Here is a 57671-nt window from a genome sequence, read left to right on the forward strand (position 1 = left end):
GCGGGTAACTACATCCACTACGGCGTGCGCGAGTTCGGCATGACCGCCATCACCAACGGTATCGCGCTGCACGGCGGCTTCCTGCCGTACTCGGCAACCTTCCTGATGTTCGTGGAATACGCCCGTAATGCGGTGCGTATGGCGGCACTGATGAAAATCCGCAACGTCTTCGTCTACACCCATGACTCCATCGGTCTGGGCGAAGATGGCCCGACGCACCAGCCGGTTGAGCAAATGGCCAGCCTGCGCGTGACCCCGAACATGAGCACCTGGCGTCCGTGTGACCAGGTGGAATCGGCGGTGGCGTGGCAGTACGGTATCGAACGTCAGGACGGCCCGACCACGCTGATTTTCTCCCGTCAGAACCTGACCCAGCAGCCACGTACCGCGGAGCAACTGGCCAACGTATACCGCGGCGGCTATGTGCTGAAGGACTGCGCCGGTACCCCGGACGTCATCCTGATTGCCACCGGTTCGGAAGTGGGCATCACCGTGGACGCGGCAGACCAGCTGACCGCAGCGGGCCGTAAGGTGCGCGTGGTATCCATGCCGTCCACCGACGCGTTCGACAAGCAGGACGCGGCGTACCGTGAATCCGTGCTGCCGGCGGCAGTGACTGCCCGCGTGGCGGTAGAAGCGGGTATTGCGGACTACTGGTACAAGTACGTGGGCCTGAACGGCGCAATCGTGGGCATGACCACCTTTGGTGAGTCGGCGCCGGCAGAGCAGCTGTTCAAAGCGTTCGGCTTCACCGTGGAAAACGTGGTGGCCAAGGCGCAGGCACTGCTGAAATAAGCCCTGCCCTATCGCGTTACCCTAAGCCCGGCACATTGCCGGGCTTTTTCTTGGCGTTGTATTTTGAACAACAGTGATGGAGCTGATACGAGCTCGGGGTTCATCGCCCTTGAAGACGCTGAACGCAGGAACAAAGCCTCTGACCTTTATCGACCGAAAGCTTCACTAGCGCTATAAAAAACGCGCGCTGACAAACATGACGGCGATGCTGATTTTTTTAATCCATGATTCGGTGAATTTGCAGGTACTGCAACAACATAATGGTCTTGCCGTCTTTAATCCGCCCATCGGCAATCATCGCCACCGCGTCGGTGAACGGCAACTCCACCACTTCAATATCTTCGTCTTCGATACCGCCACCGGACGTGTTGCGTTCGTTGTCATGGTATTCAGCAATAAAGAAATGCACGATCTCCGTCACGCCGCCCGGGGACATATAGGCTTCGAAAATCTTCTTCACGTCGCCAACCTGAAAACCGGTTTCCTCCACGGCTTCACGGCGCGCACATTGCTCCGGCGAGTCAGCATCCAGCAAGCCTGCACAGGCTTCCAGCAGCATGCCGCTCTCGTTACCGTTCACGTAGGTCGGCATACGGAACTGATTCGTCAGCACTACGGTACCCTTGGCACGGTTGTACAACAAAATGGTTGCGCCATTGCCACGATCGTAGACTTCACGCATCTGCTGAACGGAACCGCCATCCTTACGCTTCAAATCAAAAGTATATTTGTGCAGCACATACCAGTTATCTGATAACAGCTCTTTCTTCACATTCTCAATTTTCGCGGACATGAACCCTTCTTCTTTTCCGTTAGCTGAAACGCAAAAATGATACCGCGATTAAGCCCCGAAGTGACAACGGATTTGCAACAAAAAACCCCGCGGCTCATGCAGAGCGACGGGGTTTTTACGGCTACCTGCGTTAGAACCCGTTAGGGACGTCGCGCATATCCGGCAGCTTGTGGGCGATGCCTTTGTGACAATCGATACAGGTTTTCCCCTCGGTGATCGCTTTGTCGTGCATCTTTGCCGCTACCGTTTTTTGCGCGGTGAAGTCCATAAATTCAAAATTATGGCAGTTACGGCATTCTTGCGAATCGTTGGCCTTCATTCGCGCCCATTCGTTACTCGCCATCGCCAACCGATGCTGGTCAAATTTCTGTGGCGTGTCGATCAAGCCGAATGCCTTGGCATACAACTCCTTGCTGGCTTTCAGCTTGCGCAGCATTTTGGGCGCCCACTCATGCGGCACGTGACAATCCGGGCAGGTCGCACGCACACCGCTGCGGTTGTTGTAATGCACCGTCCCCATGTACTCCTCATAGACGTTTTCCCGCATTTCATGACAGCCGATGCAAAACTGCTCGGTATTCGCCGCTTCCATGCCGGTATTAAAACCACCCCAGAAGATAATCCCGGCGCCAAAACCCAACAGCAGCAGCGTACCCAGCGCCAGGCGGCTTGGTCTGCGCCACCAGCGCCATAGCCGCAGTAACAGCCCGGGCTTTTTTTCAGTCGTCGTATGTTTGCGTTCGCTCATATCTTCCCCGCTTAATGCCCAAAGCCCGGCATGGGTTGGAAATCATTGCCGACAATAGGCGCCGCGTCGGTTTGCGGTACGTGACACTGCAAGCAGAAATAGCGACGCGGCGCGACGTCACTCAATACTTTGCCGTCTCGATCCATAAAGTGCGTCGGGCTGATACGCGGGGCACCGGTAGTGCGGTAATGCTCTACTCCGTGACACTGCAGGCAACGATTGGTATTCTTGCTGATCTGATACCCCTCCACGCTATGCGGGATCATCGGCGGCTGATTGACATAGTTCAGTGCCATCCGTTCCTGCTGTTTCGGCATTGAAATTGGCCCACCCACGGTGGCGGACACTTCCGGTGACTGACTGAGATCGACATCACCGGCGGCAAACGCCAGGCCGGCGAACGCCAGCGACAATAGGGTCACCCACAGGGCAAGCGTCTTTTTCACAACAGGGCTTTTCATTTTTATTTGGCTCCTGGGTAATAAAATAGGGTCGTCATCACGCCTTCTCCAACTTCACCGCGCATTTCTTGAAATCGACTTCTTTCGAGAGCGGATCGGTGGCATCCAGCGTCAGGTTGTTCACCAACTGCGCAGCGTCAAAAAACGGCATATAGACCAGCCCCTTCGGTGGACGGTTACGGCCACGGGTTTCGACCGTGCTGATCAGTTCGCCACGGCGTGACTTCACCTTGACCTTGTCTCCCCGACGCAAATTGCGGCTTTTTGCATCCAGGGGATGAATGAACAGTACCGCCTGCGGGAAAGCACGGTGCAGTTCGGGGACCCGTCTCGTCATTGAGCCGGTATGCCAATGCTCCAACACACGCCCCGTGGATAACCACAGATCGTATTCGCTATCCGGGCTCTCTGCCGCCGGTTCAAATGGCAGCGCAAAGATCACGGCCTTGCCGTCCGGTTTACCGTAGAAACGCACCGCGTCTCCGGCTTTCACGTAAGGATCGGTGCCTTCGCGGTAGCGCCACAGCGTCTCTTTGCCCTCCACCACGGGCCAACGCAGGCCGCGCGCCTGATGGTAACTGTCGAACGGCGCCAGATCATGGCCGTGACCACGGCCAAAACCGGCATACTCTTCAAACAAGCCTTTTTGCAGGTAAAAACCGACGTCACGCGCTTCATCGTTTAACTGGTCTGCCGGAATTTCCGTTAACGGGTATTTATTGACCTCGCCGTTAGCGAACAGCACGTCATACAGCGTTTTACCGCGATACTCCGGTTTCTGTGCCAGCAGGTCGGCCGGCCACACGTCCTCCACCGTAAAACGCTTGGAGAACTCCACCAACTGCCACAGATCGGACTTGGCCTCACCCGGCGCTTTCACCTGCTGGCGCCAGAACTGGGTGCGGCGCTCCGCATTGCCGTAAGCCCCCTCTTTCTCTACCCACATGGCTGTCGGCAGGATCAAATCGGCAGCCAATGCGCTGACGGTTGGATAAGGATCGGATACCACCACAAAGTTACGGGCATCACGCCAGCCCGGCATCCTATCTTGATTGATGTTGGGGCCGGCCTGCATGTTGTTATTACACATCACCCAGTAAGCATTCAGCTTGCCGTCTTTCAGTGCACGGTCCTGTGCCACCGCATGCAAACCGACTTTTGCCGGAATGGTGCCCGCCGGCAGTTGCCATTTCTGTTCAGCTGTCTGACGGTGCTTTTCGTTAGTGACCACCATGTCGGCCGGTAAGCGGTGAGCAAACGTGCCCACTTCACGCGCGGTGCCGCAGGCAGAGGGTTGGCCGGTCAGTGAGAACGGGCCACAGCCCGGTTTGGAAATCTTGCCGGTTAGCAGGTGCAGGTTGTAGCACAGGTTATTAGCCCATACGCCACGGGTATGCTGATTGAAGCCCATGGTCCAGTAAGACACGACCTTGATGTTGGGATCGGCATACAGCTTCGCCAACGCTTCCAGTTGGTCTTCCGGTACGCCGCTCATTTTCGCTGTTTTTTCCAGCGTGTAGTCCGCCACGAACGTTTTATACTCTTCGAAGCTCATCGGTTCTGAAGCATCGCTGCCCGGGTTTTTCGCCGCCTTTTCCAGTGGGTCCGTCGGACGCAGGCCGTAGCCGATATCCGTCGCCCCACGGCGGAAATTGACGTGCCGATTCAGGAAGTCCTGATCCACTGCGTTGTTTTGAATAATGTAATTGGCGATGTAATTCATGATCGCCAAATCGGTCTGCGGCGTGAACACCATGCCGTTATCCGCCAGTTCAAAGCTGCGATGCTCAAAGGTAGACAACACCGACACGTTGACGTGTTCGTTGCTCAGACGGCGATCGGTGATGCGTGACCACAGGATCGGGTGCATCTCCGCCATGTTGGAGCCCCACAACACGAAGGCGTCAGCCTGCTCGATATCGTCGTAGCAGCCCATAGGTTCGTCCATGCCGAAGGTGCGCATAAAGCCGACCACCGCTGACGCCATACAGTGACGTGCGTTCGGATCCAGGTTATTGGAACGCAGCCCGGCTTTGAACAATTTGGCTGCGGCATAGCCTTCCCATACTGTCCACTGGCCGGAGCCAAACATGCCGACCGCCTCAGGCCCTTTCTCTTTCAATGCCTGCTTGAACTTATCGGCCATGACGTCGAAAGCCTGCTGCCAACTGACAGGGGTGAACTCGCCTTCTTTATGATATTGACCGTCTTTCATGCGCAGCAGCGGCTGAGTTAAACGGTCTTTGCCGTACATGATTTTTGGCAGAAAATAGCCTTTGATACAGCTCAGCCCACGGTTGACCGCTGCGTCGGGATCCCCTTGTGAGGCAACAATGCGACCATTTTGGGTCCCGACCAGCACACCGCAGCCGGTACCGCAAAAACGACAGGGCGCCTTGTCCCATTTAATGGCGTCAGCACTGCTTGCTACCGCCTGTGCTACCGTGGGAATAGTCAACCCGGCAGCTGCCGCAGCCGCGACTGCAGCATTGGCTTTCATGAAGTCTCGACGACTGAGTTTCATGGCGTTACCTCACCTTGAGTGTCCTGCTGGTGATAAACCAGCGATACCGCCAGCACGCCGTCCAGATTGCGTACCGACTCAATTTTTTCCAGCAGCGCATGTGAACAGGCGGCCTGCATGATGACCACCAATTTGCCGTGCTCCTGATCCTGCGCCGGGATTTCCGTGTCCGTTATTGCCAGTAAGGCCGACGTCAGACGTGGCATTTTTTCCGGTCGAGCCTGCACCACCAGCCCGCTGACGTGCCATTCGTTATTCATCATTATTTTCGCTCCGGGTTAAGGTGACAGCGCCGGCCGGGCAGCCGGCAACACAAGCCCCGCAACCGTTGCAGGCCGCCACATCCAATATCGGTCGCGCCATCTCGCCCAGACGAGGTCGGAACGCTATGGCTTGGGGTTCACAGCTATCCTGGCAACTGCGGCATTCCACGCCCTGTTGCGCCAGGCAAGCGCTAGCGAACACCGCATGTTGCTGCCAGGGCGTTTCCGTTAATGGGCGAAATAACGGCTCCGTGCACGCCTGCGCGCAAAGCCCGCAAAACGTACATTCTGCACGCTGGAAATTCACTTCAGGAAAGCCGCCGCTACCGACGATAAGGACGCCCGTTTCACAGTGTTGAACACAGGCCTGACAACGGGTGCAACCCGCAATAAAAAGGGATTCTTGCCGCGACCACGGGGGGCGAATCGCAGCGGTTGGCTGACGCCATTGTCCACCAAGCAGTTTGCGTCGTGACAATACGGTCATGCTGTTTTTCCTCGACATTGCAAACACGCCACCGCGTGTAAATATCCCCGTCATCTTTCAAGCTGCAGGGTATAGAACCTGTTTTTTGTATTGTTATTGTTGCCGTTGCCAAGGAACGTTCAGTTGCCGCCATGACGTGAAAAATGACAGACATAAACCTTGAGAAAGACGGGGGTAAGATAAAAGGAGCGCGGGGGGTATATAATCACCCTAAAGGGGTAAATGCGGGGGGAGTTTGCGCCAGATCAATCTATTACCGGGTGCTCTGCGCTTTTAGCCACGCTATTCCCAACTAGTCGCTATTTACTTGATTATATAACGTCTATTGATGGGTGACATGACAGGCAACTTAATGCGAGACACGCGCATTTTAGTTGCAAAAGTTATAATTTTGCTTTCGAATGAAACTCCACAATGTCCATCGCACGCGAGAAAAGGATGCATGATTGCTTGTTAAACGTTCAGTGACCAGCAGCCTGGCCAAGGCGCTGTTTTGCATTGTCATTTTGTCCGTGCTCTCCACTGGCTTGGCGTTGACTACCGTCGCTGACAGCCTGCGTGATGCCGAAGCGGTCAACATTGCCGGCTCACTGCGTATGCAAAGCTACCGACTGGCGTACGACCTTACCCAACAGGCCCCGGAACAGAATCAGCATCTGCGGCAATACCAAGAGTCTCTGCAAGCCCCGGTATTGCAAAAGTTGGATCGTTTTTACGTGCCTGCGGATGTACGTGAAAAATACCAGTCTCTGCAACACGCCTGGCAACCGCTTGCGCAGCAGATCCAGGCTGACCAAGCGGCAGACTATCAGGCCAACATCGCCGGCTATGTGAATCAGATTGACCATTTTGTGCTGGCGCTACAGCGTTATTCCGAACTGAAACTGACCATCGTGGCCGCTATCAGCGTGGTGGGGTATATCGCTATCATTGGTTTGGTGCTGTTTTGTATCCGCTTTATGCGACGCCAGGTCGTCACACCGCTTAAGCACCTGGTGGAAGCCAGCCAGCGCGTACAACAACGGGATTTTAATTACCCGCCGCTGGACACTGAACTGCCCAATGAACTCGGGGTACTCTCGCAATCCTTTACCGCCATGTCTGGCGATCTGGCCAAGCTGTATCGATCGCTCGAGCATAAAGTGCAGGAGAAAACCCAGCGCCTGCAGCAAGCGAACAAAACGCTGGAGGTGCTGTACAACTGTTCGCAAGCGCTGAGCGTACGGCAAATAGATCAGCAGGCCTTTGAGCAAATCCTGCACATCGTGCGTCAAAGTGAACAGCTGCACTGCATCAAGCTAAAAGTGGCGGACAGCCTCAGTGAATGGCAACTGCATAGCGGCTCACCCTCAACGACGCTGGACTGGCAAACGCTGATCATCACCCAGGGCGACAAGCCGTTGGGCGAACTGAGTTGGCAACATCAGGATCATCCCCCTCACCCGCATTTGATGCAGAGTGTCGCCAACATGCTGAGCCGCGGAGTGTATTTTAACCGCGCGCAGAAACAGCACATGCAGTTTTTGTTGATGGAAGAACGTGCCACTATCGCCCGCGAGTTGCACGATTCTCTCGCGCAAGCCCTGTCGTTTTTGCGTATTCAACTCACGCTGCTCAAACGAACGTTGGCGGGTACCGCCCCGGATGCCCATGAGATTATCAATGACTTCGATCAGGCGCTGGCTGACGCCTATCGCCAATTGCGCGAGCTGCTGACCACCTTCCGCCTGAACATTCAGGAAGCCGATTTAAATACCGCACTGGACCAGTTACTGGCGCCATTAAAGGTTCTTACCGACGCGCGGATTCAGTTACACTGTCGGCTTTCTTCCCAGGCGCTGAATGCCCAACAGCAAGTGCATGCGTTGCAAATTGTACGCGAAGCGGTACTCAACGCGATCAAACATGCCGATGCACGGGAGATCGTGATTCGCTGTGGCGTGACGGCCGAGGGTGACAACAGGATTAGCATTGCAGACGACGGTTGCGGTATCGCCAGCCTGAGTGAACCAGAAGGTCACTATGGACTGACCATCATGAGCGAGCGCGCTGCGCGACTGGGAGGAACGCTGCGCATCCAGCGAGGTGAGCCAGAGGGCACGGAAGTCCAGCTGACATTCCCGCCATAAAATCAGGACTGTTCACCCTTCGTTACGGTTTAGCGAAGTCTAACGGTCATTTAAGGATGTTTGTGGCGCTAATTACCACTACTTTATAAGAGGCTGTCCCACTGTGAAGCGTGCTGCACGGCACGTTTGAGTGGCTTTACTCGCTACAGGGAGCATATTTCATGGTGATGAAGAATTACCGAGTGATGATCGTCGACGACCACCCACTGATGCGCCGGGGCATCAAACAGCTGCTGGGGCTGGATCCGCTGTTTACGGTAGTCGCCGAAGCCAGCAACGGCAACGAAGCCATTACGTTTGCGTTGCAACAAACACCGGATGTGATCCTGCTGGATCTGAACATGAAAGGGTTGTCCGGCCTGGACACGCTGAAAGCACTGCGCAATGAGAGTGTAGATGCACGCATCATCGTGCTGACGGTTTCCGACTCACGCAACGATGTTTATGCGCTGATCGACGCCGGTGCCGACGGCTATCTGCTGAAAGACAGTGAACCAGAACAGTTGCTGGAACACATTCGCGCCGCAGCGGAAGGCCAAAATGTGATTAGCGACGCGGTGGCCGATTATCTGTTGTCCCGCAGCGAACAGCACGATCCCTTTGCCGAACTGACAGAACGCGAGCTGGACGTATTACAAGAAGTCGCACGCGGGATGTCCAATAAGCAGGTGGCTGCACAATTGCACATTTCTGAAGAGACGGTGAAGGTGCATATCCGCAACATGCTGCGCAAACTGGATGTGCGTTCACGCGTGGCGGCGACAGTGATGTATCTGGAGCACAAGAGTCAATAAGACGTCCCCGGCACGCCGGGGAACCTTTATTCGATGGCGGCGAGCAGCGCCTGATGATGCTGGTGAACCCAGCCCTTGTTGATCGGCCCCCAGTTTTCCAACTGGTAAAAACCGTCATTGTTACGTACACCCTGCTGAACAAATTGCAATTCGACCCCCAAGCCTGGCAAGGCTTTCAACACGTCTTGCAGGGTACGGCGCGGCCACCCCGTCAATTCCATCAGACGTGGGACGTTTGGCCGTTCGCTGTGGCTGATCAACCAGCACAGATAAAGACGACGGGCAAATACCGGGTTAATTTCCATGCCAAGCTCCTGCTTAAATATGAGTCCTGATTATTTTTCGGGCACCCTGTTCGGCCAGGCCCTTGATAGTCATAAAATTGTCTTAATGACCGTTTTAACAACAATAGCGCTGTCCTTGCAGGTTTCTACTACCGTTATTTACATTATCTCCTTTTTTTCTCCACGCTTTACTCCCCCTTCCCGAGTAAAGTGCATAAGCGCCGGAATCCTTCCCAGCCGCTGAGAAACGCAACGCCGATGCGTCTTAAAGATAGAACAAGTCATAACGAGGTTCGCGCTGCATGGCTAATTTTTTTATTGATCGCCCGATTTTCGCCTGGGTTCTGGCAATTATTCTTTGCCTGACGGGCGTTTTGGCGATTTTTTCATTACCTGTGGAACAGTATCCGAACCTCGCGCCGCCGAACGTTCGCATTAGCGCCACTTACCCTGGTGCCTCTGCGCAAACGCTGGAAAACACCGTCACCCAGATCATTGAACAAAATATGACCGGCCTGGACAACATGATGTATATGTCGTCGCAGAGTACCAATACCGGGCAGGCCACCGTGACACTGACCTTTGAAGCCGGCACCGATCCCAACGAAGCGATGCAACAGGTGCAAAACCAGCTGCAGGCGGCCATCAAGCGCCTGCCGCAAGCCGTACAAACCCAAGGCGTGACGGTATCAAAATCCGGCGACACCACGTTGATGATGGTGGCCTTCGTTTCTACCGACGGCAGCATGGACAAACAGGACATTGCCGATTACATCGTCTCCAACCTGCAGGACCCGCTAAGCCGCATCAACGGCGTGGGCAGCATGGACGTTTACGGTTCGCAATACGCCATGCGTATCTGGCTCGATCCGAACAAGCTCAACAGCTATCAGCTCACCACCCAGGACGTCGTCACGGCGATTCAGTCCCAGAATGCGCAGGTGGCGGTCGGTCAGTTAGGGGGCACACCGTCCGTCGATAAACAGGCGCTTAACGCCACCATTAACGCACAGTCCCAGTTACAGACACCGGAACAGTTCCGCAAAATCACCCTGAGGGTCAATCAGGACGGTTCGGTGGTCACACTCGGTGATGTGTCCACCATCGAACTCGGTGGCGAAAACTACAACTTCCTCAGCCGCTATAACGGTCTGCAGGCTGCCGGTATGAACATCAAGCTGGCCTCCGGCGCCAACGAACTGCAAACCGACCAGTTAGTGAAAGACAAAATCGCCGAGCTGTCGCAGTATTTCCCGCACGGGCTGGAGGCCAAAGTCGCCTATGAAACCACCCCGTTCGTGAAAGCCTCGATCAAGGATGTGGTGAAAACGCTGCTGGAAGCCATTTTGCTGGTGTTCCTGGTCATGTACCTGTTCCTGCAAAATTTCCGGGCCACGCTGATCCCGACTATCGCGGTCCCCGTGGTGCTCATGGGCACCTTCGCCATTCTTTCCGCCTGTGGATTCAGTATCAATACCCTGACCATGTTCGCCATGGTGCTGGCGATCGGGCTGTTGGTGGATGATGCCATCGTGGTGGTGGAAAACGTCGAACGCGTGATGAGCGAAGAGGGCCTGCCCCCCCGTGAAGCCACACGAAAATCCATGGGGCAAATTCAGAGCGCCTTGGTCGGCATCGCGATGGTACTGTCGGCGGTGTTTATCCCGATGGCATTCTTCGGCGGCACGACGGGCGCAATTTATCGCCAGTTCTCGATCACCATCGTTTCCGCCATGGTGTTATCTGTGCTGGTGGCGATGATTCTGACCCCTGCCCTGTGCGCCACACTGCTCAAACCTATCGCCAAAGGCCACCATCATGGCAAACGCGGGTTTTTCGGTTGGTTCAACCGGATGTTCAACCGCAATGCCGCACGCTACGAGCGTGGCGTGGCGCGCGTGTTGCACTTCAGCGTGCGCTATATGGCAATTTACCTGCTGCTGCTCGGCGGCATGGCGTTTCTGTTTATCAAGCTGCCAACTTCGTTCCTCCCGCAAGAGGACCGCGGCGTGTTTACCGTGCAAGTACAGTTACCGCCAGGCTCCACATTGCAGCAAACCACCAAGGTGGTGGAAAAAGTTGAACAATACTTCCTGACCCAAGAAAAAGAGGACGTGCTGTCGGTCTTCTCCACCATTGGTGCGGGGCCAGGCGGTAATGGGCAGAACGTGGCACGTATGTTTATTCGTTTGAAAGACTGGGATCTGCGCACCTCGGGGGCCAATAGCTCTTTCGACATCATCAATCGCGCCACCAAAGCCTTTAACAAGATTAATGAGGCGCGAGTGATCGCCAGCAGCCCACCGGCAATCACCGGTCTGGGTAACTCCTCCGGTTTCGACATGGAACTCGAAGATCACGCCGGGCTGGGCCACACCAAACTGATGGCGGCACGTGACCAGCTGTTGCAACTGGCCAGCGCCAACCCGCTGCTGTCCCGAGTCCGCCACAATGGCCTGGACGACAGCCCACAGCTGCAAATCGATATTGACCAACGCAAGGCACAGACACTGGGCGTTTCCATCGATGACATCAATAACACCCTGTCAACGGCCTGGGGCTCAACCTATGTGAACGACTTCGTCGACCGTGGGCGGGTGAAAAAAGTCTATGTGCAGGCCGCTGCCCCGTTCCGTATGCTGCCTGGCGATATTGATAAATGGTTCGTTCGCAACAAATCAGGTGGCATGGTGCCGTTCTCGGCCTTCGCCACGTCCCATTGGGAATATGGTTCTCCGCGCCTGGAACGCTATAACGGCAGCTCTGCACTGGAGATTGTTGGCGAGGCGGCAGAAGGTGTCAGCAGCGGTACTGCAATGGCCGAAATGGAAAAGCTTGTCAGCCAGTTGCCGACCGGCTTCGGTCTGGAGTGGACCGCTATGTCCTATCAGGAACGTCTGTCCGGTTCACAAGCACCCGCACTGTACGCGATTTCCCTGCTGGTGGTATTCCTCTGCCTGGCAGCGCTGTATGAGAGTTGGTCAATCCCATTCTCGGTGATGCTGGTGGTACCGCTCGGGGTGATTGGTGCCGTCGCGGCCACCTGGCTGCGCGGGCTGGAGAATGACGTTTACTTCCAGGTGGGGATGCTCACCATTATTGGGCTCTCGGCGAAAAACGCCATTTTGATCGTCGAATTCGCCAATGAGTTGAACCATAAAGGCCAGGATTTGATGTCGGCCACGCTGGAGGCCTCACGCATGCGTCTGAGGCCGATTTTGATGACTTCGCTGGCCTTTATCTTCGGCGTACTGCCAATGACCATCAGCAGCGGCGCAGGCTCTGGCAGCCAACATGCGGTAGGTACCGGGGTCATGGGCGGCATGATTTCCGCGACCCTGCTGGCGATCTTCTTCGTGCCCTTGTTCTTTGTGTTGGTGCGCCGCCGCTTCCCCGGCAAGCACGCGATAGCCGCCAAAACGCAAGACCAAGGGGAATAACAGGCATAAAAAAGCAGCGTCGGGAAACCGATGCTGCTTTATCTCGAACGTGTATTCCGTTCCCAAGGTGCTTCAATGTCTGACAAATAAACCAACCTTGTTATCAACCTCACCGCAGTGTCAGTTACCTAACATCTCATCGATGAAGTCTTTCCAGTTTCCCAACTCACGATCAACCATAATAATTTACAACCTCAATTAATAGACGAAGCGGATTCTACGCCTGTTTTTTGAGCAAGTGAAGAGGTTCGGGAACGATGCCGCCCGCGAAAACCGGGGGTAGTGCACATTTTCGTACTTATCCGATCGCTGGCGAATCTTGGCTATTCCCTTCCGGTATCAATCCGTCAATCCCACGGCATAAAAGATCTAAACCGACAGTATCTGGGCACGCCGGCTTGGGTTTAATACCCTGGCGCTTAGCCTTGCCAATCCAAAAAGCATCACCCCATTAGCCATTGTTGGCTGTACTTTTATTTACAGTCTTTCACAGGTTACTGGCATACAAAGTAGAAAACCCCCTCACATCACATCTCAACAAAAATTATCGCATTACAAAAAAGTGTCGAACAATAATGTGACAGCCAGAAATAAATCCCATTTTTTCAATGAGTAACAAACTCACTCTTACATCACTCAATAAATGATATTGATATTAATTATCAATATCATTAGCATTCGCGCATCTTAAGTTAATGTAAAGGAATGTATATGAAGATGCACCTATCCGCTTCAGGTAAAGGTTTCTCCCTCAGCGCACTGGCTTCCGCCATGCTGCTGCTGTCTTGTTCAACGCTGGCCGCTGACCTTCCCGAGAGCCAATTCCAAACCCAGCCTATCGGGCATGGCCTGTATGAACTGGCTTTTGATGGCACCAGCAACACCCTGTTTGCCGCCTCTACGCCCTCCTTCGCCAAAGAAAAAAACGGCGGTATTGTCTTTAAAGTCAACCCGTCCACGCTGGCAACCGACGCCAATATCGCCACCCAACGTCGCGCCTTCGCCACCGCCCTCGATGAGCAACGCCACCTGTTGTACATCGGTAACACCGTCGACGGCTCGGTCACGGTTATCGATACCCAGAGCGGTAAAGAACTCGCGACCATCCAGCTCAGTGAAGGCATGAAAGAAGACCAATTCGTCCCAACGCGTGAAATGGTGCTGGATAAGAAAAATCAGCGATTGTATGTCTCCGGCACGTCACAGAAAGGCGTGCTGTGGATCATCGATACCGCCAAGCGGGAAAAAATTGCGACGCTGAGCAACATGGGTGAATACCCAACCGGCATTGCGCTGGATACTGAACGCGGCCATCTCTATTGCGTCAACGGCAGCGGCGAACTGATTACGCTGGATACCACCAGCCATAAGATCCTTAAACGCGTCGTGGTTGAACCGAGTAAAAAACACTTCTTCCTCAACATCGGCCTCGATACTAAAACGGGGCGCGCCTTCATCACCGATCCAGACCTGCCAAACGTGCTGGTTGTTGATATCGACAGCGGCAAAATCCTGCACCAGATTGACGTGATCAACGCGCTGGCGGTGTTATTTAACCCGATACGCAGCGAGCTTTACATCACCCACCGCGAAGCCAAACGCATCAGCATCGTCGACAGCAATAGCTACCGGGTGAAAAACAGCATCACGACCCGCGCATTGCCTAACAGCCTGGCGCTCTCTTCCGACGGCCAGCAGTTGTTCGCCAGCATCAAGCAGTCCAAGGAAGAGATGGAGAAAAAGCAGGATTACCTGCTCAAGATTAACCTCGGCGGACTGTGAGGCAGGAAATGGCTAGTTTTATGATTCGCCTTTCCGGCGGTGCATTGCTGTGCCTACCGGTCATGATTGCACAGGCCGCAGGCAACGAGCAGACTCCCCGGCCGCAGAAAGAAGAAACCCTGGAGGTGGTGGCTTCGCCGTTTAGCGATGACGGCAGTACCGAAAATACCGGTTCCTATACCACCCACCAAATGAGCACCGCAACCGGCCTGCCGCTAAGCATCAAGGATACGCCACAGTCGGTTTCGGTCATCACTCGTCAACAGATTGATGATATCAATGCGTATTCGCTAAAGGATATTCTGCGCTGGTCAACGGGCGTCAGTGAAAGCAATTACGATAGCGAACGCTCCTCGTTCAACTACCGCGGTTTTAGCGTCGATAACTATCAATATGACGGTGTTCCCACCTTCTTTGATTCCGGTTATTCCGGCGGTGAATCTGAAATTGATTCGATCACGCTGGATCACGTGGAAATCGTCAGAGGTGCCGCCGGTTTGTTAAACGGTGTCGGTAATCCGGGTGCAGCCATCAATTTGGTCAGAAAGAAAGCCTCCAGCCTTTCTCCTTTTGCCCGCGCCGAGCTTTCTGCCGGCTCTTGGGATCACTACCGCACGACGATAGATGCCGGTACACCGCTCAATGATGAAGGTACCGTCAGGGTACGCGTCGCGGCTGCTGCCGACCGCAGCCATTCTTATATGGAACGGCATCAGGAACGCAAGGGGGTGATTTACGGCACGCTGGAAGCCGATCTGACCAGCGAAACATTGCTGCGACTGGGTGCGGATTATCAGCAAAACCGGCCTAAAGCCTCAACCTGGGGCGGTGCCTTGCCAACCGGCTGGTTCAGCGACGGTAGCGAAATCAACTGGGATCGTCACTACAGTGGGGCATCTGACTGGTCAAGTTGGGATACCACGCTGAGTACTCAGTTCGCCACGTTGGAACACCAGTTCGACAACAACTGGAAAGGCGTAGCGAACTACACCCACAGTCGCCAGGCCTTCGATGCCAAAATGGCAATGAGTCTCGGCGGGCTGATCGCTCCCGATACCTGGGCGGTAAAACCCTCAAGCCCGTATGCCGGGCGCTATGAAGGCTACCGCGATCAGCATGCGATAGACATGAAGCTGAACGGTGACTTCACCCTGTTGGGCCGTAACCACACCTTTGTGGTAGGCAGTTCCTCAGCCTGGCAACACAGCTACAGCACCTATCGCAGCGCCAGCACCTCCCGGCTATTTAGCGGCAGCCTGCGTGATTGGAACGGCGGTCTGGGTGAACCCGAGTGGTCGGACAAAATGCCGCAAATGGATTACCGGACGCGCCAAATCGGGATTTATAGCAGTGCTGACTTCTCCGTTACGGAACGCTTGGATCTGGTACTCGGTGCCCGCTTCAACAGCTTCAAAAACACCACCACCACCACGGCAAACAAAGTGACGCCATTCGCTGGCACGGTGTATAAGCTGACCGATCAGGTATCTGCCTATGTCAGCTACACCAATATATTTAAGGATCAGACCTATCTCGACAGCAGCGGCCATTACCTGGCCCCGATTGAAGGGGTAAATAAGGAAGTGGGCATCAAAGCCGCGCTGCTCAATGACCGACTCAATCTGTCGCTGTCTGCCTTCCGCATCACGCAGGACAACCTGGGCGTGCAGGATGAAGACACGAGTAATCTGGATTGGTTACAGCAGACCTATCATGAGAGCCAAGGGGCGACCAGCAAAGGGTTCGAGTTCGAACTGAACGGTGAACTGGCGCAAGGCTGGAATGCACAGCTAGGCATTACGCACTTCACGCTGAAAGACAAAGATAACGTTAATCTCAACACCGAGCAGCCGCGCACCCACATCAACCTGTTCACCACCTACCAACTGACTGGCGCCTTACGCGACCTGACTCTGGGCGGGGGCGCACGCTGGCAGAGTCGCATTTATGCCAACGTTGACGGGGCCAAAAACGGCGAAATGGTCCAGCGTAAAGCCGAGCAAGGATCTTATGTTCTGGTCGATGCGATGGCACGTTACAAACTGACGCCACAAACCTCGGTGCAACTTAACCTGAACAACGTTTTCGATCAGAAATATTACTCGCAGGCTAATTTCTACAGCACCCGCAACTATGGCGATCCGCGCAACGTCATGCTGACGCTCAAACACGAGTTCTGATCGTCTTTCTCCATAAACGGCCCCGGATAACGGGGCCGATTTTATGCCAACGCCTATATTCCTTGTGTGATGAATTCTTCCGTAGTAGCGTGCCAAAGGTATCAAAAAACCCCCACGTCTCTGAGGCCATGTCATGTCCCCTACGCTGACCATCGAACAATTGAAAGAATTGGGCCGTTACCAAGAAGCCACCGAACTTGCGAAACAACAACTTTTGCAAAAGCCGGAAGAAGCCACCCTGCACTACCAACTGGCATGTCTGTATGACGTACAAGGGCTTGAGCAGCAGGCCATTCCTTGTTATCTCTCGGCGCTGGCGCACAGGTTGCCGCCAAAGCAACGGCAAGAAGCCTGGCTTGGCCTGGGCAGCACCTATCGCGCGCTTGGGCTGTATCAGCAATCGCTGACGACTTTCGACGACGGACTCGCCGAATTCCCGCAGGCGAAAGAATTGACCCTGTTCCGCGCCATGACGCTGTACAACCTGGGTGAAACCAAACAGGCTGTAGCAGACCTGTTGCTGTTGCTGGCGGAAACGTCTTCATACAGCGATATCAGCAGTTACCAACGGGCAATCCGCCAATATGCCGCCGATCTGGATCGCATTGGCTAAGCGAGGTCGATATGGAGATAGTCACCGACCCAAACCGTTATGGCGTCGACTGGCAGCAGTTAGCTGAACTCTTGCACGCTGCGGGATTGGGCCAACGAGACCCGCAAGTCCTGCAACGGATTTATCAGCACAGCCAATTTTGCTATTGGGGCTACTACGATGGCAGGTTGGTCGCCACCGCACATGCGATAAGTGATATGACCTCCGTTGCCTATCTGGCCGATGTGGCTCTCCATCCTGACGTTCAGGGACGGGGATGGGGGCGGCTATTGATGGATCGGGTGATGCAGGATTTGGCACCGCTCGGAAAGGTGTTTATCTACTCGGTGCCCGACAAGCTGGATTTCTACAAAAAATACCACTTTCGTGAGCTGACCACCGGCATGGTTTATGCCGACAGCGCGTCATTGGAACGCCTGCAACAGAATGGCTACCTGCGTTGAACAAACCTTAAGGGAACACCTCAATGAACATTGAGAACCGTCTGCTTCCGCAAGAGTGTGCGGATATGAACGATATTCGCGCAGAAATAGATATGATGGATGAAAACATCATCACGCTGATCGCCAAACGTTTCGACTACGTAAAGGCAGCGGCAAAATTCAAGACCAGTCCCGATGCGGTGCGCGCCAAAGAGCGCTTTGACGCCATGCTGTTGCAAAGACGCGTCTGGGCCGAAGAACAAGGTTTGAGCCCGGAAGTGATAGAAAAACTGTATCGCGATCTCGTCACTTACTTTATCAACGAAGAGATGAAGCATTGGTCCAAGGACCAGGACAAAAAGTGAATGCAACGGGGTTTTCTCCCTCATCGACCACGAATGGCCGATGGTGAAAAAAAGTCTGGGTTATCAATTGCGGCAGCTCAGACCATAGCCTTGACCAGAAAAACTACAGCGCCTTCATCATAAAGATACGATGGGTGCCCGCCGGCAGGCAGGGCACTTCACCAAAGCGCGTCCAGCCATTCAGCTCATAAAATTTCGGTGCCTGGAAACTGAGGGTGTATAACACCGCAGAAACACATCCCCTGCTCCGCCCTTCCCGTTCAAAACGACGCAGCAGTTCGCTGCCCAGCCCCGAACCTCTCAGCGATTTTGGCAGATAAAACAGATCTAAAAACAGCATGCCCAGTGATGAACGTCCGGTGATCCCACCCAACACCGCTCCGCTCACGGAATCTCTCACCACCACGGCCAGCGGGCGTCGGTCGTTGCTACCCGTGATCTCATCGTTGTACTGATTCAAACCCTCAGCGATCAGCGCGTGTATTTCATCAATCGCGCTTTCGGTGATGTCGATACGATATTTATCCATGCTTTTCTTCTTGTGCAGGCAGACTGGGTACCACATTGAGATTAGCAAATAATCCGCCGCGGTAAATTCGGCCGGTGTTTTTTCAGCTTTTCCTCGCCTTTCAGACCATTGGACGGTGGAACTCCCCGCCATTTTTCGGCATTCTGGTCGCTGGCTTTCATTTCACCGCCACCGGCGGTTTACCACCGGCCACACGCGCCGGTGTTGGGTTGCAGAGAAGGTTCTTACTCCATGACGTTAACCATGTACGGCATCAAAAATTGTGACACCATCAAAAAAGCGCGCCGCTGGCTGGAAGAACAGGGTGTGGCTTATCAATTTCACGACTACCGCGCAGACGGGCTGGACGAACAGCAGTTGCGTGGTTTTGTCGATATTTTGGGCTGGGAGCCGCTGCTGAATACCCGCGGCACCACCTGGCGCAAACTGGACGAAGCGCAGCGTAACGCCTGCGACAATCCCGATGCAGCCATCGCGCTGATGCTGTCCCAACCGGCCATCATCAAGCGTCCGTTGCTGGTCGACGGCAAAGGTCATGCTCTGCTCGGCTTCAACGCCGAGGGTTATCAGCAATTTATTTCCGAGGTGGCAGCATGATTTGCCCGGTGATCGAACTGGCCCAACAGCTGATCAAACGCCCTTCTCTCAGCCCACATGACGAAGGCTGCCAGGCGCTAATGATTGAACGTCTCGAAGCCATCGGTTTTACCGTTGAGCCCATGCCTTTCGGCGACACCCTGAATTTCTGGGCCTGGCGCGGCGAGGGGCAAACCCTGGCGTTTGCCGGCCACACTGACGTGGTGCCGACCGGCGACGAAAAACGCTGGGACAACCCGCCATTTGAACCGACCATCCGCGACGGTATGCTGTATGGCCGCGGCGCGGCGGACATGAAAGGTTCACTGGCGGCCATGGTAGTTGCAGCCGAACGCTTTGTCGCGGCTAACCCGCACCATCAGGGGCGTCTGGCATTCCTGATCACCTCTGATGAAGAGGCCAGCGCTACGCACGGCACGGTGAAAGTGGTAGAAGCCCTGATGGCACGCAACGAGCGCCTTGATTACTGCCTGGTTGGCGAGCCGTCCAGCACCGAACGCGTCGGCGACGTGGTGAAAAACGGCCGCCGCGGCTCAATCACCGCTAACCTGCACATTCACGGCATTCAGGGCCACGTCGCCTACCCGCACCTGGCGGATAACCCAGTACATCGTGCCATGCCGGCGCTTAATGAACTGGTGGCCATTGAGTGGGACCACGGCAATGAATTCTTCCCGCCAACCAGTATGCAGATCGCCAACGTGCAGGCCGGCACGGGCAGCAACAACGTGATCCCAGGCGAGATGTTCGTCCAGTTCAACTTCCGTTTCAGCACCGAATCGACTGACGCCACGATCAAACAACGCGTAGAAGAGTTGCTCGAACGCCATCAGCTGAACTACAGCATCGAATGGCGTCTGTCGGGTCACCCTTTCCTGACCGCGCGCGGGGCGTTGGTAGACGCGGTGGTGAATGCCGTCGAACACTATTCCGAACTGACACCGCAATTGCTGACCACTGGCGGAACCTCCGACGGCCGCTTTATCGCCCAAATGGGCGCGCAGGTGGTTGAGTTGGGGCCAGTCAATGCGACTATCCATAAAGTTAACGAATGTGTACACGCGGCTGACCTACAATTACTGAGTCGCATGTATCAACGCATCATGGAGCAATTAGTCGCATGATCACGCCAGAAATGCTGACTGGGCGCTCGACTGACCACCTGGCGCCGCTTAGCGGTCACCACCGCCTGCAACCCGCAGCGGTCGCGGCGTTCCTTGCCATGCAACAGGCGGCGCTCGAAGCCGGGTTTACTCTACAGCCCGCCAGCACATTTCGTGATTTTGAACGGCAACAGGCGATCTGGAATGGCAAATTCTGCGGCGAGCGGCCAGTATTAGATAAGGACAGTCGGCCTATCAACATCACGCCGCTGTCCGCGGCAGAACGTTGCGAGGCGATCTTACGCTGGTCGGCTTTACCGGGCGCCAGCCGCCATCACTGGGGCAGCGATCTGGACGTTTACGATCCCTCTCTGTTGCCCGCTGGGCAGAAGTTGCAACTGGAACCCTGGGAATACGAACAAGGCGGCTACTTTTATCCACTCAACCAGTGGATGACGGATCATATGGCCGAATTTGGCTTTTACCGTCCGTTCACCGAAGAGGGTGACGGCGTGGCGGTGGAGCCTTGGCATTTGAGCTACCGCCCACTGGCGCGCGAGGCTGAACATTTGCTGACGCCAGCACTGTTGCTGGCAGCCTGGAAAGATAAGGACGTTGCCGGTGCAGCATGGCTTGAAGAGCATCTGCCATCGATATTTTCGCGTTTTATACGCACTGAAGGAAAGGAGTAAATATGGAATGGTTAGCTGACTATTGGTGGGTAATCTTACTGATTCTCGTCGGGATGATCATCAGTGGGATCAAAGAGCTACGTCGCGTTGACGTCAAACGCTATCTGGCCGATAAACCGGAACTCCCCCCTCACCGCGATAACAACGCCGAGTGGGATGATGAAGACGATTGGCCGAAGAAAAAATGATATCAGGGCGCGTAATGCGCCCTGACGTTTACTTGAAGGCGATTAAATCGCCCCGCTTACCAAACAAAGCCTCTTCCCAGTAACGTTGTGGCACGTAATAGTGCAGTCGTTCGAGGGCGCTATTCATCATCGCCTGATTAATGGCATGCCCAACGTCATCCACGACATCCAACGTGACGTCGACGCCCTTGGCCTGCAGCCGTTCTGCCGCCGCCCTGGCGTGCTGCACTGCAATTACCGCATCTTGTTCACCGTGGATCAAATGTACCACGCTCTCACCCAATGCCTGCTCCGGCAAGCTGGCAAAACGCCCACTGAAAGCCACCACGCGGCCGGCAAGTTTTGGTTCTACCTTCAAGGCTTCCAGCGCCATGATTGATCCTTGAGAAAAACCTATCAGCGCGGTGCCCGCATCATTTACGCCACTGTGTTTCTGCCAGTAACGTACGGTTTCGACAAACTGCGGCATGACGTCTGCGATGCGCTCGGCGCGGTTATCTTCCGTCACACCCTGTACCGAAAACCACTGGCGACCACTGCCGTTCCCGAAGGGGAAAGGGCCGCCGATGCTCACCACCAACGCCTGCGGAAAATCCTTGGCGAAGTAACTGCCAATCTCACCCATCGCGACCGGGGTGTCGCCGACACCGTGAAACAGCAGGATCAGCTGCGCAGCCGGGGTTGCCGGGCTTTGGACAACGAAATGCTCATGTTTCATCGGTGACTCCTTCATTCATCAGATTCTGCCCAGTACCCAATGTCCGGGTTTCTGCCAGCTACTATACGCCGCTGAGGAATCAGGAAAATCGGGTTTTATTGAGCAACATCTTCAATTTATTCCAACGATTGAGACCAGTCGTGCCAACGCAGGCAGTGCTGTGCATCGAGCTGTTCGAGGGCCAAACCCGCCTCTTGCCGCCAACGACGCAACAAGGCTTTCTGTCCGCTGCAACCCAGCTGTACCACGCAGGCTATTGGCGTTGCTTGTTGCTGCAAATGCAGACGCAAAGCGGGCAGCGGTAAGGTGCTGGCTAACAATAAACGCTGTAGCGCGCCCAGACTGGCCTCGAGTGGCCGGTGGGCGAAAGCAAACCCGGCCAGCTCGCGCCAGTCGTCCTCACCCAGTTGTGTATCACCATCATCACCGGTGATCTCCAGTTGCAGATTGATACGTGGCTGCAACCAGCGCCAATCACGTGCAAGATGCTTATGGGCCGCATGTTGCAGCGCTTCACCCTGTTCGGTTAACGGCAGGATCGCCATGGCGGTGTAGCAACCGCTGCTGGCCTCCGTTTTGCTACCGATGCGTACCAGCTCAAAACCACAGGATTGCCAAAATCGCCACAGCGGCTCGGTGTAACCAAAACTGACCGAAAGGTAATCCAGCCCCTGCGCTTGCTGGCGTTGCTCCGCTATCATGCGGCGAGCAATGCCCTGCTGGCGTAATGCAGGTAACACCGCAATGCGGGTAATACGCCGTGAACGCAACGTCGGTGCCCACCACTGCCCGCCATGCGCCGCCAGCGATTGTGCCACCAGATTGCCGCGTGGCCGCCGTCGCCCCGCCCAGACGTCATGAGCCAGCTCGGCGCTCAATCCGCCTTCCTCTACCAGCCACAGTGCACCGACGACGTTGTCCTCCACCTGCGCCATGCCGAAATGCATGCCGGGGGCATCCATCAGCCGCCGTAAATCGAGCGGCGAGGTGCGATAGTGGGCACTGCTCAATAAGGCATAAAAACGTGCCAGCCGTTGGGGCTCGGCACACAACCCGCGTTGTTCGGCACTGCTGATACTGACCGCCTCCCCTGAGGCCTGCCAGGGGGATTGCTCGGTGAACAGTAACGCGTTATCTATTACGCGCTCCAACGCATCACCGCGAGCCCAACGCATCGGCTGTTCCAACCCCAATGGCTGAAACGCAGGAAGCCCAGCACAAAACTTCAGTAAAAAACCACGGCCGGTGCCTTCATAACCCTGAACCGTGGTGGTCAGCAAAACGCGGGAGAAATGGCTCACCAGGCGTTGCAATAACGGTCCGGGGATCGCCGCCGCTTCATCCACCAGCAACCAACCTACGTCGCTGACATCATGTTCACGGCAATGGGCCAGCAGCGCGTCCGGCGCCCAAAATTGAGCACGGCCCTGCGCCCATTCACCGGCGACTTCGGTGGCAGCACGGCTCGGCCCGGTAATCCAACAGGTGAGTGGCGTATTCGCCACCAGCATGCCCGCCACCGTTGATTTACCGCGCCCACGTGCCGCCGTCAGTACCCAAATGCCTGATTCGGCGCCCAACAATTGCGTCAGCAACCTTTGTTGTTCCGTGGTAGGGCGACCATTCGGGGCATGCCAGTCCGGGCGTGACGGCAAGGGGGCCAGTGCCAGCGCCTCTTCCTGTCGCCAGACCGTTACCTCAGTGTCTGACACCAAGTGCTGTTGCAGATGATGAATAAAGTTTGGGGTCGTGATCGGTTGTGGGCAATCGCTCCAGCGCAGGCTGTCATGATCCGGCTGCTGATGCCACTGTCGCCAGGATGGCGTCAATAACAGTAACCAGCTGCCGGCACGTAACGTACCGGCTAATGCTGCCAGCGCTTCAACATCCAAACCGGCTGTTGCGTCAAAGGTCGCGTGCAACCTCTCTTGGCCCAACAGCGTTTTCACCGCGCTACTCGCCAACGCCTGCACGCCCGCGGGCGGGTTTTCCCCCACCCACGGCCAGTCACCCGGTAGCGTCGCTGCCAGGTGTTGCGCCTGCTGGCGGCACCATTGCGGTTCGCCACTGAGCACCAGCAGGCGCCTGATGCCCTGCTGCTGCATACGTTGCTGCATTGCCTGTAACAAGGCGGTGTCCCTTATTTACGACGGTGCCACGTCCACAGGTGGGACATAGCCTGATACTCAGACTTAAAAAAATGCCGGAGTCAGGCTCCGGCATAGCATGTTAACGTGATGCGAAGGTGTTGCAGGTGTTAGGATCGCCGCTGTCAAAACCCTGCTTAAACCAGGTATAACGCTGCTGTGAGGTACCGTGGGTGAAACTGTCCGGTACAACACGTCCTTGCCCCTGCTGCTGCAAACGATCATCGCCAATCGCCTGTGCGGCGTTCAACGCCGACTGCAAATCACCCTCTTCCAACATCTGTTGCTTCTCGGCATATTTGCCCCAGACACCGGCAAAACAGTCCGCCTGCAGTTCCATCTTCACCGACAGGCGATTCACTTCCGCCTGGCTGGCGCCCTGTTGCATCTGACGTACTTTTGCTTCAATGCCCAGCAGGTTTTGTACATGGTGGCCGACTTCATGCGCCACCACATAGGCCTGCGCAAAGTCACCGCCGGCACCCAGTTTAGTTTTCATATCCTGATAGAACGACAAATCGATATACACGGTTTTGTCACCCGGGCAATAAAACGGCCCCATTGCCGCCTGGCCCGTACCACAACTGGTGCGCGTTACGCCGCGATACATGACCAGTTTAGGCGGCTGGTAGGTTTTCCCCATACGTTGGAAAACGTCTTTCCAGTTATCTTCGGTAGAGGCCAGCACCACCGAGGTAAACTTGGCCAGCTCATCGTCTTTTGGACTGATGCTGGCACTCTGTTGTTGAGTTTGCGGGCCCACGTCACCGCCATTGAGCAACGGCGAAAGATCGACACCGTAATAACCGGCCACCAGCACCACCACTAAAATGACGATACCGCCTTTGCCGCGAGGCACACGGAAACCGCCACCACCGCCACCCAGACCTGAAGACTGCCCGCGACGATCCTCAACATTGTCACTTTCCCGACGCCCTTGCCAACGCATAAGTAAACTCCAGATTAGGTTTTTGTCATGTTACGTTGATCATTATAAATGCTCAGCGGCAGGGGAAATGTAGAATTTTTCTGGAAATGCAGGCAAAACGGCGCAGACGACGAGAAAATGAAGGGAATGACGGGGCCAGATGACCCCGTTTGCAGCGAAAACCCTTAGTCGAGTTTGACGCCAATGCGGCGAGCCACTTCTTCGTAGGCTTCGATCAAACCACCCAGGCTCTGACGGAAGCGGTCTTTGTCCATCTTGTCCAGGGTGTTCTTGTCCCACAGGCGGCTGCCGTCTGGCGAGAACTCATCGCCCAGCACGACTTCACCGTTGAACAGACCGAACTCCAGTTTGAAGTCGACCAGGATCAGACCCGCATCGTCAAACAGCTTGCTCAGCACGTCGTTTGCCTTGTAGCTCAGCTCACGCATGCGTGCCAGGTGCTCTTTGTTCACCCAACCGAAGGTTTCACAATAGGATTCATTGACCATTGGATCGTGCATCGCATCGTTTTTCAGAAACAGGTCGAACAGGGGCGGATTCAACACCAGGCCTTCTTCAATGCCCAGACGCTTCACCAAAGAACCGGCGGCACGGTTACGGATCACACACTCTACCGGCACCATGTCCAACTTTTTCACCAGCACTTCATTGTCTGACAGCAGGCGTTCCATCTGCGTCGGGATGCCAGCTTCTTCCAGTTTGCTCATGATGAAATGGTTGAACTTGTTGTTCACCATGCCTTTGCGATCGAACTGCTCAATACGCTGACCATCCAGTGCTGACGTATCGTTGCGGAATTCCAACACCAGCAGGTCGGGGTTTTCGGTGGTGTAGACGGTTTTTGCCTTTCCGCGATACAGCTCAGCTATTTTTTGCATCTCACTTACTCCAAAAAAATTTTTAAAAACGCTTCAACACACAGGCGTGATATACCCAAGATAATTGGAGTTACAGCAAGGCGGCAAGGGCAGGAGTCCCCGGGAGCTTACTCAAGTAAGTGACCGGGGTGAGTGCACGCAGCCAACACAGCTGTAGCTTCAAGAATGATGGGTATATTGTGCCAAATCTGCGACGCAAACGATACCGTAACCATCAAACAAAAAGGGGCCGAAGCCCCTTTTCCGTTATTTAACGCTGGTTTTACTGAATGCTGCCTGGAATGCCGCAACCAACCCGTCGTTTTGCGACTGGGTCAACGGCTTACCTTTAGGATCGATAAATTGCAGGCTGGTGCGGTTGTTCAAGTCCCCCACCTGCAGTTTGTAATCGCCTTCTTTCAGTTCAGGGTCCTTGGCACCCAACGCATCCCAATCGCTGCCGCTCAGGGATTTGTAGGTCACAGCGACGGTACCCTGCGGACGGCTGCGGTCACCCACTTTCATCCCCAGTTTTTCCAACGCTGCCGGCAGGCGATCCCACACCACAGTGTACGGACCACGCACAACCAACATTGGCAGGCCGGTATCATCTGCCGCGCTCTGCACGTCCAGCGCGCCGAAACGATTAGCAGACTGGCTGCTTGCCAGGTTGTCTTGTTTGTCCAGGCCTTCAACGATGGTATTCATCATCATACCGTTGTAGCGCTGAACTTCAGACGGGTCGGTAACCTGATCGGTTTTGCCCTGCTGCTGCAGACCCACGGTTTTAACCACCAGCGCCTGCTGATAACCCTGCTGCTGCACGCTGATCTGGTAGCGGCCTTCGTACTGGTTGTCTTCATCCAGACGGTTCCACTTCACCCAGTCGGTAGTCAGAGTCTGACCGGCGTCTTGGCGTGAGGCAATCGCGATATTTTTCGCCTGCAGCATGCTGACAACGCGTGACCACAGGTTCTGGTTTTGCGGGCTGTTCTCAAGCAGCAGCGTACCGCTGTCGCCAGCATATTGCGCGCGTGAACCGCTCAGCAATGCCAGAGGCTGTACCGGCGGACGAATATCCAGTTGCTTGCCGATCCCGCCTTTCAGTGTGGTAGCCGGAACATCGTAGTTACCGCTTTGCACCGGCAGGATCATACCCGCGGGGGCGTTCAGTGCCTTCAGCGGTGAAGCGTCAAGATACGCTTCATCGCCGCTGACCTGGCGCTTGTAGCGCTGGTCGCTGCTACAGGCCGCCAACATCATAACCAGCGAGATGCCAACGACTTTTGCTACCCTCGACTTTTGCAATGAATAAACCATCAAATTTCCCTTAGAGTTACAGCAAACCGGCGCTTTTCAGTGCGCGTTCCACTACCGGACGGGCAGCGTCGGTCAACGGCGTCATAGGCAGACGCAGCGTATCGGTTGCCATCAATCCCAATGCCTTGCAGGCCCATTTCACCGGAATTGGGTTTGCTTCTACAAACAAATCCTGATGCAACGGCATCAAGCGCTGATTTAAGCGGCGTGCTTGGGCAAAATCGCCCTGCGCTGCCAGCGCGCAAAGTTGCGCCATTTCACGCGCCGCCACGTTGGCCGTCACGGAAATCACCCCTTTGCCGCCCAGTTGCATGAAATCCAGACCGCTGGCGTCATCGCCGCTCAGCAAAATGAAATCTTCATCATCAACCAGCACTTGGATCTGACTTACACGACTTAAGTTCCCTGTTGCCTCTTTAACAGCAACAATATTCTTAATTTTTGCTAAACGCGCAATCACCGGCGGCAGCATGTCACACCCGGTGCGCGAAGGCACGTTATAGAGGATTTGCGGCAGTGCGGTGCTTTCGGCAATCGCCTTGAAGTGCTGGTACAGCCCTTCCTGAGTCGGCTTGTTGTAGTACGGCGTGACCGTCAGGCAACCCGCGACACCCGTATTTTCGAAACGCTGCGTCAGAGAAATGGCTTCAGCGGTGGCGTTGGCCCCCGTGCCGGCAATCACCGGAATACGGCCTGCGGCCAGCTCCAGCGTCTGCAATACCACGTCGACATGCTCGTCATGGGCAAGCGTTGCGGACTCACCGGTAGTCCCTACGGAAACGATAGCCGCAGTTCCACTGGCTACATGATAATCAATCAATTTTTTTAGGCTCGCGCGATCGACAGCACCTGTGTCATCCATCGGCGTAACCAGTGCAACAATACTTCCCGTAAACATTGGCCGTCCCCTCCACAAACAAGTCACTCATGGTACTTTTGCTGCCTATCCAAAAGCAAGCAAACAACGGTGTTGTAAGCGCTTGGCAGGCGGTTTTTTTTATGTTTACCATGGTAACCCCATTGAGCACGACAGGAAGCTCCATTTTGCCTAAGCCAGATGAACACTATCTCGTAATTACCGCGCTCGGCGCCGATCGCCCCGGAATCGTCAATGCCATCACTCGTCACGTCAGCAGTTGCGGATGCAATATCGAAGATAGCCGTCTGGCCATGTTGGGTGAAGAATTCACGTTCATCATGCTGCTTTCAGGCAGTTGGAACGCCATTACCCTGATCGAGTCCACCCTGCCGCAAAAAGGCGCAGAACTGGACCTGCTCATTGTAATGAAACGGACCAACTCACACGAAAGGCCGCCGATGCCGGCCACCGTATGGGTACAGGTTGAAGTACAGGACTCCCCACACCTCATCGAGCGTTTTACCGATCTGTTCGACTCCAGCCAGATGAACATTGCCGAGTTGGTGTCCCGCACCCAGCCGGCGGAAGGTGGACTGCCGCCGCAGCTGTATATCCAGATCACGGCACACAGTCCCGGCAATCAAGATGCATCAAATATTGAGCAAGCCTTTCATCGCCTATGTACAGAACTGAAAGCACAAGGCAGTATTAGCGTTGTTAACTATCCACAGCATGATGAGAAAGATGGAGAGTAGTTATGAGCCCATTGAAAGCCGGTGACACAGCGCCGAACTTTAGTTTGCCTGACCAGGACGGTGAGGAAATTAACTTAGCCGACTTCCAAGGACAGCGAGTGCTTGTTTATTTTTATCCCAAGGCGATGACGCCAGGCTGTACCGTACAGGCCTGCGGTTTGCGGGATAACATGGATGACTTGAAAAAAGCCGGTGTCGAAGTGCTTGGCATCAGCACGGATAAACCAGAAAAGCTGTCGCGTTTTGCCGAGAAAGAGTTGTTAAACTTCACCTTGTTATCCGATGAGGATCACCAGGTAGCAGAGCAGTTCGGCGTTTGGGGCGAGAAAACCTTTATGGGGAAAACCTATGATGGCATTCACCGCATCAGCTTCTTGCTCGACGCCAAGGGTAAGGTTGAAAAAGTGTTTGATGATTTCAAGACCACCAATCATCACGACATTGTTCTGAGCTACCTGCAGCAATAATTCTCACGAAGCGCAGCGGCCTGCTGCGCTTCGTTATTTCCCTTCCCGCTTATTCTATTCTTGTTCCGTTTCTACACGCAATTCGTCCGGCCAGGCGTGAATGACGGCCTTCACCAACGTCGCCAACGGGATAGCGAAGAACACACCCCAAAAGCCCCACAACCCACCGAAAATGATCACCGACAGAATGATCACTAACGGGTGCAGATTGACCGCCTCGGAGAACAGAATTGGCACCAACAGGTTACCGTCCAGCCCCTGCACCACAAGATAAGCGACGATCAGCGTCCAGAAATCAGCGCCGATGCCCCATTGGAACATGGCCACCACCACCACGGGAATGGTCACCAGCACTGCGCCGATATAGGGGATCAGGACAGAGAACCCCACTAATACCGCCAGCAGCAGCGAATAGCGCATGTCCAAAATCACGAACACCAGGTAAGTCGCGACGCCGACAATCACCATCTCCAGCACTTTGCCGCGAATATAATTGGTGATCTGCTGATTCATTTCGAGCCACACCTGCCCGGCCAGCCCGCGATTGCGCGGTAAGACACGCCGCACGGCGTTGAGCATCTGCTCTTTGTCCTTCAGCAGGAAGAACATCATCATCGGTACCAGGATCAGGTAAATTGCCAGCGTAAGCAGCCCCACCAGCGAAGCCAGCGAGAATTTCACGACAGACTCGCCCATACCCGACAGCCGTCCGCGCAGGTTCTCCGCCATCATATCGATGATGCCGGCATCCACCAGCGCCGGATAACGCTTCGGCAACGTCGCGGCAAAGTTATAGAACTGATTGAGCATCCCCGGCAAATCCGTCATCAGGTTGATCCCCTGCTGCCAGGCCGTGGGGGCGACGACAAACACCAACAGCATCGCGATACCGGCAAACATGATCATGACCATGCTCGCCGCCCAGTTACGCGAACACCCAATGCGCTGAAGCCGCGCGGTCGGCCACTCCAACAAATAGGCCAACACAATGGCCACCAACAGCGGGGTCAAAATGCCATGCAAAAAATAGAGAATGAGGAACCCGGCGACCAGGATCACCAACAGCGCAATGGCTTGTGGATCGGTAAAGCGGCGACGGTACCATTGTAATAACATCTCCAGCATCAGAGAGTGCTCCTAGAGGTTTGACTGGCAGGCATTGCGGTTCCTGTGGTGGGGATTTTCTCAATCTATCGACAAACCCCAGCATAAAATGGGGGTTCAAGCGTATGGTTGTACCATGCCGGCCATTTACCATCCAGCATGACCTGCTTTCTTCTGCAAACAGGTATCTGGGCATTCGTGATGACCCGCCCCAATGAAACGTCCCGTAGTTCACACAATGTCCCACAGGCATTGGTAAAGAAGATGGAAAATAGCCATTCTGTATGGCAACCCCATTATGTCTGATCCAGGAGAATTTATGTCAGTATCTGCTCGTAACCAGTTATCCGGAATCGTATCCGCAGTTGCCAAAGGCGCCGTCAACGATGAAGTGGAAATCACCCTGCCGGGCGGGGAGAAGCTGGTCGCCATTGTGACTGTCCAAAGCCAGCAATCTCTTGGCCTGGTGACAGGTAAGGAAGCGGTGGCGCTGATCAAGGCGCCTTGGGTCATTTTAGCGTCAGAGGATTGCGGGCTGCGTTTTTCAGCGCGCAATCAATTTGCCGGTACCGTCAACGCCCTAGAACAAGGCGCCGTCAACAGTACGGTGCACATCAAAACTGACGCGGGTTTCACGCTGACATCGGTAATCACCAATGAAAGTCTGCAGGACATGGCGTTGGAAAACGGCTCACGGTTAATCGCGTTGATCAAAGCCTCTTCCGTGCTGCTTGCTGTCAAAGCATAACCGTAGACACCCGTTCAAGCCCGCTAGTACTCAGCCAGGCCTGACGGGCATTTTTCATTCAGTATCGGTAAGCTCAGTGCACGTAGAATTGCCATCAATACCCTACCTTTCTCTGTAGCTACAATGAATGGCAATTGGCTACCACCGGGCAACCCACCCCCTCAGCGTGACGTTAGCTGATGAAAGACAGTGAACATGATGAGATGAGCACGCGGTTGGGCGCCCGTCGAACGTAAGCACAACGCATAGGCGAAACCGCCATGGACGGCGTTTTCAGGCAAGACAGGCAGGGACGCCTGTCGTAGCCTGCCGTGATGAAGTGAGAGCCGTTGGCGCAGCCAACCGTCTGAGTGGATTTGTTGATGACGGCACCTTCGCATTATTTCAACGCCTGCTCGGCGAACAGCCCAATAGCGATGAGTACCATGGCAGCGCCAGAAAAACGGCTGACAACCCGCGCGGCCTGCGGACGCGCCTGCAATATCGATTGCGAGCCAAAACCCACCAGCAAATAAACTAACCCACAACTGACCAAGTGCAACAAACCCAGCGCGAGGATCTGCATGGGAATTGACCATACGGCATGGGGATCGGTGAACTGCGGCAGCAGAGCCAGAAATAGCAGAAAAACCTTGGGGTTCATGCCACTCACGCAAACCCCTTTACCCGCCCAACGCACCCATGAACCCGAACTTTGTTTCTCACCGCTGCCGGGCACAGACGGGTGAACCAGCATATTAACGCCAATCCACAGCAGGTAAGCCGCCCCCAGGATAGTGAGCCCCGTCAGAATGAGCGGGTTGCCGGCAACCAGCACACCCACGCCCGCCGCCACAATCAAAATGGCCAGCAAGTGTCCAAACAGCAATCCCGCCACGGCAGGCACCACCACCCGGCCACGTATTCCTGCCGATATGACATAGGCCCAGTCCACGCCCGGCGTGATAACAAACAAAATCGAGACGGCCCAAAATGCAGCGAAAATGGCAAGCGTCATGGTTGCGCGCTCCCTTGTCCAGGTTGCCCTGTCATGCGTATTTTCACCTGTTCTTCCTCATTCTGCGGACGTACGCATCACGTAAAAATCGCTCAGTCCGGGCCGTTTAATTATTGGAAAGAATATCTGCAAGGCGTTAAAATGTGTTGCCAATTACTTGCTTGAAAATGGTTAATTTGGGGAGATTTTTCCAAATGGATAAGATAGATCGCAAGATTCTTGCTGAACTACAGGCGGATGGGCGTCAATCTGTTACGGAGCTGGCAGAACGGATCGGGCTTAGCGTTTCCCCCTGCCATCGCCGGGTACGCGCACTGGAAGAGTCTGGCGTGATCCGCGGCTACCGCGCTCAACTTGATCCGGGCAGCCTGGGTTTTAACTTTTCCGCGCTGGTTTTCGTCACCATGCGGGAAGGTGACCGCCATGCTGTCGCGGCCTTTGAGGACGCAATGGTAGATATCCCTCAGGTGGTACAGGCACAAAGGCTGTTCGGTGATCCTGACTACCTGCTGCATGTTATTTCCCGAGATCTGCCGGCTTTTCAGCAGTTATATGACGAAAAACTTTCCGCCCTGCCCGGCGTTCAACGCCTCAGTTCTACTTTGGTGATGAAAACCGTCGTGCCTGAGCGCTCTTTTCTGCCGTTGTAGATTTACATCAAAATTAAGAGGAAACAGTTATGAGCAGTGGTTTTGAAGACTCCAAAGCCTTGTACATCGGCATTTGTACCGTGGTCGGCGATGCCTTCCTGGCGTTAGCCAATCAAGAACATGAAACCCAAAAAGCGGACGTGATTAATGAGCTAAAAATAGCCATTACCCGGGAAGGCCGTGATGTCAGTCTGGATGAAGCGCGAGAATTGGCGGTTGAGTGGCTGGAGCGATAGCTCGCCGTACGTTGTGACGAGGCACGTTTAACAACCGCGTAGTCTGCATTACCAGGGCAACTGTTTCACTGCAGGCAGGCCTCTATCGGCTCACCCGGTCACCCTGGTCATAAAAAAGGGGAGCATTTCGCCCCCACAGGCAATTTAAGGCACAATCACAAAGTCCGGATTGGCAATGGCAAACAACGCATCGCGATCCAATGCCGGCGGATAGATCCACTGGGTGTTGATTTCCTGTTTGATCTTTTTGCCCTCTTCACGCGTGAAGCGTACCTGACGGTCCCAGCCTTCGGTGTAGAGTGCGCCCCAAGGGCCAAGATCGAGGCAGGTCACGTACTTTGGTTGGCTATAAGGGTGTGCAAGTAACCCCACCAACTCCGCAGCGGCATTGTGCCCGGCAACACGGCCCAGGCTCATCGCATGCTGGCAGGTCATAAGGTTATGATTGCCCAGTTCGTCGGTCGCTGCCTTGACGGTGTCCCCGGTAACAAAAACCCCCTCAACAGCAGGAGCATGCAGGAATGCATCGCCGAGAATACGCCCGGCACTGTCTCGTTCTCCTGGGATTTGTGCAACCAATGGGTGCGCCCGTACGCCAGCGGCCAATATCACCGTGTTGGTTGCGATGCGCTCACCGGTCGACAGCGTTACGCTGCCTGCATCGATCGCCGTAACACGGGTTCCTGCCCGCGGCTCAACGCCACATTCGTCCAAGGCTTGTCGGATCACGCGGGCGGGTTCAGCCCCCATTCCAGCACCCACTTCTTCCGCGGTATCAACAATCACGACGCGGATATTGGCTTCATTGCCCAGAATGGCACGCAGGCGCATCGGCATTTCTGCTGCGCTTTCCAGCCCGGTGAGCCCCCCCCCCACCACCACCACGGTGTTACGCGCCGGGGTTTCCGGTTGTTCTTTCAACGCCTTTAAATGGGCGTCCAACCGCTGCGCGCTTTCCAGCGTATCGACATTGAATCCATACTCGGCAAAACCGGCAACCGGGGGAATAAACAACTGGCTCCCGGTCGCCAGCACCAAACGATCATAAACCAGTGGGTGTTTGTGTCCTTCAGCACTCACTACCTGCAATGTTCTGTTTTCGCTGTCGATATGCTCAACCAACCCGGCAAAATGGCGGACGCCAATTGCCGCAAGCTGCGCCGAGATGTCCGGACTCATATTTTCCAACACCGCTTCATACAATCTCGGGCGGATGGTGAGATTCGGGGTCGGCGAAACCATCGTCACTTCGACAGCCCCTTCTTTACCCGCAAGCGACACCGCCCGCATGGCGGAAACGGCGGCCCAAAATCCAGCGAAACCAGAACCGGCGATCACTATTTTCTGCGTCATGGAATGACTCCTTCATACACGTTTATCGGGTTGTTGAATCGCCCGAATTATTTTCCAGGCGAGTTGGGCCGTTCCGCCGCCTGTCAAAAGGGTGCAGAAGGGCTACCGCCTGTGGCACACAGGCGGGGAAAAAAAGAAGTAGAGGAAATACTGAGACGTTATTGAGGCTTTGCGCGGGCGGGCTTGCCGCTACGCGTCGTGCGTTCACTCATGCGTTCGTCAATCCAGATGTCGATCTCGCCAAAGAACCCCTCTGGTGCCTTGCGCCCGAAGCGAGCGGCAACGGCCCCCAACGTTTGCACTGCCAGCGCATCACGCATGGCCTTTTCGGCCTGCAGCATCACCGCATGGATGGCACACTTGCCGGAAACCGCCCAGTCTGGCGGGCTGTCGTCAAACACCGCACAACGGCCACGCACCTCCTGGCAGTCAAACAGCGGCTTGTGCCCTTCAATCGCGTCAATGATCTCCAGAAAAGTGATGTCATCCGCAGGACGAGCCAGTCGATAACCGCCGCGCACGCCTTCACTTGCGGCGACAATCCCTGCCTTCTCCAGCTTAGGGAAGATTTTGGCGAGAAAACTGGGTGAAATCCCCTGCAGTTCGGCAAGATCGCGGCTGCTGAGTGCGCGCTGATTTTCACCGACCAGCCAAAGTAAACAATGGATGCCGTATTCAACGCTGGTAGTTATGTATGCCATGTGGGTTTGAGCTGCACGTATGAATTCAATAACGCAGACTATATTAGTCCACGTTTTTCTTGTCAATTAAAACACGGACAAAGTTAGTCTTTGTTTTTATCGAGCCGACAGAACGACGCAAGTTCAAGATCACACCAGAGAGATTCAGAAATGAAAAATAAAGCATTTCTGTTCGATTATTGCCGTACAGACGTTTCCTTGTCGCTTTCGGCTGACTATGATGTTATCTGCCAACAGGCCGCCATAACCCAGGCATTTTTGTGAGCTAACCCGCTTTCGTGCTGATTGTTCTGGTAAGCCCGGTAGGTAAGAAGAACTCTTAGGTAATGCTGACGTCTTAGAAATGACTCTTTAAGGGAAAGGCCTGACTATGACCACCCGGTTGACCAAAACAGCGATTGCAGTACTGTTGCTTGGCACACTCAACGCCACAGCGATGGCGCCGGTGCAGGCGGAAACCCAGGATCAACTGCCGGATATGGGCACTTCTGCGGGCGGTACCCTGAGCATTGGCCAAGAAATGGCGATGGGTGATTTTTACGTTCGTCAGCTTCGTGCCAGCGCACCGCTGATCAACGACCCACTGCTGACCCAATACATCAACCAGTTGGGCAACCGACTGGTGGGGAGCGCCTATTCAGTGCGTACGCCCTTCCATTTCTATCTGGTACGCAACGACGAAATCAACGCCTTCGCCTTCTTTGGCGGCAACGTGGTGTTGCACTCTGCCCTGTTCCGCGAAACCGATAACGAAAGCCAGTTGGCGTCAGTCTTGGCGCATGAAATCTCACACGTCACCCAGCGTCACCTGGCGCGAGCCATGGAAGATCAACAACGCAACGCCCCGCTGACATGGGTCGGTGCGCTTGGCTCTATCTTGCTGGCCATGGCCAACCCGACCATGGGGATGGCGGCGCTGAGCGGCACCTTGGCCGGCACGCAGCAAGGTATGATCAGCTTTACCCAATCAAATGAGCAAGAAGCTGACCGCATCGGCATTCAGGTGCTGCAACGTGCCGGTTTTGATCCGGAAGCCATGCCCGACTTCCTGCAAAAACTGTCTGACCAGTCGCGTTACGCCTCAAAACCACCGGAAATGCTGCTGACTCACCCCTTGCCCGACAGCCGCCTGTCTGACGCGCGCAACCGTGCCAACCAAATGCCTAAGCACCTGGTACAGTCCACGCAGGACTACCTGATGGCCAAGGTCCGTTCACTGGGCATGTACAGTTCAGAGGGTTATGGCCTGCGCGAAGAGTTGCTCGATACTTACAGCAAAGGCAACGTGCGCGAACAGATGGCCGCCAAATATGGCCGCGCTATCCTGTTTTATGAGGCGAAAAAGTATGATGATGCCCGTAACATTATTCAGCCACTGCTGGCACAAGACCCGAAAAACGTCTGGCTGCTCGATCTGATGACCGACATTGATCTTGGGCAGAAGCGTGCGCCACAGGCCATTGCGCGCCTGCAAGCCGCCAATGCTGCCCAGAGCAATAACCCGGTGCTGCAGCTCAACCTGGCGAACGCCTATGTTGAAGGCAACCAACCGGCACAGGCGTCAAAAATTCTTAACCGCTATACCTTCGCCCACCCGGACGATCCCAATGCCTGGGATCTGCTTGCTCAGGCCAGCGCCGCACAAGGTCTGCGCGATGAAGAGCTTTCTGCCCGCGCCGAAAGCCTGGCGCTGACCGGCCGTCTCGATCAGGCCATCGGCCTGCTCAGCAACGCCAGTTCGCTGCAAAAACTCGGCAGCCTGAAACAGGCGCGTTATGATGCGCGCATCGACCAATTGCGCCAGTTGCAAGAGCGTTTCCGCCAGTACCAGCGCAGCTGATTTTGAAAAGGATGAGTTCAATGAAAAACGTCACGATTTACCACAATCCACGCTGCTCTAAGAGCCGTGAAACCCTGGCACTGCTGGAACAACAGGGCATAACGCCTGACGTGGTACTGTATTTGGAGACACCGCCATCGGTAGCCCAGCTAAAAAAACTGCTGAAAGAGCTGGGTTTCACCTCGGCACGCGAGCTGATGCGTAAAAAAGAAGAGTTGTACAAGGAATTGAAGCTGGCAGATGAAAGCCTGAGCGAAGACCAGCTGTTAGCCGCTATGGTAGCGAACCCAAAGCTGATCGAACGTCCTATCGTGGTCAAGGGCAGTAAAGCGCGTATCGGCCGGCCACCGGAGCACGTGCTGGACATTCTCTAAGCAGGATAATGGGCACTGACGTGTGGTGCCCTATTTAGCCCCATTGACCGGTTAGAGCCCCAGGATCTCTTTCACAAACGGGATGGTCAACTTACGCTGTGCGGTGATCGACGCGTGATCGAGCTGATCCAATGTCATAAACAGTGTCCGCATTTCGCGATCCAACCGTTTCAGCAGAAAACGGCCGACGTCCTCCGGCAGTTCAAAACCGCGCAGTTTGCCACGCAATTGCAGAGCCAGCAGTTTCTCTTCATCCGACAGCGGCTGTAACTTGTAGATCTGACCCCAGTCCAACCGTGAAGCCAAATCAGGCAGATGGAGATTCAATTGCCGTGGCGGGCGATCGCCCGTGATAAACAGACGCGTGCGTCCGGTTTCCAGAATGCGGTTATAGAGGTTGAAGATGGCCATTTCCCACTCTTCATCGCCCGCGATACATTCGATATTATCGATGCACACCAAAGCCAGCTGCTCCATGCCGTCCAAGACTTCTGGCACGAAATAAGCTCGCTTATCCAGCGGCACATAACCCACGGCTTCGCCGCGTTGTGAAAGCTCCGCACAGGCTGCATGTAACAGGTGGCTACGCCCACCACCCTCGCGTGACCAGAAATAGATATAGCTGCCATGTTCCTGACGAACGGCGGACTGGATCGCGGCTAATAGGGATGGGTTCTCCCCCGGATAAAAACTGGCAAAAGTTTCATCATCGGGAAGATAAAGTGGCAGTGAAAGCTGTGCCGGCGTATTCAGAAAAGCACCTCAACCAAAACTGGCAGGAAAACGCGGTAAGTCTACCACAGAAAACAGGCTCTGTTGAATCGGCAGGATTTTATGCCGTAATAGTGAACAACGGCTCCGATAAAGCCCCGCGGACAGCTCGCCTGGCCAGGCAGAATTTGTACTTTATCCAAGAGTTATCCTAGTATAGTGGGGCAAAATGCAATCGCCGTTAATAAGATTTCTACAAGGATATGGACAATGAAAGTATGGAATAAAGTGCTTTTGGCCTCAATCATTGGGCTATTGCTTGCCGGCTGTGATGATTCATCCAAAGTCGACGCCAATCTTGAAAAAGCCAAAGACAGCGCAGAGCAGATGAAAGACGCCGCACAGAAAAAAGCGGACGATCTGACCGATAAGGCCGCTGCGGTGGCCAAGGACATCAAGAAAGAGGCCGCCACGCAAGCCGATCAGCTTAAAGACAAGGCCTCTGCGATTAAAGATGATGCCGCCAAGCAGGCAGATGCCATCACCAACGATGCGAAAGCCAAGGCTGACGCACTCAAGGAAGATGCCAGCAAACAAAGCCAGCAGTTGGTCGATCAGGCTAAAACCATCAAGAACGATGCCATTAATGGTGCCAACGATTTGACCGAGCAGGCCAAAGCGAAAACCGAAGCCATTAAAAACAGCGCTGAAAATAAAGCTGAAGAATTAAAAGGTGATGTCGACTCTGCGGAAAAAACGCAGCCGGCTACCCAGCAATAACGCCTGATATCACAAAGAAGGAGCGGTAAATGGGGATTATTTCCTGGATTATCTTCGGCCTCATCGCTGGCATTTTAGCCAAGTGGATTATGCCGGGCAAAGACGGCGGCGGTTTTATTCTGACCGTCGTATTGGGGATCGTCGGCGCTGTGGTGGGGGGCTATATCAGCACCTTCTTCGGCTACGGCAAGGTTGACGGTTTTAACTTCGGCAGCTTCGTGGTCGCCGTCATTGGCGCCATCGTCGTGCTGTTTGTTTACCGCAAAATCCGCAGCTAATGTCTTGCGTATTAACAAAACGGGCAGCCTATTGGCTGCCCGTTTTCTATTATGGCTTCCGTTCAGCCAGCTCGTCCGGCGCGTCGATCACGTCCTCTTCCTTACGGTACAGGCTGATGACCTTGAACAACAAGCTGAGACCAATGCCGACAATGGTCGCCAGCGCCATGCCTTTCAACTCAGCGGCACCAATATGCACCTTGGCACCGCTGACGCCGATGATCAGAATCACCGAGGTCAGGATCAGGTTCTGCGCCTTGTTGTAATCCACTTTGGATTCAATCAGCACACGAATACCCGATGCACCAATCACGCCGTACAGCAGCAGGGAAACCCCACCCATCACCGGCACAGGTACAGCCTGAATGGCTGCCGCCAACTTGCCGACGCAGGACAGCAAAATGGCCAGAACCGCCGCACCGCCGATCACCCAGGTGCTATAAACCTTGGTGATGGCCATCACGCCAATATTCTCACCGTAGGTGGTGTTTGGCGTTGAACCGAAGAAGCCGGAGATTACCGTCGAGATGCCATTGGCAAACATTGAACGGTGCAGGCCAGGATCGCGGATCAAATCTTTCTTCACGATATTGGCCGTCACAACCAAGTGGCCAACGTGCTCAGCAATCACCACCAACGCCGCCGGCAGGATGGTAAAGATAGCAAACCACTCAAAACGCGGCGTATAGAACGTGGGCAGTGCGAACCAATGCGCCTCTCGGATCGGAGTCAAATCGACCACGCCCATGAAGAACGACAGCGCATACCCGACCAGCACGCCAATCAGGATGGGGATAATCGCCAGAAAACCGCGGAACAGCACGGACCCCAGGATTGTCACGCCAAGCGTCACCAAAGAAATGGTTATCGTGGTCGTGTCTGCGCTGACGCCATCGGCCGGCAGCAAACCTGCCATATTGGCCGCCACACCCGCCAGCTCCAACCCGATGACGGCAACAATCGCCCCCATCGCCGCTGGCGGGAAAATGACATCCAGCCAGCCGGTCCCGGCTTTTTTAACGATCAGCGCCACCAGGCAAAACAACACCCCGCACATGATGAAACCGCCCAGTGCGACCTCGTAGCCTAGCGGCAACAGCAGCAACACGGGGGAAATAAACGCGAAGCTGGAACCGAGATACGCCGGGATCTTGCCCTTACAGATAAACAGATACAGCAGCGTGCCGACGCCGTTAAACAACAGCACCGTCGCCGGGTTGATTTTGAACAGGATCGGCACCAACACGGTCGCACCAAACATGGCGAACAGATGTTGGAAACTGAGCGGAATAGTTTGCAGTAGCGGCGGGCGTTCGCTTACGCCTATCACACGACGGGTCATGGATGTTTTTCCTCTGCTATCCCCGTCATATTTGCCGCTGCCTCTGCGTTGGCTACGCTCAATCACCCGAATCACTTACCTAAGTAAGCTCATCGGGATTCTGTCGCTTGCCGCCTTGATGCAACATCAATTATTTGGGGGGTAGATATATTTTATGCAAAAAAAACCGACTGATTAAAGTCGGCTTATTTTTTATTTAGTACCAAATATCTTGTCGCCCGCATCACCCAGGCCCGGCACGATGTACCCCTTCTCGTTCAGGCACTGATCGATGGAGGCCGTGTACAGCTCAACATCCGGGTGCGCTTTCTCCAGCGCGGCAATACCTTCAGGTGCAGCAACCAATACCAGCACCTTGATGCTGTTGCAGCCGGCTTTCTTCAGCAGATCGATAGTCGCGATCATCGAACCACCGGTCGCCAGCATAGGGTCGACAACCAGCGCCAAACGCTCTTCAATATTGGAAACCAGCTTTTGGAAATACGGTACCGGCTCCAGCGTTTCCTCGTCACGGTAAACACCCACCACGCTGATACGCGCACTTGGGACGTTTTCCAACACCCCTTCCATCATACCCAGACCGGCACGCAGGATAGGCACAACGGTAATTTTTTTCCCTTTAATCTGATCTATTTCAACCGGGCCACACCAGCCATCGATGGTCACCTTCTCCGTTTCCAGATCGGCGGTTGCTTCATAGGTCAGCAAACTACCGACTTCCGAAGCCAACTCACGGAAGCGTTTGGTGCTGATGTCATTTTCACGCATCAGGCCAAGCTTGTGTTTCACCAGCGGGTGTTTCACCTCAACGATCTTCATCATTTTTCTCCTATTAAGGTGGTTGACGGCCAAAAAAATCGCCGGATTATACCTCCTTTTGCCGACAGCGCCACCCACAATAGCCCGATCGGGATCAACAAAAGATTGAATAACAGTATAGATGACGAAAAAGCAGAGCTGCCTCACAAGCCACTCGCAAACGTTTGCCTGCGCTGTTAGAATTGCCGCGCCTTATTCCGGAATCAAAGCCGGAAGCACAGTTTTCAAATCGCAAACCGTCGTGGGGATCGCGCAGTGACCGACAAAACCTCTCTCAGCTATAAAGACGCAGGTGTCGATATCGATGCTGGCAATGCATTGGTAGACCGCATCAAAGGTGTAGTTAAACAGACCCGCCGCCCGGAAGTCATGGGTGGACTGGGCGGTTTTGGCGCCCTGTGTGCGTTGCCGCAGAAATACCGCGAGCCAATACTGGTTTCCGGTACCGACGGCGTAGGCACCAAGCTGCGTCTGGCGATGGACCTGAAACGACACGACACCATCGGCATCGATCTGGTCGCAATGTGTGTGAACGACCTGGTAGTACAGGGCGCCGAGCCGCTGTTCTTCCTGGATTATTTTGCCACCGGTAAACTGGACGTGGACACCGCGGCCAGCGTGATCACCGGCATCGCCGAAGGCTGTAAGCAGTCTGGCTGTGCGCTGGTGGGGGGTGAAACCGCCGAAATGCCGGGTATGTACCACGGTGAAGATTACGACGTGGCCGGCTTCTGCGTTGGCGTAGTCGAAAAATCCGAGATCATCGACGGCAGCAAAGTGCAGTCCGGCGATGCCTTGATCGCCCTGGGCGCTTCCGGCCCGCACTCCAATGGCTACTCGCTGGTGCGCAAAATCCTGGAAGTCAGCAACACCGACCCAAGCACCACAGATCTGGACGGCAAACCGCTGGCTGACCATCTGCTGGCACCGACCAAGATTTATGTGAAATCCGTGCTGGAACTGGTCGAGAAAATCGACGTGCACGCTATCGCCCACCTGACCGGCGGCGGTTTCTGGGAAAACATCCCACGCGTGCTGCCAGAAGGCATGCAGGCCGTGATCGACGAATCCAGCTGGCAATGGCCGGCAGTATTTAACTGGTTGCAGCAAACCGGCAATGTCAGCCGTCACGAAATGTACCGCACCTTTAACTGTGGCGTGGGTATGGTGATTGCACTGCCAGAAGCGTCCGTTGAATCTGCTATCGCTTTGTTGACCGCAGCCGGTGAAAAAGCCTGGAAGATAGGTACACTGACCGCTTCTTCTGACGAACAACAAGTGGTCATCAACTGATGAAAAAGATCGTGGTGTTGGTCTCTGGCCAGGGGAGCAATCTCCAGGTACTGATTGACGCCTGCCAACAGGGCCGGATTGCCGCCGACATCGTGGCGGTATTCAGCAATCGGGCGCAGGCTTACGGCCTGCAACGTGCAGAGGCGGCAGGTATTGCCGCCCATGCGCTGGATGCCAAAGCCTTTGCCGACCGTGCAGCGTTCGACGCCGCATTGGCAGAGGCTATCGACCAATACCAGCCCGATCTGGTGGTGCTGGCCGGTTATATGCGCATCCTCAGCCCAGAGTTCGTGCAGCACTATGCCGGGCGTATGCTGAACATCCACCCTTCTCTGCTGCCTAAATACCCGGGATTGCATACCCACCGGCAAGCCATCGATAACGGTGACAGCGAACACGGCACCTCAGTGCATTTCGTGACCGAACAGCTCGACGGCGGCCCGGTAATCCTGCAAGCCAAAGTGCCCATCTTCCCCGGTGACGAGGAAGATGAGGTGGTTGAGCGGGTGCAAGCTCAGGAACACACTATTTATCCGCTGGTGGTAAATTGGTTTGTTGAGGGCCGCTTGGCAATGCGCGATAACGCCGCTTGGCTGGATGGCGAACGCCTGCCTGAACAGGGCCATGCCGCCGATTAAAACGGCGCAGTCTGAACATTGCCTAAACGGTGCCCATGCGGCACCGTTTTTTTTTCGCCGGCATTCATTCTCTGACGTTATACTTTGCACAATTTCACGACATAGAGGAACCCCCATGTCCAGCACTACCAACGTCAAACTACGCCCACTGGAACGGGATGATTTGGCGTTCGTCCACCAGATGGACAACAATGCCAGCGTGATGCGCTATTGGTTTGAAGAACCTTACGAAGCCTTTGTCGAGCTTTCCGATCTCTACGACAAACACATCCACGATCAGAGCGAACGCCGCTTTATCATCGCCCACGAAGGCGCCAAGGTCGGGCTGGTGGAACTGGTGGAGATCGATCACATCCACCGCCGCGCGGAATTCCAGATCATTATTGATCCGACTCATCAGGGCAAAGGCTACGCTACGATCGCCGCCAAGCTGGCGATGGAGTACGGTTTCTCGGTGCTGAACCTGTACAAGCTGTACCTGATCGTCGACAAAGAAAACCCGAAGGCGATCCACATCTACAGTAAGCTGGGCTTTGAAGTCGAAGGCGAGCTGATTGACGAATTCTTCGTTAACGGCGAATACCGGACCGTGCTGCGCATGTGCATCTTCCAGCCGCAGTACCTGGCAAAGTTCAAAACACCCGCCAGCGATAAACCTCTGGTGAAGTGAGAGCCGTTGGCGTAGCCAACCGTCTGAGTGGGCAAAGGCGCGGGATTGCAAGGGACCCCGCCCTGGGTCCCTTGCTCGGTCGAGGCGCATAAGCCTCATGGTGCTTTGTGCGTTTATCGACCGAAAAGAACATTGAACTCGCTAAAAAAACACCTTAAGTGACCAGCATTACGTGAAAGCGGTTTTTTTAGATAATGGCGTATAGATTCTATTTCACTGTCAGAGAGGAATGATACGCCCTCAACCATAACGCCCAGTAATATAATCCTCGGTACGCCGCTGACGCGGTGAGGTGAAGATGTCGTCGGTGTCGTTATATTCCACCAGCCTGCCCTGATGAATAAACGCCGTATAGTCGGATACCCGTGCCGCCTGCTGCATGTTGTGTGTCACCAACACCACGCTGTACTGCTGTTTCAGCGCGGAAATCAGCTCTTCGATTGTCAGGGTCGAGATCGGATCCAGCGCCGACGTGGGCTCATCGAGCAGCAACACCTCAGGTTCAATCGCTATCGCGCGTGCAATCACCAATCTCTGCTGCTGGCCGCTAGAAAGACGAAATGCGTTCTCACGCAGTCGGTCTTTCACCTCATGCCACAGCGCCGCTGCACGCAACGAACGCTCAACCGCCTCATCCAGGATCCGTCGGTCACGCACACCTTGCAGACGCAAGCCGTAAACCACATTTTCATAAATCGACTTCGGGAACGGGTTCGGCCGCTGAAACACCATACCCACTCGGCGTCTTAACGCCGCAACGTCGATTTGCGATCCATAAATACCCTGGCCATTAAGCTGCACGTCGCCCTCAATGCGGCAATTATCCACCAAATCATTCATACGATTGAAGCAGCGTAACAGCGTTGATTTACCGCAACCCGACGGGCCAATCAGCGCCGTCACCCGGTGTTTGGGAATACGCAGAGAAATATCATGCAGCACCTGCTTTTCACCATAAAACAGGTTGAGATCCTTTACCGCCAACGCGGTATGTTCATCATCAAGATGCTGGACATCCAGCCGGGGCAAACTGCCTGGCGTCATCAAACCCATTACGCACTCCCCAAGAATAACGTCATAATTACTGCGACCATGCTCTGTACCGCTCCCTTAGCGAGTGTCGGATGCCCATCGCCGCCAAATTCAACCCTACCACAATCACCACCAGCAGGAAGGCGGTGGCAAAGACCAAAGGACGGGCCGCTTCCACGCTTGGGCTCTGGAAAGCCATATCGTAAATTTGGAAACTCAGATGCATAAACTTCCGCTCCAGGTGCAGATACGGGAAAATGTCATCCACCGGTAGCACAGGGACGGATTTCACTACGCCAACCAGCATCAGCGGTGCCGTCTCTCCGGCTGCGCGCGCTACCGCCAGGATCAACCCCGTCATCATTGCTGGCGCAGCCATTGGCAAAACAATGCGCCACAGCGTTTCCGCCCGGCTGGCCCCCAGCGCCAACGAGCCCTGACGCAGTGAGGCTGGAATGCGCGACAACCCCTCTTCAGTGGCAACAATCACCACCGGCAACGTCAGCAACGCCAAGGTCAACGCCGCCCACAATACGCCCGGCGTACCAAAGGTTGGGTTAGGCAGAGATTCCGGGAAGAACAACTGATCTAGGCTGCCGCCAATCATATAAACAAAGAAACCAAGGCCAAATACGCCGTAAACGATCGACGGCACACCGGCCAGATTAACGACCGCGATGCGTATCAGACGCGTCAGCACGTTATTACCTGCGTACTCGTGCAAGTAGACGGCGGCGATCACACCAAACGGCATCACCACAATCGACATCAGAATCACCATCAGCACCGTGCCAAAAATAGCCGGGAATACGCCCCCTTCGGTATTGGCTTCACGCGGGCTATCACTAAGGAACTTCTTCACCTGCTCACCCCAATGCACCAGCTTTTGCGTGGTGTTCATCGCATTGGGATACCAGGCATCACGCACCTGACTAAGCGCAATGGTGTGAGTCTGGCCGTGCATATCACGCAACAACAACGCATCACGGTGGCGATCGCGGTTCAATCCGTCCAACCGGTCAGACAGCATGCGATACTGGCGTTGTAACTCCAGTCTTTCAGCATTGATGGAAGCCTGAGCACGCGCGCTCAACTGTTCGCCGTGCTGCAAGCTTTTCTCGCGCAGGCGCAACGCGTCAAACCGTTGGTTGATGCGCGCCATATCGCGGAACTGAATATCATGTGCCTGGCGTGAAAGCGCAGCAATTTGCGGCAAACGCTGTAACAGCGCTTGGCTGAGGTTACGCCCGGTCAAGGGTTGACCGTCCTGTAGCATACCGGCCAAATAGCCATAGGCTGTGCCGTTGCTGTTTCGCTCCAGCACCAGTAAATCGCGCGGCGTGCTTTGACGAAGAATATCGCCAGCCAGCAGCGTGCGGAAATCCTGCCCTTCACTCTCGCGATTGCCTACCTTGATCAGATAACGTTCAAAGCTCGGTGCATTTCCTGGCGGTAATTCAACGCCAGACGCCTGCAATTGACGGCGCGGAATGCTCTGTTGCTGGTACAACTCACCGATCATCGTCACCGGTCCGGCAGCGCTTTGGTTGAGTTCAAATTGGTAGACAGGGCTGGGCCAGAAATAACGCATACCCTGCCCAGCCAGCAGCAGCAGAATACCGATCAACGCTAACAGACTGACGGCGACCGAACCGGCGGTCAGCCAGATCCACGGTGAACCGCTCTTCGCCCAACGTCTCATGGCGCCTCCTGGTTCAAGGTATAACGTTCACGCAAACGCAGACGAATGGCTTCCGCCAGCGTGTTGAAGACAAAGGTGAAAATGAAGAGCACCAGCGCAGTCAGGAACAGTACGCGATAATGGCTGCTACCGGCAACGGCCTCTGGCATCTCAATGGCGATATTGGCAGCCAAAGCGCGCAAGCCCTGGAACAGGCTGCCGTCGATAACCGGTGTATTTCCGGTCGCCATCAGCACGATCATGGTTTCGCCTACCGCCCGGCCAAAGCCAATCATCAGCGCCGAGAAAATACCGGCGCTGGCAGAAGGTAAAACCACTCGCATCACGGTTTGCCATTGCGTTGCCCCCAAGGCCAACGATCCCTGGCTCAAGGTTGCCGGCACGCTGAACAAGGCATCCTCCGCCAGAGAGAAGATAATCGGCACCAGCGCAAAGCCCATCGCCACGCCGACCACCAGCGTATTACGCTGGTCATAATCATCACCCAGCCAAAAATGCAGCGGTTCGCCGAACAGTTTCACCTCCAGCCAAGGCCCAAGGGTGAACGCCAACCAAACGGTGAGGGCTATCAGCGGTAATAGGATCAGCTGGTCAACCCCCGGCGGCAGACGACGCGATGCCAAGCGGTTCACCAGCGCCCCGCTCGCCAGAACGACCCCGGCCAGCAACAGCGGCAACGACAAGACCGCCAATAAATAGTGTTCAATCACCGGGGCCAGCCAAATACCGGCCACCAGCCCGATCACTACCGTCGGTAAGGCGCCCATGACCTCAATCGCCGGTTTGATCACCCGCCGCAACCCGGCGGACATGAAATAGGCCGTATAAATTGCCCCGGCTAGCGCCAGTGGAATGGCAAACAGCATGGCGTAGGCCGCGGCTTTGAATGTACCGAAAATGACCGGAATCAGGCTGAACTTGGCCTGGTAGCTGTCCTCCCCAGAGGTTGACTGCCAAACGTAAGCCGGTTCGGGGTAATTCTCGTACCACACCTTGTGCCACAGTGAGCGCCAGGTGACATCGGGATAAGGGTTATCGATCGCATAGTGTTGCCAACCCTGTGCCGTTTCCAACAGCAGGCCATCACCACGTGGGGCGAATGCCATCTGCTGTACCCCAGCGGCGAGTCTGCCATTCAGCAATGGCTGTGGTTGGATACTGGAAAATAACGAGAAGCCACCGTCGGGCCTCAGCGTAGCAAACACTCGGCGATACGGTTCAGCCACCAGTAAATCCTGTGGTTCGGACTGATGGTCGAAATGTTGAACTGGCGTCAACTGCCAGCGCTGATCTTTTTCAACATCAAACCATTCACGCATAACGCCATTGGCCGCTTCAATCAATAACGCACTGCCGCCGGGCAACGCCGTCAGTTGATAAGGGGGATGATCGCCGAGAATACGGCTCTCTTTTAGCTGTAACTGGGTATCGTTTATTTGATAGCGGGCCAGCCGATTACCTGCCAGCAGGTACAGTTGACGGCCGTCCGGCGTTAATACCAACTGCTGCACCGCGCTATTAAGCGGGTGTTCACTCAGTTGTGGGGGTTGATCGTGGCTAAAACGGCCGAACACCAAACGGCGATCGGCGGTGATCCCCGCCAGCAAATACTGCCCATGCCGCGCCTGGGACAGTGTCAACAAGGCCAACGGCTGCCCCTGTTTGTCCAGCGTTAACGGCCGCTGTCCAAGCGGGAATAACCACTGCGGTAACGACGTACCTGCGGCAGCAAAATCCGCGCTGGCGACAATAAATCGACCGTCGGCCTGCGCCAAAGCAAACAAATCACGCTCGCCAGCCGCCTGGGTCAACAGCACAGGTTTGCTCAGCAACGGTTGTTGCGTCAACGGCGCACCCGTTTTAGTACCTTCTTGGGACGCTAAGCGGTAAAACTGTCCCACCCCCTGGTCGTCAATGCGATAACCGATACGCTGCTGCACATCCATACCCAGCGCCAACGCCGGTGCAGCTGCACTGAGCGGCAACGGCGTTGCCTGGCCCATCGCCGCCGGTTTAAACAACGGGAGCACCGCAAACAGCAGGTAAACGAAGATCAGCATTAACGTCATCAGCACCAGCAACCCGCTGACGGTGACCGCCGCCTGCACGCTACGGTCGATGCGCGCTCGCAGGCGATCCCGGGGATGTTGGTTTACCGTAGTCTGTGCCATGTCTCTCGCTATCGCTGATATAAGCAGGCTTGCGCCATAGAATAACCGGGCATCTTATGTCAGTTTTATGACGTTTGCATGACAAAGTTACCCGGAGCTTTCATCGAATTTTACGCTGCAATACTCATCATTCATCACATATGTTGCTGAAAAATGATGGCAATACCGATCACATACATAAATATAAAGCACAATAATCACAACTTTATGCTACGCAAACAGCCCCTTCCGCGCTGATACCACAGTAAATATTTTTACGTATTAAAATGCCTCACGCCAACGTAATGGATATGTTGGACTTTCCTGTCAATCTCTCGCAATAATGATGCAAGATAGTAGGCTGTGTCCCGCAATGGGTCATGGCGCCGTCGCAGTCCCAAAGCCCGCAGTCAAGGCGCTGGGGGCTGGGTATAGCGAACCTAGGTTCAAGCCCGACCACGCAGCGCTCGGGCTTTAGGGACGCGACCTGAAGCGGCATCCGGGCTAGGTCCCGGATCCTTTTCTAAAATTGAACTGGAGTGGCAATGGGTCAGGAAAAGCTCTACATCGAAAAAGAATTAAGCTGGTTATCCTTTAATGAACGCGTGTTGCAGGAAGCCGCAGATAAGAGCAATCCCCTGATTGAGCGCATGCGTTTTCTGGGCATTTACTCCAATAACCTTGATGAATTCTATAAAGTCCGTTTTGCCGATCTCAAACGACGCATTCTGATCAGCGAAGAACAGGGTTCTGGCGGCACCTCTCGCCATTTGCTGAAAAAGATCCAGGCCAAGGTATTAAAAACCGATCAAGAGTTCGACAGCCTCTATAACGATTTACTGCTGGAAATGGCGCGTAATCAAATCTTCCTGATCAACGAACGCCAGGTGTCAGAGAACCAGCAGATTTGGCTGCGACAATACTTCAAACAGCATCTGCGCCAACACATCACGCCTATCCTGATCAACCACGAAACCAATCTGGTGCAGTTCCTGAAAGACGATTACACCTATTTGGCCGTTGAGATCATCCGCGGTACGCGTATCGATTACGCGCTGCTGGAGATCCCGTCCGACAAGGTGCCGCGCTTTGTCAACCTGCCACCGGAAGCTCCGCGTCGCCGCAAACCGATGATCCTGTTGGATAACATCCTGCGTTATTGCCTCGACGATATCTTTAAGGGCTTCTTCGACTACGATGCGCTCAATGCCTATTCCATGAAAATGACCCGTGACGCGGAATATGATCTGGTCACAGAAATGGAATCCAGCCTGCTGGAACTGATGTCTTCCAGCCTGAAGCAGCGTCTGACCGCCGAACCGGTGCGTTTTGTTTATCAGCGTGATATGCCAAATGAAATGGTGGAACTGCTGCGCGGTAAACTTGGCATCTCCAACTACGATTCGGTGATTGCCGGCGGCCGCTATCACAATTTCAAAGATTTTATCGGCTTCCCTAACGTCGGTAAGGCCAACCTGGTCAACAAACCGCTGCCGCGCCTGCGCCATATTTGGTTCGATAAGTTCCGCAACGGCTTTGACGCCATCCGCGAACAAGACGTGCTGCTTTACTACCCATACCACACCTTTGAGCATGTGCTGGAACTGCTGCGCCAGGCGTCCTTCGACCCCAGCGTGCTGGCGATCAAAATCAATATTTATCGCGTAGCAAAAGACTCCCGCATCATCGAGTCGATGATCCACGCAGCCCACAACGGCAAGAAAGTCACGGTGGTGGTTGAGCTACAGGCGCGCTTTGATGAAGAGGCCAACATCCACTGGGCTAAGCGTCTCACGGAAGCTGGCGTGCACGTTATCTTCTCGGCGCCGGGGCTGAAAATCCACGCCAAGTTGTTCCTGATCTCGCGCCGTGAAGGCGATGAGATTGTGCGCTATGCTCATATCGGGACCGGTAACTTTAACGAGAAAACCGCGCGTATTTATACCGACTATTCGTTGCTGACCGCCGACTCACGCATCACCAATGAGGTGCGTCGCGTGTTCAACTTTATCGAAAACCCATATCGACCGGTCACGTTCGACAACCTGATGGTGTCGCCGCAAAACTCGCGCTTGAAGCTGTATGAGTTGATCGACCAGGAAATTGCCAACGCTGAGGCGGGGCATCCGGCTGGCATTATGCTGAAAATCAACAATCTGGTGGATAAAGGGTTGGTAGATCGGTTATATACCGCCTCCGGCGCCGGTGTAAAAATCCGCCTGTTGGTGCGAGGGATGTGTTCTTTGATTCCCAACCTGCCGGGGATCAGTGACAATATTCAGATAATCAGCATCGTCGACCGTTATCTGGAACACGATCGGGTTTACGTTTTCGAAAACAAAGGTGACAAACTGGTTTATCTGTCTTCCGCAGACTGGATGACCCGTAATATAGATTACCGCATCGAAGTCGCGGTCTCGCTGCTGGATCCAACGCTGAAACAACGGGTTCTGGATATTCTGGAAATCCTGTTCAGCGACACGGTCAAGGCGCGTTACCTCGATAAAGAACTGAGCAACCAGTACGTACCGCGCGGCAATCGCCGTAAAGTCCGTTCTCAGGTTGCCATTTATGAGTATTTAAAAGCTCTGGAACAACCAGGACAGTAGGCCAGCAACTATGCCGCTAAAAAGCACAGCAACGAACAAACCGCAGGAAATCGCTGCCATCGATCTCGGGTCGAATAGTTTCCACATGGTGATTGCCCGCGTCGTCAACGGCGCCTTACAGGTATTAGGCCGTTTAAAGCAGCGGGTACACCTCGCCGATGGATTGGACAGCAACAATGTGCTCAGTGAAGAGGCAATAGAACGTGGCCTGGCCTGTCTGGCGCTGTTTGCCGAACGGCTTCAGGGCTTCCCGGCGGATAACGTTACGATCGTCGGTACCCATACATTACGCCAGGCCGTAAACGCAGAGGTCTTCCTCAAGCGCGCGGCCAAAGTTATCCCTTACCCCATTGAAATCATCGCCGGGCAGGAAGAAGCACGTCTGATCTTTATGGGCGTGGAACATACCCAGCCGGAAAAAGGCCGCAAGTTGGTGATCGATATCGGCGGCGGTTCCACTGAGCTGGTGATCGGCGAAGACTTTGAGCCCCTGCTGGCAGAAAGCCGCCGCATGGGTTGCGTCAGTTTCGCCCAGCAGTTTTTCCCTGGCGGGGAAATCAGCAAAAACAACTTTAAACGTGCACGCCTCGCAGCAGCGCAGAAACTGGAAACCCTGGCCTGGCAGTACCGCATTCAGGGCTGGCAGTATGCGCTAGGCGCGTCCGGCACCATCAAAGCGGCACACGAAGTGCTGGTGGAAATGGGTGAAAAAGACGGTCTGATTACGCTTGAAAGGCTGGAGATGTTGGCGGAACAGGTGCTGCAGTTTAAAAACTTCAGTGCACTGAGCCTGCCGGGGCTGTCAGAAGACCGTCAGTCGGTGTTTGTTCCGGGTTTGGCTATCCTGTGTGGCGTATTCGATGCGCTGGCAATCCGCGATCTGCGTCTTTCCGACGGTGCTCTGCGTGAAGGCGTCCTGTACGAGATGGAAGGCCGTTTCCGCCATCAAGATATTCGCAGCCGCACCGCCAAGAGCCTGGCCGATCACTACAATATCGACCGTGAACAAGCCAAACGGGTGCTGGAAACCACGGAACTGTTGTACGCACAGTGGATGGCGCAAAACACCAAGCTGGCGAACCCGCAGTTGGAAGCCCTGTTGAAGTGGGCCGCCATGCTGCATGAAGTAGGCTTAAGCATCAATCACAGTGGGATGCACCGCCACTCGGCCTATATTCTGCAAAACACCAACTTGCCTGGCTTTAACCAAGAGCAGCAGTTGTTGCTGGCTGCACTGGTCCGCTTCCACCGTAAAGGCATTAAGCTGGAAGAACTGCCACGCCTGAACCTGTTCAAGAAAAAACATTACCTGCCGCTGATCCAACTGTTGCGTCTGAGTACCCTGCTCAACAATCAACGTCAGTCGACCACTACCCCAGAAACGTTGCGTCTGAGCACTGACGACAACCACTGGACACTGCGTTTCCCTGCGGGCTATCTGGCGCAAAACAGTCTGGTGCAACTGGACTTTGAACGTGAACAGGCCTACTGGAACGACGTCGTGGGCTGGAAACTGATTTGCGAAGAAGAAGGCTCTCAGGACGAGCAGCGCTCAGCCTAAAGCTATCGCCCCCGCTTGGGGGCGATAATCACCGTTGTGCCGGCAGCAGTGCCGTGAGCGGCTGAGGTTCACTGATAAAATAGCCCTGCATATAATCCACGCCAGCGCCCTTGAGCGCCGCCCACTGTTCCGCGCTTTCAACATACTCCGCCACAATGACCAATCGCTTCATCCGTGCGACCTTGCAAATCGACATGATTACCTGAAAATCCACCGGATTGGTCAGCATATCGCGTACAAAACTCCCGTCTATTTTCAGCATGTCCACCGGCAGTATCTTGAGCCGATCGTAGCTGGCATAGCCCGTGCCAAAATCATCTAACGCTATACGGCACCCCATTTCACGTAATACCTGCAAATTGGTACCGGCGTAGTCGGTATCCTGCAGCAAATGCGACTCGGTCACTTCCAGTGTCAGTTGATAGGGTTCAATCCGGTACTGCTTCAGCAAATTCTGCACGTCATGGCACAGCATGGGCCTGCACAGCGAAGAGGGGGACACATTGATCGCAAAGCGTACGCTGGGCAGTTCGGTACGGTGTTTGTCCATAAATTTTAGCGTATTGCGCAGTACCCACATGTCCAGCCGATAGGACAGACCGAACTCATGCACCACCGGTAAAAAGTCGTTCGGTGAGACGATCGCCCCCTGATCATCGCGCATACGCAGCAGAATCTCGTGGTACCTATCGCCGCGCAGACCCAGGATCGGCTGCGCCATCAGGATAAAGCCATCGCTATCCAGCGAACTCTGCACCCCATGCAGCAACGCCACCTTGCGTTTGATTTCGTCCTGTATCAAATGACCACCATTGTGTGCACTCTCCGGCTTGCCACTGGTCAGCGAGACTTCGGCCAACGAGCTGAGTTCCCCCAGCAGAAGATACAGATGCTCAAAATCGGCAATCACACTGCAGTACCCGAGTCCCAACGGCGGATGGATTGGCAACCCATTCCAAACCAATCGGAATTTTTCCAACCCGCGGTAAATCTCAGCGACCTTTTCTTCACTGTTACTGCCGTCCACTCGCAACAACAGGTCATAGCCCGGCAAATGGTAAACCCCCTCGCCCGGCGCCAAGATTTGGTGTAAAAGCGCGGCCAACTGCTGCTTAAAACGAATGCGCAACTGCATGCCGTAATTACGACTTAGCAAGTCCAACTCACTCACGCGCAGAAAACACAACGTCGAAGGCGGTGATTGAGCCAGATCCCGTTTAAGGGCGCGCAGATTGGGCAAACCAATCACCGGATCCTGCAGCGCGGCGCTTTGCGCCCTGGCATGACTCAACCGTTGGCGAGTATTGAGCGCAGACATCAAGAAAATGCATAAGGTAAACACCACCATCATCGAAGAAATAACGGCAAGGTTATGCAACAGGTTTTCGTGCTGGGCATAGTCAGGATGATGGGAAAGCAACACCAAAAGCGTGGAGGACCAAATGATGCAATTGAATTGGTAGCCAAAACGCATTGCGCCGTACAGCATCACCGGCAGCAGTAATATCAGACCGTAGCCCCCCAACAACAGAGGATTGGCATCTTTTGCATGATAAGACAGCAATACGACCATTGCACACAGGATCAAAAACCACAGCGCCAGCTCTTTTTTATCGACGTCTGGAGCCATTTCACGGCCAACGCGCCGCCAAAGTCTTAACATGAACCCAGGCTTTTTCAGCAGGCGCAACATAAAGTAGAACAGTGGCACTGCGGAAAGGCACCCTAATAACAACGCCTGGAAATTAACCAACGCGAGCAGATAGCCATTATCGCCCGGCATCATTCCCAGCTCGTCAGGCAATTGTTTTAACCCCACCAACAGCTTCAATCCGAGAATAAACAGCAGCGCCGGCAACACGATCAGCCAGACCAGCCTTGCCTTGACTAACCTGGGCACGCCGGGAGCCGCACACCAGCGGCGCTGGGTTTGGTTGCGATACCCCAGCCAACATAGGCTTAGGCATAACAGGTATAACGCCGTGAGCAGCACGCCGCTTTCCAGGCCAAGTCGGCAGCCGTAACGCAGCAAAATGGCAAGCGCGATTCCCGGCAGCGCCCGCCAGTCATAAACCATCAACAACGCAATACAGGCTGCCAGCGGCAGGTAGAGCAGATAAACCTTGCTCTCGGGTAACATGATGCGGGGGGAGAGCCAACCGGCGAACGGGATCAACAACAAGCTCCAGATCAGGGGGTATCCCCACCAGCGCTCACGCAACTGTTTCCAAAATGTCGGTTTAACCATAAAAATAATGAGTCCTTCAGAGCGCAATTCCATTCACGCGTTCAGGTGGTAAGGCAGGTTCCTTTTCATACCTCTATCCATTCATGAGGCAAACTGAAAGTACCATATGCGACAGGGGAACGGGGGGGAATTTTATGCACGAGGGCCGTCTCAGGCTTGACGCCGATCAACCAAGGAGGAAAAGTTGGGTAAAAATATGTCAGCCATTTTTTGTCATCTCTTAACATGCTGATCCCACAGATAAACTCAAACCCAAGCTAAACACCGGTCAAATACTCTGTTTGGGTCGCCGGAAATAAATAGACAATATTTGTCACCAATCGCTAGAATCCCATTTACACTTTATCGGCTTTCATTACTCGCTCTCAGTACGGTAAAAGCACGGCCTATTACGCTCATATGAGCCGTTGGCTCCACACAGCCGCTACAGTGGCTACCGTTTGAAAGGCAGCGGGTATAACACAGGAAACCGGCATGCCGGGTGATATATGCGTAAAAAAACTACCGGACAAATGACGAAAATAGTGCTGCTTATCAGCTTTATCATTTTAGTCGGCCGTCTGCTGTATGCCGCCGTCGTTGCGGTGCCCCATCATCAGGAAAAAAAGCTCGCCCCCTATCAAGAGACCACCGAGGTAGAGGGAGAAAACCAGGACACTCCCCCCTGAACCGACAGACCCAACACCTCCTGCAGAGCAATCGAATAGTTAAGCAGCCTGCCGTCGGACCGCATTTCGGCATGCCAGGCCCCTTACTTATTCCTTGGCATCTGTGCCCATTTCATAAAAATGACGCCTGCATTCACTATGCTCTATCTTGTGTAGCGATCGCCCGTAAGGATCACTGAGTGCCAGTAAGGAATACCATGTCCGCCGCAACGCATAATGTTAAAAAAGTCGCTGAGCATCGTCAGCGCATTCTTTCCCTGCTGTTAAACAACAAAGACCTGATAGACGGTATTCTCGGCAGACCAGGGGATGAAAACGCCCTCAGTAAAAGTGAACTGCTAAACCAGACCGCCGAAATTACCGGGCTGCTGGACGACATGCATGCCGCTGACCTGGCCGACTTACTGGAAGCGTTACCGCAGGACGAACGCCTGGCGCTGTGGCGTTTGGTTGGCAATGCCAAACGCGGCCAAACACTGGTGGAAGTGGCCGAACCGGTGTGGGACAGCCTGATCGAAGAGATGAGCGATAAAGACCTGCTCAAGGCGATCAAAACGCTGGATGTCGACGAACAGGCTTATCTGGCTCAATATCTGCCGCGTAACCTGATGGGCCGCCTGCTGACCTCGCTGGAGCCGGATCAGCGTGCGCAGGTGCGCGAGATGATCCACTACGGCAAAGACACCGTCGGCTGGATGATGGATTTTGAACTGGTCACTGTGCGCCCTGACGTTACCCTCGGGGCCGTGCATCGTTTCTTGCGGCTGCGCAAAACCATCCCGGACGCTACCGATAAACTCTTTGTCACGGACCGTAAAAATACGCTGCTCGGTGAACTGCCGCTGACCGCGGTGCTGCTCAACGATCCTGAAACGCCGGTACACGCAGTCATGGACAACGATCCCACCCGTTTTCTGCCTGAAGACAAAGCGGAGGCTGCAGCCAGCGCGTTTGAACGTTATGACCTGATCAGTGCCCCAGTTGTCGATGCCAAGGGCAAACTGATGGGCCGCCTGACGATTGAAGAGATCGTCGACGTCGTCAATGAAGAAAGCGACAGCAACCTTCGCCGTATGGGGGGGTTGAGCCCGGAAGAAGACGTGTTTGCCCCTGTCAGCAAAGCGGTGAAAACTCGCTGGGCTTGGTTGGCAATCAATCTGTGCACCGCGTTTATCGCGTCACGTGTCATCGGCCTGTTTGAACACACCATTTCGCAGTTGGTGGCATTGGCGGCGTTGATGCCCATCGTTGCGGGTATCGGCGGCAATACCGGTAACCAAACCATTACCATGATTGTCCGCGCACTTGCGCTACACCAGATCGAAGTTGGCAATATTTCTCGCCTGATGCTCAGGGAGCTTGGCGTCGCCATCATTAACGGCGTCGTATGGGGCGGCATTATGGGGATAGTCACCTGGCTGCTCTATGGCGACTGGGCTATGGGTGGCGTCATGACGTTAGCCATGATCCTCAACCTATTGGTGGCGGCGCTGATGGGGGTGGTGATCCCAATGACCATGCTAAAAATGGGCCGAGATCCTGCCGTCGGTTCCAGCGTACTGATCACAGCATTAACCGATACCGGCGGCTTCTTTATCTTCCTCGGCCTGGCCACGCTGTTCTTGCTCTGACGCTGTCGAGCCGGCGGCAACGCCGGCTTTTGCGCTCGCTCACTAAAGCCGTTTGATCCAGTAGGTTTTCTTGCTGTGCTGTACTACCCTTTGGCAATAAACTTCTCATCCCATCCGCGTCATGACGTAGTTCAGTGACAGATGCCAGCGTTAAGGTTGTCTATGGATATCAGCGCACCGAATCATCTCACTACGCGTAAAAGCGGGCTGTTACCGCAGACTTTGCTGGCAACCGTAGCCGTTTTTCTGTTGGCCTTGTTGTGCCTGACGCTGTC

At 54.7% G+C, this 57671-nt stretch carries 56 protein-coding genes (1 of these 56 running past the window's edge); 30 read left to right on the forward strand and 26 right to left on the reverse strand.

Features of this window, described 5'->3' with window-relative positions:
* Positions 1-795: transketolase C-terminal domain-containing protein (locus JOE25_RS19795; protein ID WP_280921292.1), on the forward strand; the 795-nt coding region annotated here is incomplete at its 5' end.
* 217 nt (positions 796-1012) lie between these two features.
* Here JOE25_RS19795 and nudK read toward each other — a convergent pair.
* The 6 genes from nudK to napF all read right to left on the reverse strand — a co-directional run bounded on the left by nudK (position 1013) and on the right by napF (position 6071).
* The gene (gene nudK, locus JOE25_RS19800; RefSeq protein ID WP_209638141.1) at positions 1013-1588 is read right to left on the reverse strand and encodes a GDP-mannose pyrophosphatase NudK; all 576 of its coding nucleotides are present in this window, start codon (positions 1586-1588) and stop codon (positions 1013-1015) included.
* A 130-nt stretch (positions 1589-1718) separates the two neighbouring features.
* Positions 1719-2336, reverse strand: coding sequence for a cytochrome c-type protein NapC (gene napC / locus JOE25_RS19805; RefSeq protein WP_209638142.1), 618 nt, complete (start codon positions 2334-2336; stop codon positions 1719-1721).
* An 11-nt stretch (positions 2337-2347) separates the two neighbouring features.
* A complete protein-coding gene (gene napB, locus JOE25_RS19810) occupies positions 2348-2797 on the reverse strand; it encodes a nitrate reductase cytochrome c-type subunit (protein ID WP_209638144.1) in 450 nt (149 codons plus the stop codon).
* A 37-nt stretch (positions 2798-2834) separates the two neighbouring features.
* Positions 2835-5321, reverse strand: coding sequence for a nitrate reductase catalytic subunit NapA (gene napA, locus JOE25_RS19815; protein WP_209638146.1), 2487 nt, complete (start codon positions 5319-5321; stop codon positions 2835-2837).
* Positions 5318-5584, reverse strand: a complete 267-nt coding sequence (napD, locus tag JOE25_RS19820; protein WP_209638149.1) for a chaperone NapD — start codon at positions 5582-5584, stop codon at positions 5318-5320. The genes napA and napD overlap by 4 nt, the downstream gene beginning before the upstream one ends.
* Positions 5574-6071 (reverse strand): ferredoxin-type protein NapF, encoded by a 498-nt coding sequence (gene napF / locus JOE25_RS19825; protein ID WP_209638152.1) that lies wholly within the window; start codon positions 6069-6071, stop codon positions 5574-5576. Before napF ends, napD begins: the two co-directional genes overlap by 11 nt.
* 446 nt (positions 6072-6517) lie before the next feature.
* On the opposite strand from napF, the gene narQ reads away from it, so the two are divergent.
* Positions 6518-8200: a nitrate/nitrite two-component system sensor histidine kinase NarQ gene (gene narQ, locus JOE25_RS19830; RefSeq protein ID WP_209638153.1), complete on the forward strand. Its 1683-nt coding sequence runs from the start codon at positions 6518-6520 to the stop codon at positions 8198-8200.
* Between the two features lie 161 nt (positions 8201-8361).
* Positions 8362-8994, forward strand: coding sequence for a two-component system response regulator NarL (gene narL, locus JOE25_RS19835; RefSeq protein WP_209638155.1), 633 nt, complete (start codon positions 8362-8364; stop codon positions 8992-8994).
* A gap of 26 nt (positions 8995-9020) precedes the next feature.
* Here narL and JOE25_RS19840 read toward each other — a convergent pair whose 3' ends face one another.
* Positions 9021-9299 (reverse strand): helix-turn-helix domain-containing protein, encoded by a 279-nt coding sequence (locus JOE25_RS19840; RefSeq protein WP_017893610.1) that lies wholly within the window; start codon positions 9297-9299, stop codon positions 9021-9023.
* Between the two features lie 281 nt (positions 9300-9580).
* Here JOE25_RS19840 and acrD point away from each other — a divergent pair, with 281 nt between their 5' ends.
* Positions 9581-12718: a multidrug efflux RND transporter permease AcrD gene (gene acrD / locus JOE25_RS19845; protein ID WP_209638156.1), complete on the forward strand. Its 3138-nt coding sequence runs from the start codon at positions 9581-9583 to the stop codon at positions 12716-12718.
* 120 nt (positions 12719-12838) lie between these two features.
* Here acrD and ypfM read toward each other — a convergent pair whose 3' ends face one another.
* Positions 12839-12898 carry a protein YpfM gene (gene ypfM / locus JOE25_RS26695; RefSeq protein WP_100396732.1) on the reverse strand — a complete coding sequence of 20 codons (60 nt, stop codon included), beginning with the start codon at positions 12896-12898 and terminating at the stop codon, positions 12839-12841.
* Between the two features lie 531 nt (positions 12899-13429).
* Between ypfM and JOE25_RS19855 the strand changes: the two genes are divergently transcribed.
* The 5 genes from JOE25_RS19855 to JOE25_RS19875 all read left to right on the forward strand — a co-directional run bounded on the left by JOE25_RS19855 (position 13430) and on the right by JOE25_RS19875 (position 18080).
* The gene (locus tag JOE25_RS19855; RefSeq protein WP_209638158.1) at positions 13430-14500 is read left to right on the forward strand and encodes a YncE family protein; all 1071 of its coding nucleotides are present in this window, start codon (positions 13430-13432) and stop codon (positions 14498-14500) included.
* An 8-nt stretch (positions 14501-14508) separates the two neighbouring features.
* Positions 14509-16680: a TonB-dependent siderophore receptor gene (locus JOE25_RS19860; RefSeq protein ID WP_209638160.1), complete on the forward strand. Its 2172-nt coding sequence runs from the start codon at positions 14509-14511 to the stop codon at positions 16678-16680.
* Positions 16681-16813: 133 nt separating this feature from the next.
* A complete protein-coding gene (locus tag JOE25_RS19865; protein WP_209638163.1) occupies positions 16814-17293 on the forward strand; it encodes a tetratricopeptide repeat protein in 480 nt (159 codons plus the stop codon).
* 11 nt (positions 17294-17304) lie between these two features.
* Positions 17305-17736 (forward strand): GNAT family N-acetyltransferase, encoded by a 432-nt coding sequence (locus JOE25_RS19870; protein WP_209638165.1) that lies wholly within the window; start codon positions 17305-17307, stop codon positions 17734-17736.
* Between the two features lie 23 nt (positions 17737-17759).
* Positions 17760-18080 (forward strand): isochorismate lyase, encoded by a 321-nt coding sequence (locus tag JOE25_RS19875; RefSeq protein WP_209638167.1) that lies wholly within the window; start codon positions 17760-17762, stop codon positions 18078-18080.
* Positions 18081-18183: 103 nt separating this feature from the next.
* On the opposite strand, the gene JOE25_RS19880 is transcribed toward JOE25_RS19875, so the two are convergent.
* On the reverse strand, positions 18184-18609 hold the full coding sequence (locus JOE25_RS19880) for a GNAT family N-acetyltransferase (RefSeq protein ID WP_209638169.1): 426 nt from the start codon (positions 18607-18609) through the stop codon (positions 18184-18186).
* A gap of 231 nt (positions 18610-18840) precedes the next feature.
* Between JOE25_RS19880 and JOE25_RS19885 the strand changes: the two genes are divergently transcribed.
* Genes JOE25_RS19885 through JOE25_RS19900 form a run of 4 tightly spaced genes read left to right on the forward strand, consistent with a single transcriptional unit; the run spans position 18841 to position 21189 of the window.
* Positions 18841-19206, forward strand: coding sequence for an ArsC family reductase (locus JOE25_RS19885; RefSeq protein WP_209638171.1), 366 nt, complete (start codon positions 18841-18843; stop codon positions 19204-19206).
* Entirely contained in the window at positions 19203-20330 is a 1128-nt protein-coding gene (dapE, locus tag JOE25_RS19890) for a succinyl-diaminopimelate desuccinylase (RefSeq protein ID WP_209638173.1), read from the forward strand. Before JOE25_RS19885 ends, dapE begins: the two co-directional genes overlap by 4 nt.
* Positions 20327-21001: a M15 family metallopeptidase gene (locus JOE25_RS19895; RefSeq protein ID WP_209638176.1), complete on the forward strand. Its 675-nt coding sequence runs from the start codon at positions 20327-20329 to the stop codon at positions 20999-21001. The genes dapE and JOE25_RS19895 overlap by 4 nt, the downstream gene beginning before the upstream one ends.
* A gap of 2 nt (positions 21002-21003) precedes the next feature.
* On the forward strand, positions 21004-21189 hold the full coding sequence (locus tag JOE25_RS19900) for a YpfN family protein (protein ID WP_209638178.1): 186 nt from the start codon (positions 21004-21006) through the stop codon (positions 21187-21189).
* Between the two features lie 28 nt (positions 21190-21217).
* On the opposite strand, the gene ypfH is transcribed toward JOE25_RS19900, so the two are convergent.
* From ypfH to dapA, 6 genes are all read right to left on the reverse strand, one after another.
* Entirely contained in the window at positions 21218-21907 is a 690-nt protein-coding gene (ypfH, locus tag JOE25_RS19905; protein WP_209638180.1) for an esterase, read from the reverse strand.
* 116 nt (positions 21908-22023) lie between these two features.
* Positions 22024-24012, reverse strand: a complete 1989-nt coding sequence (locus tag JOE25_RS19910; RefSeq protein ID WP_209638576.1) for a GNAT family N-acetyltransferase — start codon at positions 24010-24012, stop codon at positions 22024-22026.
* A 124-nt stretch (positions 24013-24136) separates the two neighbouring features.
* The gene (locus tag JOE25_RS19915) at positions 24137-25003 is read right to left on the reverse strand and encodes a neutral zinc metallopeptidase (protein ID WP_209638181.1); all 867 of its coding nucleotides are present in this window, start codon (positions 25001-25003) and stop codon (positions 24137-24139) included.
* A gap of 164 nt (positions 25004-25167) precedes the next feature.
* The gene (gene purC / locus JOE25_RS19920; RefSeq protein ID WP_004951825.1) at positions 25168-25881 is read right to left on the reverse strand and encodes a phosphoribosylaminoimidazolesuccinocarboxamide synthase; all 714 of its coding nucleotides are present in this window, start codon (positions 25879-25881) and stop codon (positions 25168-25170) included.
* 246 nt (positions 25882-26127) lie between these two features.
* Positions 26128-27180, reverse strand: coding sequence for an outer membrane protein assembly factor BamC (gene bamC, locus JOE25_RS19925; RefSeq protein WP_209638183.1), 1053 nt, complete (start codon positions 27178-27180; stop codon positions 26128-26130).
* A 16-nt stretch (positions 27181-27196) separates the two neighbouring features.
* On the reverse strand, positions 27197-28078 hold the full coding sequence (dapA, locus tag JOE25_RS19930; protein WP_209638185.1) for a 4-hydroxy-tetrahydrodipicolinate synthase: 882 nt from the start codon (positions 28076-28078) through the stop codon (positions 27197-27199).
* 110 nt (positions 28079-28188) lie between these two features.
* Between dapA and JOE25_RS19935 the strand changes: the two genes are divergently transcribed.
* Together JOE25_RS19935 and bcp are read left to right on the forward strand one after the other, a co-directional pair.
* Positions 28189-28794 (forward strand): glycine cleavage system transcriptional repressor, encoded by a 606-nt coding sequence (locus JOE25_RS19935; protein WP_209638578.1) that lies wholly within the window; start codon positions 28189-28191, stop codon positions 28792-28794.
* A gap of 2 nt (positions 28795-28796) precedes the next feature.
* Positions 28797-29261 (forward strand): thioredoxin-dependent thiol peroxidase, encoded by a 465-nt coding sequence (bcp, locus tag JOE25_RS19940; protein WP_209638187.1) that lies wholly within the window; start codon positions 28797-28799, stop codon positions 29259-29261.
* Positions 29262-29315: 54 nt separating this feature from the next.
* On the opposite strand, the gene JOE25_RS19945 is transcribed toward bcp, so the two are convergent.
* Positions 29316-30386, reverse strand: coding sequence for an AI-2E family transporter (locus tag JOE25_RS19945; RefSeq protein ID WP_037424464.1), 1071 nt, complete (start codon positions 30384-30386; stop codon positions 29316-29318).
* A 298-nt stretch (positions 30387-30684) separates the two neighbouring features.
* Here JOE25_RS19945 and JOE25_RS19950 point away from each other — a divergent pair, with 298 nt between their 5' ends.
* Complete coding sequence (locus JOE25_RS19950; RefSeq protein WP_209638189.1) at positions 30685-31113, forward strand: TOBE domain-containing protein; 429 nt, start codon at positions 30685-30687, stop codon at positions 31111-31113.
* A 379-nt stretch (positions 31114-31492) separates the two neighbouring features.
* Here the strand turns inward: JOE25_RS19950 and JOE25_RS19955 are convergent, their stop codons facing one another.
* Positions 31493-32110, reverse strand: a complete 618-nt coding sequence (locus JOE25_RS19955) for a LysE family translocator (protein WP_209638191.1) — start codon at positions 32108-32110, stop codon at positions 31493-31495.
* A 194-nt stretch (positions 32111-32304) separates the two neighbouring features.
* Between JOE25_RS19955 and JOE25_RS19960 the strand changes: the two genes are divergently transcribed.
* Both JOE25_RS19960 and JOE25_RS19965 read left to right on the forward strand, forming a co-directional pair.
* Positions 32305-32760, forward strand: coding sequence for an Lrp/AsnC family transcriptional regulator (locus JOE25_RS19960; protein ID WP_186427281.1), 456 nt, complete (start codon positions 32305-32307; stop codon positions 32758-32760).
* Positions 32761-32789: 29 nt separating this feature from the next.
* Positions 32790-32996: a DUF2767 family protein gene (locus JOE25_RS19965; RefSeq protein WP_209638192.1), complete on the forward strand. Its 207-nt coding sequence runs from the start codon at positions 32790-32792 to the stop codon at positions 32994-32996.
* A 144-nt stretch (positions 32997-33140) separates the two neighbouring features.
* On the opposite strand, the gene JOE25_RS19970 is transcribed toward JOE25_RS19965, so the two are convergent.
* The gene (locus tag JOE25_RS19970; protein ID WP_209638195.1) at positions 33141-34349 is read right to left on the reverse strand and encodes an FAD-dependent oxidoreductase; all 1209 of its coding nucleotides are present in this window, start codon (positions 34347-34349) and stop codon (positions 33141-33143) included.
* A 158-nt stretch (positions 34350-34507) separates the two neighbouring features.
* Positions 34508-35050 (reverse strand): Rrf2 family transcriptional regulator, encoded by a 543-nt coding sequence (locus JOE25_RS19975; RefSeq protein WP_209638197.1) that lies wholly within the window; start codon positions 35048-35050, stop codon positions 34508-34510.
* Between the two features lie 370 nt (positions 35051-35420).
* Here JOE25_RS19975 and JOE25_RS19980 point away from each other — a divergent pair, with 370 nt between their 5' ends.
* Together JOE25_RS19980 and arsC are read left to right on the forward strand one after the other, a co-directional pair.
* Positions 35421-36890, forward strand: coding sequence for a M48 family metallopeptidase (locus tag JOE25_RS19980; protein ID WP_209638199.1), 1470 nt, complete (start codon positions 35421-35423; stop codon positions 36888-36890).
* A gap of 20 nt (positions 36891-36910) precedes the next feature.
* Complete coding sequence (arsC, locus tag JOE25_RS19985) at positions 36911-37264, forward strand: arsenate reductase (glutaredoxin) (RefSeq protein ID WP_209638201.1); 354 nt, start codon at positions 36911-36913, stop codon at positions 37262-37264.
* Between the two features lie 51 nt (positions 37265-37315).
* On the opposite strand, the gene hda is transcribed toward arsC, so the two are convergent.
* Positions 37316-38017 (reverse strand): DnaA inactivator Hda, encoded by a 702-nt coding sequence (hda, locus tag JOE25_RS19990; protein WP_037424480.1) that lies wholly within the window; start codon positions 38015-38017, stop codon positions 37316-37318.
* Positions 38018-38245: 228 nt separating this feature from the next.
* Between hda and JOE25_RS19995 the strand changes: the two genes are divergently transcribed.
* Entirely contained in the window at positions 38246-38755 is a 510-nt protein-coding gene (locus JOE25_RS19995) for an E3 ubiquitin--protein ligase (RefSeq protein WP_209638203.1), read from the forward strand.
* Positions 38756-38784: 29 nt separating this feature from the next.
* The gene (locus JOE25_RS20000) at positions 38785-39033 is read left to right on the forward strand and encodes a GlsB/YeaQ/YmgE family stress response membrane protein (RefSeq protein WP_004941647.1); all 249 of its coding nucleotides are present in this window, start codon (positions 38785-38787) and stop codon (positions 39031-39033) included.
* A gap of 49 nt (positions 39034-39082) precedes the next feature.
* Here JOE25_RS20000 and uraA read toward each other — a convergent pair whose 3' ends face one another.
* Positions 39083-40375: a uracil permease gene (gene uraA / locus JOE25_RS20005; RefSeq protein ID WP_209638205.1), complete on the reverse strand. Its 1293-nt coding sequence runs from the start codon at positions 40373-40375 to the stop codon at positions 39083-39085.
* A gap of 192 nt (positions 40376-40567) precedes the next feature.
* Positions 40568-41194, reverse strand: coding sequence for a uracil phosphoribosyltransferase (gene upp / locus JOE25_RS20010; RefSeq protein ID WP_020828072.1), 627 nt, complete (start codon positions 41192-41194; stop codon positions 40568-40570).
* A gap of 255 nt (positions 41195-41449) precedes the next feature.
* On the opposite strand from upp, the gene purM reads away from it, so the two are divergent.
* The 3 genes from purM to speG all read left to right on the forward strand — a co-directional run bounded on the left by purM (position 41450) and on the right by speG (position 43795).
* Complete coding sequence (gene purM, locus JOE25_RS20015; RefSeq protein WP_209638207.1) at positions 41450-42487, forward strand: phosphoribosylformylglycinamidine cyclo-ligase; 1038 nt, start codon at positions 41450-41452, stop codon at positions 42485-42487.
* Complete coding sequence (gene purN / locus JOE25_RS20020) at positions 42487-43125, forward strand: phosphoribosylglycinamide formyltransferase (protein WP_209638209.1); 639 nt, start codon at positions 42487-42489, stop codon at positions 43123-43125. The genes purM and purN overlap by 1 nt, the downstream gene beginning before the upstream one ends.
* A 115-nt stretch (positions 43126-43240) precedes the next feature.
* Positions 43241-43795, forward strand: a complete 555-nt coding sequence (gene speG, locus JOE25_RS20025; RefSeq protein WP_209638211.1) for a spermidine N1-acetyltransferase — start codon at positions 43241-43243, stop codon at positions 43793-43795.
* Between the two features lie 240 nt (positions 43796-44035).
* Here the strand turns inward: speG and pstB are convergent, their stop codons facing one another.
* The 3 genes from pstB to JOE25_RS20040 are packed head-to-tail and all read right to left on the reverse strand — an operon-like array spanning position 44036 to position 48700.
* The gene (pstB, locus tag JOE25_RS20030) at positions 44036-44848 is read right to left on the reverse strand and encodes a phosphate ABC transporter ATP-binding protein PstB (protein WP_209638213.1); all 813 of its coding nucleotides are present in this window, start codon (positions 44846-44848) and stop codon (positions 44036-44038) included.
* A gap of 28 nt (positions 44849-44876) precedes the next feature.
* A complete protein-coding gene (gene pstA, locus JOE25_RS20035; protein ID WP_209638215.1) occupies positions 44877-46529 on the reverse strand; it encodes a phosphate ABC transporter permease PstA in 1653 nt (550 codons plus the stop codon).
* Positions 46526-48700: an ABC transporter permease subunit gene (locus tag JOE25_RS20040; RefSeq protein WP_209638217.1), complete on the reverse strand. Its 2175-nt coding sequence runs from the start codon at positions 48698-48700 to the stop codon at positions 46526-46528. The genes pstA and JOE25_RS20040 overlap by 4 nt, the downstream gene beginning before the upstream one ends.
* Positions 48701-49224: 524 nt before the next feature.
* Here JOE25_RS20040 and ppk1 point away from each other — a divergent pair.
* Entirely contained in the window at positions 49225-51288 is a 2064-nt protein-coding gene (gene ppk1, locus JOE25_RS20045; protein ID WP_209638220.1) for a polyphosphate kinase 1, read from the forward strand.
* A 10-nt stretch (positions 51289-51298) separates the two neighbouring features.
* A complete protein-coding gene (gene ppx / locus JOE25_RS20050) occupies positions 51299-52849 on the forward strand; it encodes an exopolyphosphatase (protein ID WP_037424503.1) in 1551 nt (516 codons plus the stop codon).
* Between the two features lie 28 nt (positions 52850-52877).
* On the opposite strand, the gene JOE25_RS20055 is transcribed toward ppx, so the two are convergent.
* The gene (locus JOE25_RS20055) at positions 52878-55097 is read right to left on the reverse strand and encodes an EAL domain-containing protein (protein ID WP_245210026.1); all 2220 of its coding nucleotides are present in this window, start codon (positions 55095-55097) and stop codon (positions 52878-52880) included.
* A gap of 488 nt (positions 55098-55585) precedes the next feature.
* On the opposite strand from JOE25_RS20055, the gene JOE25_RS20060 reads away from it, so the two are divergent.
* The 3 genes from JOE25_RS20060 to JOE25_RS20070 all read left to right on the forward strand — a co-directional run.
* Positions 55586-55765: a YfgG family protein gene (locus tag JOE25_RS20060; RefSeq protein WP_209638224.1), complete on the forward strand. Its 180-nt coding sequence runs from the start codon at positions 55586-55588 to the stop codon at positions 55763-55765.
* Between the two features lie 197 nt (positions 55766-55962).
* The gene (mgtE, locus tag JOE25_RS20065; protein ID WP_209638226.1) at positions 55963-57396 is read left to right on the forward strand and encodes a magnesium transporter; all 1434 of its coding nucleotides are present in this window, start codon (positions 55963-55965) and stop codon (positions 57394-57396) included.
* A gap of 162 nt (positions 57397-57558) precedes the next feature.
* On the forward strand, positions 57559-57671 hold the start of the coding sequence (locus JOE25_RS20070; protein ID WP_209638228.1) for a diguanylate cyclase. The gene runs 3229 nt beyond the window's last position; the window shows 113 of its 3342 coding nt (coding positions 1-113); it begins with the start codon at positions 57559-57561; its stop codon lies beyond the right edge, outside the window.

The sequence above is a fragment of the Serratia sp. PL17 genome, from assembly GCF_017832355.1.
Classification (GTDB): Bacteria; Pseudomonadota; Gammaproteobacteria; order Enterobacterales; family Enterobacteriaceae; genus Serratia.

Excerpts from the sequence above, each read along its gene's own strand:
- dapE (WP_209638173.1), top strand. The coding sequence starts at position 19,203 with ATGATTTGCCCGGTGATCGAACTGGCCCAACAGCTGATCAAACGCCCT.
- JOE25_RS19980 (WP_209638199.1), top strand. The coding sequence starts at position 35,421 with ATGACCACCCGGTTGACCAAAACAGCGATTGCAGTACTGTTGCTTGGC.
- narL (WP_209638155.1), top strand. The coding sequence starts at position 8,362 with ATGGTGATGAAGAATTACCGAGTGATGATCGTCGACGACCACCCACTG.
- napA (WP_209638146.1), bottom strand. The coding sequence starts at position 5,321 with ATGAAACTCAGTCGTCGAGACTTCATGAAAGCCAATGCTGCAGTCGCG.
- JOE25_RS19995 (WP_209638203.1), top strand. The coding sequence starts at position 38,246 with ATGAAAGTATGGAATAAAGTGCTTTTGGCCTCAATCATTGGGCTATTG.
- JOE25_RS19910 (WP_209638576.1), bottom strand. The coding sequence starts at position 24,012 with ATGCAGCAGCAGGGCATCAGGCGCCTGCTGGTGCTCAGTGGCGAACCG.
- napB (WP_209638144.1), bottom strand. The coding sequence starts at position 2,797 with ATGAAAAGCCCTGTTGTGAAAAAGACGCTTGCCCTGTGGGTGACCCTA.
- JOE25_RS19840 (WP_017893610.1), bottom strand. The coding sequence starts at position 9,299 with ATGGAAATTAACCCGGTATTTGCCCGTCGTCTTTATCTGTGCTGGTTG.
- ypfH (WP_209638180.1), bottom strand. The coding sequence starts at position 21,907 with ATGAAACATGAGCATTTCGTTGTCCAAAGCCCGGCAACCCCGGCTGCG.
- JOE25_RS19895 (WP_209638176.1), top strand. The coding sequence starts at position 20,327 with ATGATCACGCCAGAAATGCTGACTGGGCGCTCGACTGACCACCTGGCG.
- napF (WP_209638152.1), bottom strand. The coding sequence starts at position 6,071 with ATGACCGTATTGTCACGACGCAAACTGCTTGGTGGACAATGGCGTCAG.
- JOE25_RS20060 (WP_209638224.1), top strand. The coding sequence starts at position 55,586 with ATGCGTAAAAAAACTACCGGACAAATGACGAAAATAGTGCTGCTTATC.
- bamC (WP_209638183.1), bottom strand. The coding sequence starts at position 27,180 with ATGGTTTATTCATTGCAAAAGTCGAGGGTAGCAAAAGTCGTTGGCATC.
- arsC (WP_209638201.1), top strand. The coding sequence starts at position 36,911 with ATGAAAAACGTCACGATTTACCACAATCCACGCTGCTCTAAGAGCCGT.
- JOE25_RS20000 (WP_004941647.1), top strand. The coding sequence starts at position 38,785 with ATGGGGATTATTTCCTGGATTATCTTCGGCCTCATCGCTGGCATTTTA.
- JOE25_RS19960 (WP_186427281.1), top strand. The coding sequence starts at position 32,305 with ATGGATAAGATAGATCGCAAGATTCTTGCTGAACTACAGGCGGATGGG.
- bcp (WP_209638187.1), top strand. The coding sequence starts at position 28,797 with ATGAGCCCATTGAAAGCCGGTGACACAGCGCCGAACTTTAGTTTGCCT.
- napC (WP_209638142.1), bottom strand. The coding sequence starts at position 2,336 with ATGAGCGAACGCAAACATACGACGACTGAAAAAAAGCCCGGGCTGTTA.
- nudK (WP_209638141.1), bottom strand. The coding sequence starts at position 1,588 with ATGTCCGCGAAAATTGAGAATGTGAAGAAAGAGCTGTTATCAGATAAC.
- uraA (WP_209638205.1), bottom strand. The coding sequence starts at position 40,375 with ATGACCCGTCGTGTGATAGGCGTAAGCGAACGCCCGCCGCTACTGCAA.
- JOE25_RS19885 (WP_209638171.1), top strand. The coding sequence starts at position 18,841 with ATGACGTTAACCATGTACGGCATCAAAAATTGTGACACCATCAAAAAA.
- JOE25_RS19915 (WP_209638181.1), bottom strand. The coding sequence starts at position 25,003 with ATGCGTTGGCAAGGGCGTCGGGAAAGTGACAATGTTGAGGATCGTCGC.
- JOE25_RS19870 (WP_209638165.1), top strand. The coding sequence starts at position 17,305 with ATGGAGATAGTCACCGACCCAAACCGTTATGGCGTCGACTGGCAGCAG.
- JOE25_RS19855 (WP_209638158.1), top strand. The coding sequence starts at position 13,430 with ATGAAGATGCACCTATCCGCTTCAGGTAAAGGTTTCTCCCTCAGCGCA.
- JOE25_RS19900 (WP_209638178.1), top strand. The coding sequence starts at position 21,004 with ATGGAATGGTTAGCTGACTATTGGTGGGTAATCTTACTGATTCTCGTC.
- JOE25_RS19950 (WP_209638189.1), top strand. The coding sequence starts at position 30,685 with ATGTCAGTATCTGCTCGTAACCAGTTATCCGGAATCGTATCCGCAGTT.
- pstB (WP_209638213.1), bottom strand. The coding sequence starts at position 44,848 with ATGGGTTTGATGACGCCAGGCAGTTTGCCCCGGCTGGATGTCCAGCAT.
- JOE25_RS19975 (WP_209638197.1), bottom strand. The coding sequence starts at position 35,050 with ATGGCATACATAACTACCAGCGTTGAATACGGCATCCATTGTTTACTT.
- pstA (WP_209638215.1), bottom strand. The coding sequence starts at position 46,529 with ATGAGACGTTGGGCGAAGAGCGGTTCACCGTGGATCTGGCTGACCGCC.
- acrD (WP_209638156.1), top strand. The coding sequence starts at position 9,581 with ATGGCTAATTTTTTTATTGATCGCCCGATTTTCGCCTGGGTTCTGGCA.
- JOE25_RS19880 (WP_209638169.1), bottom strand. The coding sequence starts at position 18,609 with ATGGATAAATATCGTATCGACATCACCGAAAGCGCGATTGATGAAATA.
- JOE25_RS19955 (WP_209638191.1), bottom strand. The coding sequence starts at position 32,110 with ATGACGCTTGCCATTTTCGCTGCATTTTGGGCCGTCTCGATTTTGTTT.
- JOE25_RS19970 (WP_209638195.1), bottom strand. The coding sequence starts at position 34,349 with ATGACGCAGAAAATAGTGATCGCCGGTTCTGGTTTCGCTGGATTTTGG.
- ppk1 (WP_209638220.1), top strand. The coding sequence starts at position 49,225 with ATGGGTCAGGAAAAGCTCTACATCGAAAAAGAATTAAGCTGGTTATCC.
- upp (WP_020828072.1), bottom strand. The coding sequence starts at position 41,194 with ATGAAGATCGTTGAGGTGAAACACCCGCTGGTGAAACACAAGCTTGGC.
- napD (WP_209638149.1), bottom strand. The coding sequence starts at position 5,584 with ATGATGAATAACGAATGGCACGTCAGCGGGCTGGTGGTGCAGGCTCGA.
- JOE25_RS20040 (WP_209638217.1), bottom strand. The coding sequence starts at position 48,700 with ATGGCACAGACTACGGTAAACCAACATCCCCGGGATCGCCTGCGAGCG.
- JOE25_RS19935 (WP_209638578.1), top strand. The coding sequence starts at position 28,189 with ATGGTAACCCCATTGAGCACGACAGGAAGCTCCATTTTGCCTAAGCCA.
- ppx (WP_037424503.1), top strand. The coding sequence starts at position 51,299 with ATGCCGCTAAAAAGCACAGCAACGAACAAACCGCAGGAAATCGCTGCC.
- dapA (WP_209638185.1), bottom strand. The coding sequence starts at position 28,078 with ATGTTTACGGGAAGTATTGTTGCACTGGTTACGCCGATGGATGACACA.
- purC (WP_004951825.1), bottom strand. The coding sequence starts at position 25,881 with ATGCAAAAAATAGCTGAGCTGTATCGCGGAAAGGCAAAAACCGTCTAC.
- JOE25_RS19865 (WP_209638163.1), top strand. The coding sequence starts at position 16,814 with ATGTCCCCTACGCTGACCATCGAACAATTGAAAGAATTGGGCCGTTAC.
- speG (WP_209638211.1), top strand. The coding sequence starts at position 43,241 with ATGTCCAGCACTACCAACGTCAAACTACGCCCACTGGAACGGGATGAT.
- JOE25_RS19860 (WP_209638160.1), top strand. The coding sequence starts at position 14,509 with ATGGCTAGTTTTATGATTCGCCTTTCCGGCGGTGCATTGCTGTGCCTA.
- JOE25_RS19945 (WP_037424464.1), bottom strand. The coding sequence starts at position 30,386 with ATGCTGGAGATGTTATTACAATGGTACCGTCGCCGCTTTACCGATCCA.
- JOE25_RS19965 (WP_209638192.1), top strand. The coding sequence starts at position 32,790 with ATGAGCAGTGGTTTTGAAGACTCCAAAGCCTTGTACATCGGCATTTGT.
- JOE25_RS19875 (WP_209638167.1), top strand. The coding sequence starts at position 17,760 with ATGAACATTGAGAACCGTCTGCTTCCGCAAGAGTGTGCGGATATGAAC.
- JOE25_RS20055 (WP_245210026.1), bottom strand. The coding sequence starts at position 55,097 with ATGGTTAAACCGACATTTTGGAAACAGTTGCGTGAGCGCTGGTGGGGA.
- mgtE (WP_209638226.1), top strand. The coding sequence starts at position 55,963 with ATGTCCGCCGCAACGCATAATGTTAAAAAAGTCGCTGAGCATCGTCAG.
- purN (WP_209638209.1), top strand. The coding sequence starts at position 42,487 with ATGAAAAAGATCGTGGTGTTGGTCTCTGGCCAGGGGAGCAATCTCCAG.